This is a genomic window from Acidovorax sp. GW823-FHT05D11, from assembly GCF_058795695.1.
This window is the reverse complement of sequence record NZ_CM179502.1, coordinates 3,591,893-3,648,375: the sequence shown is the minus strand read 5'-3', so window position 1 is coordinate 3,648,375 and position 56,483 is coordinate 3,591,893. Positions and strand designations below refer to the sequence as shown.

The 56,483-nt window shown below is 67.1% G+C and carries 49 protein-coding genes, 2 rRNA genes and 1 riboswitch (2 of these 52 running past the window's edge); of the genes, 35 read left to right on the top strand and 16 right to left on the bottom strand.

What is annotated here, in order from left to right; genetic code table 11:
* The 13 genes from AC3RCE_RS16900 to AC3RCE_RS16840 all read left to right on the top strand — a co-directional run.
* Positions 1-571 (top strand): 23S ribosomal RNA (locus AC3RCE_RS16900) (it extends 2,308 nt beyond the left edge of the window).
* Between the two features lie 143 nt (positions 572-714).
* Positions 715-827: ribosomal RNA gene (rrf, locus tag AC3RCE_RS16895) — 5S ribosomal RNA — on the top strand.
* A gap of 105 nt (positions 828-932) precedes the next feature.
* Entirely contained in the window at positions 933-1,685 is a 753-nt protein-coding gene (locus tag AC3RCE_RS16890; protein ID WP_492253523.1) for a 16S rRNA pseudouridine(516) synthase, read from the top strand.
* A gap of 267 nt (positions 1,686-1,952) precedes the next feature.
* Positions 1,953-2,936, top strand: coding sequence for a YncE family protein (locus AC3RCE_RS16885; RefSeq protein ID WP_218341545.1), 984 nt, complete (start codon positions 1,953-1,955; stop codon positions 2,934-2,936).
* A gap of 161 nt (positions 2,937-3,097) precedes the next feature.
* On the top strand, positions 3,098-3,772 hold the full coding sequence (locus AC3RCE_RS16880; RefSeq protein ID WP_492253522.1) for a polysaccharide deacetylase family protein: 675 nt from the start codon (positions 3,098-3,100) through the stop codon (positions 3,770-3,772).
* A gap of 86 nt (positions 3,773-3,858) precedes the next feature.
* Entirely contained in the window at positions 3,859-4,872 is a 1,014-nt protein-coding gene (locus tag AC3RCE_RS16875; protein WP_369642846.1) for a sterol desaturase family protein, read from the top strand.
* A 38-nt stretch (positions 4,873-4,910) separates the two neighbouring features.
* Positions 4,911-5,867, top strand: a complete 957-nt coding sequence (locus tag AC3RCE_RS16870; RefSeq protein WP_492253521.1) for an EI24 domain-containing protein — start codon at positions 4,911-4,913, stop codon at positions 5,865-5,867.
* Positions 5,864-6,685, top strand: a complete 822-nt coding sequence (locus AC3RCE_RS16865; protein ID WP_492253520.1) for a competence/damage-inducible protein A — start codon at positions 5,864-5,866, stop codon at positions 6,683-6,685. Before AC3RCE_RS16870 ends, AC3RCE_RS16865 begins: the two co-directional genes overlap by 4 nt.
* A 173-nt stretch (positions 6,686-6,858) precedes the next feature.
* Positions 6,859-8,274, top strand: coding sequence for a type I glutamate--ammonia ligase (glnA, locus tag AC3RCE_RS16860; RefSeq protein ID WP_218297751.1), 1,416 nt, complete (start codon positions 6,859-6,861; stop codon positions 8,272-8,274).
* Positions 8,275-8,476: 202 nt separating this feature from the next.
* Positions 8,477-8,983 (top strand): hypothetical protein, encoded by a 507-nt coding sequence (locus tag AC3RCE_RS16855; RefSeq protein WP_218297750.1) that lies wholly within the window; start codon positions 8,477-8,479, stop codon positions 8,981-8,983.
* Positions 8,984-9,080: 97 nt separating this feature from the next.
* Positions 9,081-10,103 (top strand): nitrogen regulation protein NR(II), encoded by a 1,023-nt coding sequence (gene glnL / locus AC3RCE_RS16850; RefSeq protein ID WP_218297761.1) that lies wholly within the window; start codon positions 9,081-9,083, stop codon positions 10,101-10,103.
* A 51-nt stretch (positions 10,104-10,154) separates the two neighbouring features.
* Positions 10,155-11,804: a nitrogen regulation protein NR(I) gene (ntrC, locus tag AC3RCE_RS16845; RefSeq protein ID WP_492253519.1), complete on the top strand. Its 1,650-nt coding sequence runs from the start codon at positions 10,155-10,157 to the stop codon at positions 11,802-11,804.
* 230 nt (positions 11,805-12,034) lie between these two features.
* Positions 12,035-12,973: a ferritin-like domain-containing protein gene (locus tag AC3RCE_RS16840; protein WP_492253518.1), complete on the top strand. Its 939-nt coding sequence runs from the start codon at positions 12,035-12,037 to the stop codon at positions 12,971-12,973.
* 217 nt (positions 12,974-13,190) lie between these two features.
* Here the strand turns inward: AC3RCE_RS16840 and AC3RCE_RS16835 are convergent, their stop codons facing one another.
* The 4 genes from AC3RCE_RS16835 to AC3RCE_RS16820 all read right to left on the bottom strand — a co-directional run bounded on the left by AC3RCE_RS16835 (position 13,191) and on the right by AC3RCE_RS16820 (position 16,626).
* On the bottom strand, positions 13,191-13,967 hold the full coding sequence (locus AC3RCE_RS16835) for an exodeoxyribonuclease III (protein WP_218341552.1): 777 nt from the start codon (positions 13,965-13,967) through the stop codon (positions 13,191-13,193).
* A 590-nt stretch (positions 13,968-14,557) separates the two neighbouring features.
* Positions 14,558-15,049: a dihydrofolate reductase gene (locus tag AC3RCE_RS16830; protein ID WP_218297746.1), complete on the bottom strand. Its 492-nt coding sequence runs from the start codon at positions 15,047-15,049 to the stop codon at positions 14,558-14,560.
* A gap of 19 nt (positions 15,050-15,068) precedes the next feature.
* Entirely contained in the window at positions 15,069-15,680 is a 612-nt protein-coding gene (locus tag AC3RCE_RS16825; protein WP_218297745.1) for a DUF4337 domain-containing protein, read from the bottom strand.
* A 106-nt stretch (positions 15,681-15,786) separates the two neighbouring features.
* Complete coding sequence (locus AC3RCE_RS16820) at positions 15,787-16,626, bottom strand: thymidylate synthase (RefSeq protein ID WP_218297744.1); 840 nt, start codon at positions 16,624-16,626, stop codon at positions 15,787-15,789.
* 110 nt (positions 16,627-16,736) lie between these two features.
* On the opposite strand from AC3RCE_RS16820, the gene AC3RCE_RS16815 reads away from it, so the two are divergent.
* From AC3RCE_RS16815 to AC3RCE_RS16750, 14 genes are all read left to right on the top strand, one after another.
* Positions 16,737-17,258 carry an Ivy family c-type lysozyme inhibitor gene (locus AC3RCE_RS16815; protein WP_492253517.1) on the top strand — a complete coding sequence of 174 codons (522 nt, stop codon included), beginning with the start codon at positions 16,737-16,739 and terminating at the stop codon, positions 17,256-17,258.
* Between the two features lie 95 nt (positions 17,259-17,353).
* Complete coding sequence (locus tag AC3RCE_RS16810) at positions 17,354-17,866, top strand: sigma-70 family RNA polymerase sigma factor (protein WP_492253516.1); 513 nt, start codon at positions 17,354-17,356, stop codon at positions 17,864-17,866.
* The gene (locus AC3RCE_RS16805) at positions 17,863-18,933 is read left to right on the top strand and encodes a FecR domain-containing protein (RefSeq protein WP_492253515.1); all 1,071 of its coding nucleotides are present in this window, start codon (positions 17,863-17,865) and stop codon (positions 18,931-18,933) included. The genes AC3RCE_RS16810 and AC3RCE_RS16805 overlap by 4 nt, the downstream gene beginning before the upstream one ends.
* 262 nt (positions 18,934-19,195) lie before the next feature.
* A complete protein-coding gene (locus AC3RCE_RS16800; RefSeq protein ID WP_492253514.1) occupies positions 19,196-21,643 on the top strand; it encodes a TonB-dependent siderophore receptor in 2,448 nt (815 codons plus the stop codon).
* 253 nt (positions 21,644-21,896) lie between these two features.
* Positions 21,897-23,231 carry an ABC transporter substrate-binding protein gene (locus tag AC3RCE_RS16795; RefSeq protein ID WP_056413437.1) on the top strand — a complete coding sequence of 445 codons (1,335 nt, stop codon included), beginning with the start codon at positions 21,897-21,899 and terminating at the stop codon, positions 23,229-23,231.
* A 114-nt stretch (positions 23,232-23,345) separates the two neighbouring features.
* Entirely contained in the window at positions 23,346-24,209 is an 864-nt protein-coding gene (locus AC3RCE_RS16790) for a carbohydrate ABC transporter permease (RefSeq protein WP_369642826.1), read from the top strand.
* Between the two features lie 13 nt (positions 24,210-24,222).
* Entirely contained in the window at positions 24,223-25,062 is an 840-nt protein-coding gene (locus tag AC3RCE_RS16785) for a carbohydrate ABC transporter permease (RefSeq protein WP_218341559.1), read from the top strand.
* A 52-nt stretch (positions 25,063-25,114) separates the two neighbouring features.
* The gene (locus tag AC3RCE_RS16780; protein WP_369642825.1) at positions 25,115-26,158 is read left to right on the top strand and encodes an ABC transporter ATP-binding protein; all 1,044 of its coding nucleotides are present in this window, start codon (positions 25,115-25,117) and stop codon (positions 26,156-26,158) included.
* Positions 26,159-26,163: 5 nt separating this feature from the next.
* Entirely contained in the window at positions 26,164-26,898 is a 735-nt protein-coding gene (locus AC3RCE_RS16775) for an SDR family oxidoreductase (protein ID WP_218341561.1), read from the top strand.
* A 19-nt stretch (positions 26,899-26,917) separates the two neighbouring features.
* On the top strand, positions 26,918-28,321 hold the full coding sequence (gene dalD / locus AC3RCE_RS16770) for a D-arabinitol 4-dehydrogenase (RefSeq protein ID WP_492253513.1): 1,404 nt from the start codon (positions 26,918-26,920) through the stop codon (positions 28,319-28,321).
* 30 nt (positions 28,322-28,351) lie between these two features.
* Positions 28,352-29,290 carry an AraC family transcriptional regulator gene (locus tag AC3RCE_RS16765; RefSeq protein WP_218297734.1) on the top strand — a complete coding sequence of 313 codons (939 nt, stop codon included), beginning with the start codon at positions 28,352-28,354 and terminating at the stop codon, positions 29,288-29,290.
* Positions 29,291-29,411: 121 nt separating this feature from the next.
* Positions 29,412-30,905: a xylulokinase gene (gene xylB, locus AC3RCE_RS16760; RefSeq protein ID WP_492245415.1), complete on the top strand. Its 1,494-nt coding sequence runs from the start codon at positions 29,412-29,414 to the stop codon at positions 30,903-30,905.
* A 51-nt stretch (positions 30,906-30,956) separates the two neighbouring features.
* Positions 30,957-31,985, top strand: a complete 1,029-nt coding sequence (locus AC3RCE_RS16755; protein WP_492253512.1) for a PfkB family carbohydrate kinase — start codon at positions 30,957-30,959, stop codon at positions 31,983-31,985.
* Positions 31,986-32,088: 103 nt separating this feature from the next.
* The gene (locus AC3RCE_RS16750; RefSeq protein WP_492245417.1) at positions 32,089-32,559 is read left to right on the top strand and encodes a GNAT family N-acetyltransferase; all 471 of its coding nucleotides are present in this window, start codon (positions 32,089-32,091) and stop codon (positions 32,557-32,559) included.
* Between the two features lie 197 nt (positions 32,560-32,756).
* Here the strand turns inward: AC3RCE_RS16750 and AC3RCE_RS16745 are convergent, their stop codons facing one another.
* Genes AC3RCE_RS16745 through AC3RCE_RS16735 form a run of 3 tightly spaced genes read right to left on the bottom strand, consistent with a single transcriptional unit; the run spans position 32,757 to position 35,140 of the window.
* Positions 32,757-33,224, bottom strand: a complete 468-nt coding sequence (locus AC3RCE_RS16745; RefSeq protein ID WP_492253511.1) for a GNAT family N-acetyltransferase — start codon at positions 33,222-33,224, stop codon at positions 32,757-32,759.
* Positions 33,225-33,242: 18 nt separating this feature from the next.
* Positions 33,243-34,658 carry an FAD-binding oxidoreductase gene (locus tag AC3RCE_RS16740; protein WP_218341566.1) on the bottom strand — a complete coding sequence of 472 codons (1,416 nt, stop codon included), beginning with the start codon at positions 34,656-34,658 and terminating at the stop codon, positions 33,243-33,245.
* A 53-nt stretch (positions 34,659-34,711) separates the two neighbouring features.
* Positions 34,712-35,140 carry a DUF2069 domain-containing protein gene (locus AC3RCE_RS16735; RefSeq protein ID WP_218297728.1) on the bottom strand — a complete coding sequence of 143 codons (429 nt, stop codon included), beginning with the start codon at positions 35,138-35,140 and terminating at the stop codon, positions 34,712-34,714.
* A gap of 21 nt (positions 35,141-35,161) precedes the next feature.
* On the opposite strand from AC3RCE_RS16735, the gene AC3RCE_RS16730 reads away from it, so the two are divergent.
* Positions 35,162-36,412 carry a YihY family inner membrane protein gene (locus AC3RCE_RS16730; RefSeq protein WP_492253510.1) on the top strand — a complete coding sequence of 417 codons (1,251 nt, stop codon included), beginning with the start codon at positions 35,162-35,164 and terminating at the stop codon, positions 36,410-36,412.
* Positions 36,413-36,510: 98 nt separating this feature from the next.
* Here the strand turns inward: AC3RCE_RS16730 and AC3RCE_RS16725 are convergent, their stop codons facing one another.
* Positions 36,511-36,843, bottom strand: a complete 333-nt coding sequence (locus tag AC3RCE_RS16725; RefSeq protein WP_218297726.1) for an Mpo1-like protein — start codon at positions 36,841-36,843, stop codon at positions 36,511-36,513.
* Between the two features lie 135 nt (positions 36,844-36,978).
* Here AC3RCE_RS16725 and AC3RCE_RS16720 point away from each other — a divergent pair, with 135 nt between their 5' ends.
* Both AC3RCE_RS16720 and AC3RCE_RS16715 read left to right on the top strand, forming a co-directional pair.
* Entirely contained in the window at positions 36,979-37,578 is a 600-nt protein-coding gene (locus AC3RCE_RS16720) for a TetR/AcrR family transcriptional regulator (protein WP_492253509.1), read from the top strand.
* 20 nt (positions 37,579-37,598) lie between these two features.
* The gene (locus AC3RCE_RS16715; protein WP_492253508.1) at positions 37,599-38,846 is read left to right on the top strand and encodes a DUF418 domain-containing protein; all 1,248 of its coding nucleotides are present in this window, start codon (positions 37,599-37,601) and stop codon (positions 38,844-38,846) included.
* Positions 38,847-38,906: 60 nt separating this feature from the next.
* On the opposite strand, the gene AC3RCE_RS16710 is transcribed toward AC3RCE_RS16715, so the two are convergent.
* The 3 genes from AC3RCE_RS16710 to AC3RCE_RS16700 all read right to left on the bottom strand — a co-directional run bounded on the left by AC3RCE_RS16710 (position 38,907) and on the right by AC3RCE_RS16700 (position 42,639).
* A complete protein-coding gene (locus tag AC3RCE_RS16710; protein ID WP_492253507.1) occupies positions 38,907-39,725 on the bottom strand; it encodes an alpha/beta fold hydrolase in 819 nt (272 codons plus the stop codon).
* A gap of 66 nt (positions 39,726-39,791) precedes the next feature.
* A complete protein-coding gene (locus tag AC3RCE_RS16705; RefSeq protein WP_492253506.1) occupies positions 39,792-41,300 on the bottom strand; it encodes a HEAT repeat domain-containing protein in 1,509 nt (502 codons plus the stop codon).
* Positions 41,301-41,331: 31 nt separating this feature from the next.
* The gene (locus tag AC3RCE_RS16700; RefSeq protein ID WP_369643763.1) at positions 41,332-42,639 is read right to left on the bottom strand and encodes an O-acetylhomoserine aminocarboxypropyltransferase; all 1,308 of its coding nucleotides are present in this window, start codon (positions 42,637-42,639) and stop codon (positions 41,332-41,334) included.
* Between the two features lie 111 nt (positions 42,640-42,750).
* Between AC3RCE_RS16700 and AC3RCE_RS16695 the strand changes: the two genes are divergently transcribed.
* On the top strand, positions 42,751-43,203 hold the full coding sequence (locus AC3RCE_RS16695) for a CBS domain-containing protein (protein WP_218297720.1): 453 nt from the start codon (positions 42,751-42,753) through the stop codon (positions 43,201-43,203).
* Between the two features lie 23 nt (positions 43,204-43,226).
* Here the strand turns inward: AC3RCE_RS16695 and AC3RCE_RS16690 are convergent, their stop codons facing one another.
* Entirely contained in the window at positions 43,227-45,419 is a 2,193-nt protein-coding gene (locus AC3RCE_RS16690; RefSeq protein ID WP_492253505.1) for a sensor domain-containing protein, read from the bottom strand.
* 222 nt (positions 45,420-45,641) lie between these two features.
* Here AC3RCE_RS16690 and aroC point away from each other — a divergent pair, with 222 nt between their 5' ends.
* The gene (gene aroC, locus AC3RCE_RS16685) at positions 45,642-46,739 is read left to right on the top strand and encodes a chorismate synthase (protein ID WP_218297718.1); all 1,098 of its coding nucleotides are present in this window, start codon (positions 45,642-45,644) and stop codon (positions 46,737-46,739) included.
* Between the two features lie 110 nt (positions 46,740-46,849).
* Positions 46,850-48,676, top strand: coding sequence for a bifunctional metallophosphatase/5'-nucleotidase (locus AC3RCE_RS16680; protein ID WP_492253504.1), 1,827 nt, complete (start codon positions 46,850-46,852; stop codon positions 48,674-48,676).
* Between the two features lie 10 nt (positions 48,677-48,686).
* Here the strand turns inward: AC3RCE_RS16680 and AC3RCE_RS16675 are convergent, their stop codons facing one another.
* From AC3RCE_RS16675 to AC3RCE_RS16660, 4 genes are all read right to left on the bottom strand, one after another.
* Positions 48,687-49,589 carry a DMT family transporter gene (locus AC3RCE_RS16675; protein ID WP_369642802.1) on the bottom strand — a complete coding sequence of 301 codons (903 nt, stop codon included), beginning with the start codon at positions 49,587-49,589 and terminating at the stop codon, positions 48,687-48,689.
* A gap of 193 nt (positions 49,590-49,782) precedes the next feature.
* A complete protein-coding gene (nrdR, locus tag AC3RCE_RS16670; RefSeq protein WP_218297715.1) occupies positions 49,783-50,232 on the bottom strand; it encodes a transcriptional regulator NrdR in 450 nt (149 codons plus the stop codon).
* A gap of 21 nt (positions 50,233-50,253) precedes the next feature.
* Positions 50,254-51,498, bottom strand: a complete 1,245-nt coding sequence (gene glyA, locus AC3RCE_RS16665) for a serine hydroxymethyltransferase (protein ID WP_218297714.1) — start codon at positions 51,496-51,498, stop codon at positions 50,254-50,256.
* A 35-nt stretch (positions 51,499-51,533) separates the two neighbouring features.
* Positions 51,534-51,689, bottom strand: a riboswitch (ZMP/ZTP riboswitch).
* Positions 51,690-51,785: 96 nt separating this feature from the next.
* Complete coding sequence (locus AC3RCE_RS16660; protein WP_218297713.1) at positions 51,786-52,628, bottom strand: lytic transglycosylase domain-containing protein; 843 nt, start codon at positions 52,626-52,628, stop codon at positions 51,786-51,788.
* A 945-nt stretch (positions 52,629-53,573) separates the two neighbouring features.
* Between AC3RCE_RS16660 and AC3RCE_RS16655 the strand changes: the two genes are divergently transcribed.
* Together AC3RCE_RS16655 and AC3RCE_RS16650 are read left to right on the top strand one after the other, a co-directional pair.
* A complete protein-coding gene (locus AC3RCE_RS16655) occupies positions 53,574-56,291 on the top strand; it encodes a DUF349 domain-containing protein (RefSeq protein WP_492253503.1) in 2,718 nt (905 codons plus the stop codon).
* A gap of 34 nt (positions 56,292-56,325) precedes the next feature.
* Positions 56,326-56,483: the start of a GNAT family acetyltransferase gene (locus AC3RCE_RS16650; RefSeq protein WP_369643762.1), read on the top strand. Its footprint extends 280 nt past the window's final position; 158 of the gene's 438 nt are visible here — the first part of the coding sequence; the start codon lies at positions 56,326-56,328; the stop codon falls past the right edge of the window.

The window sequence follows — 56,483 nt, the reverse complement described above, 5'->3', positions numbered from 1 at the left end:
ATAAGCGTGCTTAACTGCGAGACTGACAAGTCGAGCAGATGCGAAAGCAGGACATAGTGATCCGGTGGTTCTGTATGGAAGGGCCATCGCTCAACGGATAAAAGGTACTCTGGGGATAACAGGCTGATACCGCCCAAGAGTTCATATCGACGGCGGTGTTTGGCACCTCGATGTCGGCTCATCTCATCCTGGGGCTGTAGCCGGTCCCAAGGGTATGGCTGTTCGCCATTTAAAGAGGTACGTGAGCTGGGTTTAAAACGTCGTGAGACAGTTTGGTCCCTATCTTCCGTGGGCGCTGCAGATTTGAGGAAGCCTGCTCCTAGTACGAGAGGACCGGAGTGGACACACCTCTGGTGTATCGGTTGTCACGCCAGTGGCATTGCCGAGTAGCTAAGTGTGGAAGAGATAACCGCTGAAAGCATCTAAGCGGGAAACTCGTTTCAAGATGAGATCTGCCGGGGCCTTGAGCCCCCTAAAGAGTCGTTCAAGACCAGGACGTTGATAGGTCAGGTGTGGAAGCGCAGTAATGCGTTAAGCTAACTGATACTAATTGCTCGTGCGGCTTGACCCTATAACTTTGATAGCCAACACACGCAAGTGTGCAAAGCTCAAAGATTGTTATGCCAAGTTGACGCAGTCAAAAGACACAAAATCTGATTCCATACTCTATGAATTCGCCAGGCTGTTCCACGAACAGCCCAGCACCAAGTTATGCCTGATGACCATAGCAAGTTGGTACCACTCCTTCCCATCCCGAACAGGACAGTGAAACGACTTTGCGCCGATGATAGTGCGGGTTCCCGTGTGAAAGTAGGTCATCGTCAGGCTCTTACAGCCCAAACCGCCCTTCTGCTCTGCTGAGTAGAAGGGCGTTTTGCTTTGGGCCGCACGCAAGCACGTTTACATTCAACTAGCTTCTATTTCTCCGCGTTATGCAGCTGCAAGATATTCTGTATTCCCAAGGCTTTGGCACCCGCCGTGTCTGCGCGGGGTTGGTACAGCAGGGCTGGGTATCGGTGCGCGAATCGTCGTCCGACACCCAGGGTTACGAGCCGTGCACCGACGCGGCAGCCGAGCTGGAGCCGGAAGGGTTGATACTGCGCGTTCAGGGCGTCGATTGGCCCTATCACGCTAAAGCGTATGTGTTGCTGCACAAGCCCGCAGGCACCGAATGCTCTCAAAAGCCTTCGACTTACCCGAGCATCTATACCTTGCTGCCGCCCCCTTTGCGCCAGCGGCCTACGAAAAGTGCGGTTCAAGGGGTGCAGGCTGTGGGCCGGCTGGACCAGGACACCACAGGATTGCTGTTGCTGAGCGATGATGGACAGTTCATTCACCGGATGAGTTCGCCCAAGAAACATGTGGCCAAGGTGTACCAAGTCACCACGAAGCACCCCGTGGATGGCGGACAGATCGCAAAGCTGCTTGCAGGCGTGGTGCTCGACGACGATCCAAAACCGGTGAGGGCAGCGGCCTGCGAGCAAGTGGAGAGCCATCGGCTGGCCCTCACGCTGACGGAAGGAAAATACCACCAGGTCAAGCGCATGCTCGCTGCTGTTGGCAATCGCGTGGAGGGGCTGCATCGGTCGCGCATCGGTGCGATGGAGTTGCCATCTGATCTGGCCCCCGGTGCGTGGAAATGGCTCAACCACGACGAACTGGGTTTGCTTGCTCAATCCAATTGAGATGTAAGAGGAGGGGAGCGCACAGCAGCACTCTCGCGTGTATTCAGTGCTTGGCTGCTTGGAGAACATTCCAATGTGGGTGCTACTGATTGAGGGGGCTTGTAGCTGGAAGCACCTGAATCCGTGCCCTCTCGATGCCGAGCTTCTGGCCTTTCGAAGCCTGGTTTCTTGATCCAAGGCCGTTCTACATCAAGGATCTTACGTGTTCCTGTTCGGGGTATCCGCATGGGCGGCGCTACACTCGAATGCTGTGTTGAAAGTGGTTGTGTGAAGATTTTTTCGATTGCACGCGCATACCTTGCGCTGGGTGGGCTCTGGATGTCGATGGGGGGCGTGCTGGCTGGAGCGCCTCCTTTGTTCGTGCTCAATTCCCTGGAAGCCAATGTCAGCGTCATTGACCCTGCGACCTGGACCGAGACCGTCCGCATTCCCACGGGCAAGGAGCCTCACCATCTCTATCTCACCCCCGATGAGAAGTCGATCATCGTGGCCAATGCGCTGGGTGATACGCTGACGTTCCTGGATCCGCGCACGGCACAGGTCCAGCGCACCGTCCGCGGCATCGTGGACCCTTACCACTTGCGCTTTACACCGGACATGAAGTGGTTCATCACGGCGGCCAACCGGCTCAACCACGTGGACTTCTATCGCTGGGATGGCAAGGAACTGACTCTCGTCCAGCGCGTGGCCACATCCCGCACCCCAAGCCATTTGTGGATCGACAGCCGAAGTACCACGGTGTACTCCACGATGCAGGACAGCGACGAACTGGTGGCCATCGACATCGCGACGCAGACGATCAAGTGGCGCATTAAAACAGGAGCCATGCCTGCGGATGTCTACGGCAGCGCAGACGACAAGCGCGTGTTCGTGGGCCTGACTGGCAGTGACAGCGTGGAGGTGTTCGACGTTTCCGGTCGCGAACCCGTGAGCATCAAGAAAATCAAGACGGGCAATGGGGCGCACGCTTTCCGCGCGGCGGGTGACGGACGGCATCTGTATGTCAGCAACCGCGTGGCCAACTCCATCAGCAAGATCGACATGACGACCCAGCAGGTGGTCGAGTCCTACCCTGTTCCCGGGGGGCCCGACTGCATGGAGGTGTCCGCCGATGGCCGTTTCATCTATGTCAGTTCCCGCTGGGCGCGCAAGCTGTCCGTGGTGGATACTGAAACGAAGAAGGTCGTGCGGCAGGTCACGGTGGGCAAGTCTCCCCACGGCGTATGGACGCTGCAGCACGCGCCGCGCTGAACGGCGGGGCTGGCCGTAGCCGGCTTTCCCGGGGTTGGGGGCAGCTTGCCCGCGGGATCAGGGGTGCTATATTTTTTATAGCACTTGGCGCATGCATATCGGGCGCCAATGCCCAAAACGACTGTAAAACTCCTGTTTACCTCACCTTTGACACGGGCCACATGGCCGTGGCGCCCCTGGTCGCGGATGTTCTCGCGCGCCAGCAGGTGCGCGTGACGTTCTTTGCCGCCAATGAGCGGACCCAGAAAGGCGATGGCAGCCTGGGCGCCCACTGGGCTTCGTGGTGGCGCGCACGCGCGGCAGAAGGGCATGAGTTTGCCTCGCACACCTGGGACCACACGTACTGGCGCGCCGACCTTGGCACGGTAGAAAACCCTTCGTTCCGCGTGCGTCCCTCGGCAGGGCCTCGAGAGGGGCAGGATTTCGTGCTGACGGCCGCCGGGTATTGCGAAGAGATCGCCCGGGCCGCGGACCGGTTGCAGGTGCTGACGGGCAAGACTCCCCTGCCTCTGTTTCGCGCGCCGGGGGGCAAGACATCGCCACGGCTGCTCGCCAGTGCGCGCGCATGCGGCTTCACGCATGTGGGGTGGTCCCCGGCGGGGTTCCTGGGAGACGAATTGCCCAGTGAGAAGGCCAGCAACGCCGCGCTCTTGCACAAGGCCTTGCGAGAGGTGCGCAGTGGCAACATCCTGCTGGCCCACCTGGGCATCTGGTCGCGCAAGGACCCGTGGGCGCCGGCGGTGCTGGAGCCGCTGATCGTGGGCCTCAAGGAGCGGGGGTTTTGCTTTCGCACATTGCGCGAGCATCCTGACTATGCGCCTGTGAAGGGGCGCTGAGATCATGGCGGCGGGGATTGTTTGGGTTGTGCACGGCCGCCGCCTGAGCGCAGGCGGGGCCGGCGGTACGGAGGGAGCGTGACGCGATGGGGTGGCTAGGCAACGGATTTGATGCGGTTCAGCAATGGCTTTTTGAAAGCCTGTTGCAGCCAGCGATGTTCGCCATGGGACTGGGGAACCAGCTTGAAAGCGGCTACGAGGCCGCGGGCTGGATACTGGTGGGTCTTTTGCAGCTCGTGGTGATCGCCGCGGTGATTGGCCCGCTGCAGCGCTGGCGGCCTGTGGAGGCCGTGACCGACCGGGCGACGATCCGCACCGACATTCTCTACACGCTGATTCACCGGCTGGGCCTGTTCCGGCTGGGCCTGTTCCTGGCGGTGGACCCGCTGGCGGATTCGTTCTTCGGCGCCTTGCGGGTGGCGGGCATCAGCACATTCCAGCTCGATGGCCTCTGGCCCGGTATCACCGATGTACCCTGGGTCAGCCTGTTGCTGTATCTGGTGGTGTTCGATTTCGTGGACTACTGGATTCACCGGGGGCAGCACCATTTTGAATGGTGGTGGCGCCTTCATTCCCTGCACCATGCGCAGCGCCAGATGACCATGTGGAGCGACAACCGCAACCACCTGCTCGATGACCTGCTGCGCGACACGATTCTCGTGGTGGTGGCGCAACTCATCGGGGTCGCGCCGGGGCAGTTCATCGCCATCGTCGCCATCACGCAGCTCAGCGAGAGCTTTCAGCATGCCAACGTGCGTCTGTGGTTTGGCCGCTGGGGTGAGCGGCTGTGGGTGAGCCCGCGCTTTCACCGCCTGCACCACAGCATTGGGATCGGCCACGAAACCATCAAGCCGCTGCCGGGTGAGGGGGCGAGCGCGGGGCGCGCAAGGTATCGCACCGTCCTGGGCGGCCACAACTTCGGAGTGCTGCTGCCCTGGTGGGACATTCTGATGCGCACCGCCAATTTCGAGCTGCGCTTCGATCCGACGGGCGTGCGCGACCAGGTGGAAGCGGGGCCGACCGGGCAGGTACGGGACTACGGCAAGGGTTTCTGGTCGCAGCAATGGCGTGGCTTGCTGCGGCTGCTCGGCAAGGCTTGAAAGCCCCTGCGGACGGCCAAGACGGTATGCTTGCCGGCATGGGACTTCTGTTTGATTCTTTCTGGCGCGCCGCTGCCTACTGCCTGCGCCCGCGTGTGATGGCCCTGTCCGTGCTGCCGCTCGTGCTGATGGTGGCGCTGGCGCTGGGCTTGGGGTACTTCTACTGGGATGGCGCCGTGCGGGGAATGCGCGCACTGCTGGACGCCTCCGCCCTCCTGGCCAGCTTCTGGAGCTGGCTACAGGGCTGGGGGTTGGGAGATGTCACTTCGGTGGTGGCGCCACTGATGGTGATCCTGGCGGTGGCACCCGCGCTGGTGGTGGTTTCCCTGCTGGTGGTGGCGGTGCTCATGACGCCTGCACTGGTGGCGCTGGTGGCCGACCGGCGCTTTCCGGCCCTGGAGCGCAAGAAGGGCGGCTCCTTCATCGCCAGCGTGGTGTGGTCGGTCAGTTCCACGTTGCTGGCATTGATCGCCCTGGTGGTGTCTGTGCCCCTGTGGCTGGTGCCGCCGCTGGTGCTCATCCTGCCGCCCTTGATCTGGGGGTGGCTTACTTACCGGGTGATGGCTTTCGATGCCTTGGCCGACCATGCCAGCAAGGAGGAGCGGCAGGCTATTTTTCGCCGCCACCGCAGCAGCCTGCTGGGCATTGGCATCCTGACGGGCTACCTCGGCGCTGCGCCGAGCATCGTATGGGCCTCGGGGGTGGTGTTTGCAGCGGCCTTTTTCATCCTGGTGCCGTTGGCGATCTGGATCTACACCCTCGTTTTCGCATTTTCATCGCTGTGGTTCGCGCACTACTGCCTGGCCGCGTTGGCACGCCTGCGGCAAGAGGCTGCGGGGCCGGTGGCCGCTGAGGCGCCCCCGATCCTTGCGCCGGCGAAGGAGCTGGTGCGCGGACCGGACGCCAGTGCCGAGCCGCCTCCTGCTGCTGCAGCCCCGGCGGCACTCGCAGCGCCTCCGACGCCATCTCCCACCCACGGAACCCCTTCCCCATGACTCCCTCTTTCGGCCTGATCATCGTGGGCGATGAAATCCTGTCGGGCAAGCGCGCGGACAAGCACATGCCCAAAGTCATCGAACTGCTCTCGGCTCGCGGCCTGTCGCTGTCGTATGCGGACTACGTCGGGGACAGCCCGGACCGCATCACCGCGACACTGCGGCGGGCCTTTGCCTCGGGCGATGTGGTCTTCTCCTGCGGAGGCATCGGTGCGACGCCCGATGACCACACCCGCCAATGCGCGGCAAGCGCCCTGGGCCGTGAGCTGGCTCTGCATGCCGAGGCCGAGGCGTTGATCCGCGAACGCATGCAGGACGTTGCGCGGGAGCAAGGTGTGCCATACGAAGCCGAGCGGCCGGACAATGTGCACCGGCTCAACATGGGCGTCTTTCCCGCAGGCGCCCGCATCATCCCCAATCCCTACAACAAGATTCCCGGCTTCAGCTGCGAGGGCGTTGGCGGCGGTGCCGTCCATTTCGTGCCCGGATTCCCGGTCATGGCCTGGCCCATGATCGAATGGGTGCTCGACCACCACTATGCAGACCTGTTCAACCGTGCTCCCCAGGTCGAGCAGTCGGTGGTGGTCTATGGCGCCATGGAGGCAGCATTGACACCTCTCATGGAGCGCATAGAAAAATCGCACCCCGAGGTTCGGGTGTTCAGCTTACCCAGCGTGGATCATCCACAATACGGGCGGCACATCGAACTGGGCGTCAAAGGTCCTGCTCCCTTGGTCCCGGCCGCCTGGCAGGATCTCAAAACGGGATTGCACAGTTTTGGTGCGGATTGTGGCCCTGAATTGGTGCGCAATTTGTGATGCTTGGTGTTGATCGTTGTTGCGCACCTTGTTGGTGCAATCTCGCAAATGTCCTATCGGCCTGCAGTCCGTAGTGCTCCTTCATAGTGCGGCGGCTGCACCCAGCTGGCACGCAAACTGCTTTTATTTCCACAAATTCTTTTTTCAACAAGCGCTTTACCCAGGAGAACCTGATGGCCAAGACCGTTGCAGACGTGATGAAGATGGTGAAGGAGAACGAAGTCAAGTTCGTTGACTTCCGTTTTACCGATACCCGGGGCAAGGAACAGCACGTGACCGTGCCGGTGTCCCACTTCGATGAAGACAAGTTCACGTCCGGCCACGCATTCGACGGTTCGTCCGTGGCTGGCTGGAAGGGCATTGAAGCCTCGGACATGCAGCTCATGCCCGACCCCAGCACCGCCAACATCGACCCCTTCTTCGAAGAAACCACGCTGTTCCTGCAGTGCGACGTGATCGAACCCGGTGACGGCAAGGCCTACGACCGCGACCCACGCTCCATCGCCAAGCGCGCTGAAGCCTACCTGAAGGCCTCCGGCCTGGGCGACACGGCCTTCTTCGGCCCCGAGCCAGAATTCTTCATCTTCGACGGTGTGCGCTGGTCCAACGAACCCGGCAAGGTCATGTTCGAGATCGAAGAGTACGAAGCCCCCTGGAACTCGGGCGCCAAGCTCGAAGGCGGCAACCGCGGCCACCGTCCCACCGTCAAGGGCGGCTACTTCCCCGTGCCTCCTGTCGACAGCACGCAGGACATGCGCGCCGAAATGTCCTTGATCCTCGAATCCCTGGGCATCCCGGTCGAAGTGTTCCACCACGAAGTGGCGGGCGCTGGCCAGAACGAAATTGGCACGCGCTTCAGCACGCTGGTCGAGCGCGCTGACTGGACCCAGGTCCTGAAGTACGTGGTCTGGAACGTGGCCAACGCCTACGGCAAGACCGCCACCTTCATGCCCAAGCCCTACGCTGGCGACAACGGCTCCGGCATGCATGTGCACCAGTCCATCTGGAAGGACGGCAAAAACCTGTTCGCAGGCGACGGCTACGCCGGCCTGTCAGACTTCGCGCTGTACTACATCGGCGGCATCATCAAGCACGCCCGTGCCCTGAACGCCATCACCAACCCCGGCACCAACTCGTACAAGCGCCTGGTGCCTGGCTTCGAAGCCCCCGTGAAGCTGGCCTACTCGGCCCGCAACCGTTCGGCCTCGATCCGCATTCCTTACGTCGCCAACCCCAAGGGCCGCCGCATCGAAGCGCGCTTCCCCGATCCATCGGCCAACCCTTACCTGGCCTTCTCGGCCCTGATGATGGCCGGCCTGGACGGCGTGGAAAACAAGATCCATCCGGGCGAAGCCGCCACGAAGGACCTGTACCATCTGCCACCTGAAGAAGACAAGCTGGTGCCCACCGTCTGCCACAGCCTGGACCAGGCCCTGGAGTATCTCGACAAGGACCGTGGTTTCCTTACCAAGGGCGGCGTCTTTACCGACTCCATGCTCGACGCGTACATCGAGCTCAAGATGGGCGAAGTCACGCGTTTCCGCATGGCGCCTCACCCTGTCGAGTACGACATGTACTACTCGCTGTAATCGCCTCCCTGCAGGCTGTTGCTCACCAAAAAGGCGGCCTTGGCCGCCTTTTTTCATGGGGCCGGAGAGGCTGGTGAAACCAATCCCGGGGCCGTTGCATCCATGTACAAAGCCCTGCGAGGGCCTGCTGGTGTTGGATTGGCGATGCATGGTGATTGGTGGATACTCCCCTGACCCCTGCATGGCAGTGCGAGGAAACCGAATGAAGAAAACGCTCATCACCCTGTTACTCATCGCCGCGACGGCACCGGCCGCGTGGGCGCAAGACCGCATCTACCGCTGTGGCAACGAATACACCAACAACGCCGCCCAGGCCAAGGAGCGGGGATGCAAGCTGGTGGAAGGCGGCAATGTCACCGTCGTGCAGGGCACCCGGCCGGCGTCGGCGGCCCCGGCGCCCTCGGGCGGCGGCACGCCTGCGGCAACGGCGGCACCTTCGAATGCACCCCGGGCCAACAGCAACGACCAGAAAGCGCGCGATGCCGATGCGCGGGCCATTCTCGAATCCGAACTGCGCAAGGCCGAGGCCCGCCATGCCGAGCTGGTGAAGGAATACAACGGCGGCGCGCCAGAGCGCAATGCCCTCGATCTGCGCAACCCCCAGCGCTACATGGAACGCACGGCGGAGCTCAAGGCCAACGTGGCCCGCAGCGAAAGCGACATTGCCGGCATCAAGCGCGAGATCGCACGCCTGCCGCCCGCCAACTAAGTCACCTTCCTTTTTCTTGCATGGCACGCGTGTGAGCTCTTCGCCCTTTCCCGACACCCCAGCCACCGACACAGGGCGATTCCATTCGCTGGATCTGATGTCGACCCTGGTGGCCGTGCTGCGCGCCGATGGCGCCGTGCAATTTGCCAATGCGGCACTGGAAAACACGCTCGGCCTCTCGCGCCGCACCCTGGAAGGCGTGGACTTCTCCACCTTTTTCACCGATCCCGCGTTGCTGCAGACCGCGCTGGCAGGTGCCCGGGGCAAGGACTTTGCCGCCTTGCGGTATGAGGCGAGCCTCAAGCGCCTGCACCAGGACCCGGTGCCCGTGCATGTGAACGTTGCCGACGCCGAGCAGGTGGGCGAGATCCTCGTCGAGCTGTGGCCGCTGGAGCAGCAGGCGCGGCAGGACCGCGAGGAGCGCCTGCTCGACCAGGCCCAGGCCAACAAGGAGCTCATCCGCAACCTGGCCCACGAGATCAAGAACCCCCTGGGCGGCATCCGTGGTGCCGCCCAGCTGCTGGAGATGGAGCTCGAGAGCCGCGAGCTCACCGAGTACACCCAGGTCATCATCCACGAGGCCGACCGTCTGCAAAGCCTGGTGGACCGGCTGCTTGCGCCACACCGCCACCCGCACCTGGTGGGCGACGTGAACATCCACGAAGTGTGCGAGCGCGTGCGCTCGCTGGTGCTGGTGGAGTACCCGCAGGGGTTGCGCGTGCAGCGCGACTACGACACCTCGATCCCAGAATTCCGCGGCGACCGCGCCCAGCTCATCCAGGCGCTGTTGAACATTGTGCAGAACGCGGCCCAGGCGCTGACCGATCGCATCGCGGCCGGCGACGCGGTCATCACCCTGCGCACCCGTGTGGCCCGACAAGTAACGTTTGGTCGCCAGCGCTACCGGCTGGCACTGGAATTGCATGTCATCGACAACGGACCGGGCGTGCCCGACACGATCAAGGAGCGTATTTTTTACCCTCTGGTGTCGGGTCGGGATGGCGGGTCAGGGCTGGGGCTCACGTTGGCGCAAACCTTCGTGCAGCGCCATCATGGGTTGATCGAATGCGACAGCGTGCCGGGTCGCACCGACTTCCGCATCCTGATTCCCTTGCCTTGAAAGCGCACGATGGTCCCTGACACGCAACCACAGGGAAGGTAAGAAAAACATATGAAGCCGATCTGGATAGTAGATGACGACCCCTCGATCCGCTTCGTCCTGGAAAAGGCGCTGGCGCGCGAAAACCTGCCCACGCGCAGCTTCACGCACCCGCGCGAGGTGCTCGATGCGCTGGCCGACATCACCGCTGGCGACCCCGCGCGCCAAGGGCCCCAGGTCCTGGTGAGCGACATCCGCATGCCCGGCGGCTCGGGCCTGCAGTTGCTGGAAAAGGTGCGCGAACTGCAGCCTGGGCTGCCCGTCATCATCATGACGGCGTACTCCGACCTGGACAGTGCCGTATCCGCCTTCCAGCGCGGCGCCTTCGAGTACCTGCCCAAGCCTTTCGACCTGCCCAAGGCGGTGGAGCTGATCCGCCGGGCGGTGGAGGAAAGCCAGCGCGAAGAGGTGACGGAAGAGCGCCAGGCCGAGACGCCCGAGATGCTCGGGCAGGCGCCCGCGATGCAGGACGTGTTCCGCGCCATCGGCCGCCTCTCCCAGAGCCAGGTCACCGTGCTCATCACGGGCGAATCGGGTTCGGGCAAGGAGCTGGTGGCGCGCGCGCTGCACAAGCATTCGCCGGTCGCCGACGGGCCCTTCGTGGCCATCAATACCGCCGCCATCCCCAAGGATCTGCTCGAGTCCGAGCTCTTCGGCCACGAGCGCGGCGCCTTCACGGGCGCGCAGACGCAGCGGCGCGGCCGCTTCGAGCAGGCCGAGGGCGGCACCCTGTTCCTCGATGAAATCGGCGACATGCCCTTCGACCTGCAGACGCGCCTGTTGCGCGTGCTGTCGGACGGCCAGTTCTACCGCGTCGGTGGCCATGCGGCCGTGAAGGCCCACGTGCGCGTGATTGCCGCGACCCACCAGGACCTGGAAAAGCGCGTGAAGGAAGGAGGCTTCCGCGAGGACCTTTTCCACCGCCTCAACGTCATCCGCCTTCGCCTTCCTGCGCTGCGCGAGCGGCATGAGGATGTGCCCGTGCTCACGCGCCACTTCCTGCAGCAAAGCGCGCGGCAACTGGGGGTGGAGCCCAAGCGCATTGCAGATTCGGCCCTCGCGCGGCTCGAGCAGTTTGCCTTTCCGGGCAATGTGCGGCAGTTGGAGAACATCTGCCACTGGCTCACTGTGATGGCACCTGCCCAGGTCATTTCCCTGCAGGACCTGCCGCCCGAAGTGCTGGAAGCCCCCGTCCATCAACCCGTGCCGCGTGCAGGCGCCACCACCGAGCCTGCCGCGCAGCAGCTGCAGCCTTCCGCCGGTGTGCCTCCTCTCCCGCATGCGGGCCCCGTGGCCGCTGTGCCGGCTGAGCGCGTTGGTGGACTGCACCCGCCCGTGGCCCCGGCCATTGCGCCAGTCAGCGTGGCCCCCGGGGCGGCCGCCTGGCCGGTGGTTCCGGAGGTGTCCGCGGCGCCGGTTGCGGCCCCTGTCGGCCACGGCTGGGAACAGGCGCTGGAGACCGAAGCGCAGAAACTGCTCGCGGGTGGCCAGCCCGAGGTGTGGGATGCCCTGACGCGGCGATTCGAGTCACGGCTCATCCGCACCGCGCTCACCGCCACGCATGGCCGCCGCATGGAGGCCGCCCAGCGCCTGGGCATTGGCCGCAACACCATCACGCGCAAGATCCAGGAGCTGGGCCTGGATGCGCCAGATGAAGGGTGAAATTGGCCTGCAGCGCTTTATTTTTAAGCGCTGTATGCTATTAAAAATATAGCGTATTGGTGTGGCTGCGCCTCTTGCAGAAAGGCGCCGGACGGTTCGCATCGCCCCAGCCTGTGGCGAGGGCGCGGCGTGCTGGTCGGTGTCCTACACGCAAGCACTCCATGGACCGACCCGGGGCGGCGGGGGTGAATCCAACAATGAACTCACTGTTAACCAACCGGAGAGCTTCTATGTCGGATTTCAACGATGCCAACCGTGACCCCTTGACCAACGAGCCGGGCGCCCATCCCGTCGGCACCGGCGTGGGGGCCGCGATGGGTGGGGCGGCCGCTGGGGCGGCTGCGGGTGCCTTTGGCGGCCCCGTGGGGGCAGCCATTGGCGGTGTGGCGGGCGCCGTGGCCGGCGGCCTGGCTGGCAAGGCTGCCGCCGAGGCGGTCAACCCCACGGATGAAGACGCCTACTGGCGCGAACGCTACCACCGCGAGCCCTACTACGTGGGTGGCCGCACGTACGACCAATACCGCCCTGCCTACGAACTGGGCTGGTCTTCCGTAGACCGCTACGAAGGCGACTTTGAGGCCGTCGAACCCCGCCTGGCGGACGACTGGCGTGCCCGCCATTCGGACGGCCTGGCCTGGACGGATGCCCGTCCTGCCGCCCGCGCCGCGTGGGACCGCGTATCCAGCGCCCGCGTCAACAACGAGCTTCCGCTGGACGTGGCGGACAACGAAGACACGGTGGACGTTCTCAACGATCTGCTGGAATCGGCGCGCGACGGGGAGTATGGTTTCACCGCCTGTGCCGAGCGCGCCAATTCGGCGCAACTCAAGGGGGTGTTCCAGCGCCATGCGCGGGAATGCGCCGCCGCCGCCACCGAGCTGGAAAGCGAAGTCCGCCGCCTGGGTGGCGAGCCGGCCTCGGGCGGTACCGTGGCCGGGGCTTTGCACCGGGGCTGGGTGTCGGTCAAGTCGGCGCTGTCCATCAACGATGACAAGGCGGTGCTGCAAGAGTGCGAGCGCGGCGAGGACGCTGCCGTGGCGCGCTACCGCAAGGCCTTGAAGTCGGCACTGCCCGCCGATGTACGGGCCCTGGTGGAACGCCAGTCCCAGGGGGCGCAGCGCAACCATGATGAAGTGCGTGGCCTGCGCGATTCGTACTCGAACACCTGATCGGATCTGATCGGACCGCCTGCACCCCCGGGCTCCGGCCCGTGGCGCATGCAAGGGCCGCCGGCGGGGCCCATGGCGCGTCTTTTGCCCGTGCATGAACCAGCAAAGGCTGCAAGGAGAAATCCTTGCAGCCTTGTTGTGGCCTGCCCGGCGTGCGCCCTGGCCGGTGGACGTGCTGCGGGCGCGCCGGCAGCAGGGCAGCCGCCTTGCCAACACGTCACGCCATCGTGAGCACCACCGGTGCATGGTCGCTGGGCTGGGGGTTCTTGCGCGGAGCGCGGTCCACCACGCACGCCGTCACCGTCGGGCGCAGGGCCTCGCTCACCAGGATGTGGTCGATGCGCAGGCCCCGGTTCTTCTGGAAGCCGAGCATGCGGTAGTCCCACCACGAATAGGTTTTTTCAGGTTGCTCGAACATGCGGAAGGTATCGGTCAGGCCGAGCGCAACCAAATCCTGGAAGTGCTGGCGCTCTTCCACCGTGTGGTGGATCGTGTCCTTCAGGCCCACCGGGTCGAATGAGTCGCGGTCTTCCGGCGCGACGTTGAAGTCGCCCAGCAGCGCCAGCCGCGGGTGGGCCCGCAACTCCTCGCGCAGCCAACGGTGCAGCGCCGTAAGCCACAGCATCTTGTACGCAAACTTTTCCGTGCCAGGGGCCTGTCCATTGACGAAATAACAGTTGACCAGCCGCAATGCGCCGGAGGGGGTGTCCACCGTGGCGGCGATGACGCGGGCCTGTTCGTCCGTGTGGCCCGGGATGTTGCGCACCACGTCCCGCAGGGGATGCCGGCTCAGGATGGCCACGCCGTTGTAGGTCTTCTGGCCGAAGGTCACCGCTTCGTAACCGGCCTCCTTCAGCGCGTCGTGCGGGAATTTGTCGTCGGTCAGCTTGAGTTCCTGCAGGCACAGGGCATCCACCGGATTGGCCTCCAGCCAGGCCAGCACCTGGGGCAGGCGCACCGACAGGGAATTCACGTTCCAGGTGGCTATTTGCATTTTTTGAACAGTAATAGTGAATAAAAACAAGGGCTCCGCACTGACTGCCAGCAGCTGCAGCTGCAGCGGTGGCGGCCGTGGGCGAAGGCCCGCAGCGCGCATCGTACCCATCATTGCTTTCTTGTGGCATCAGCCTGTGCATTGCGTGCCCGACATGGCACCGCGGCACGAAGCGCCCCATCCCCCGGGACCACGGGTATTTGTCCGACGCTTCGCGGCCGCCGTTCCGCAGACACTGGAAATCTGTTCCCGATGGAGAACTCCATGCCGTCCATTCACCAGCAAGCGCTGGCTTGCGTTCTGGCCATGGGGGCCGCGGCTGCAGGTGCCCAGGGGGTGAACACTCCTGCTGTGGTGCCTGGCTTGCAGCCTGCGTTGACCCCTGCCTCCACGCCGGTGCAGACGCCGGCCCAGACGCCAGCTCCCCCGCCCGCGCAGACGCCGGCGGAAACACCGGCACCCGCTCCGGCCCTCACGCCCGCACAGACGCCCGATCCGTCGCGCGACCAGACGCCTGCAAAAACCCCGTCAGCCACCCCATAGCTGGGTGCAAGGGGAAAGGGAAGGGCACGTGCCCGCCGAAGAGGGACTCAATCCGCCGCGCGCACGTAGCTCACAAAACTGAAGGGCAGGCCGTTGGTGCTCACATGGTCGCTGCGGGCGGCCTCGGTCCAGGCTTTGCCTAGCACCGGCGCGTGGGCGTCGCCCTCGAAGTCCCGGGCGATCTCGGTCACCTCCAGCCGGTCTGCCGTCGGCAGGGCCTCGGCGTAAATCTGCGCGCCGCCGATCACCCACACCGTCTGGCGGGGATCGCACTGCGCCAGCGCAGCGTCCAGGCTCTCGGCGCGCCGGGCGCCTTCGGCCTGCCAGTCGTGCTGGCGCGTCACCACGATGTTGGTACGGCCCGGAAGGGGGCGAAAACGCGCCGGAAGCGAATCCCAGGTCTTGCGGCCCATCACCACGGGGCAGCCCTGCGTCAGCTGCTTGAAGTGCGCCATGTCCTCCGGCAGGTGCCAGGGCAGGGCGTTGTCCTTGCCGATCACACCGTTGGCGGCGCGGGCGTAGATGAGGTGCACTGGCATGGCGGGACGTCCTTGTTTTTCAGATGTGCAAGGCGGCGAGGGCACCCACGCCCAGGCCCACGGCGGCCACGCCGTACATGCCGTATTCCAGCCATTTTTTCTTGGTGAGCAGCGCAATGGCGGCCAGCGCGATGGCCACCTGCAGCGCCGTGGTGGCCTGGGCCCAGCGGTGGTGCTGGTGCATCTGGGCTTCGCTCTTGCGGTCGAATTCGTGGGCATCGGCCTCGAGCTTCTCGGCGGCCACCTTGATCTCGTTCTTCTCGGTTTCGTAGCGCTCCACCTTGGTCTGGTAGCCGGCCTTGCGGTCGTCGGGCGCCAGGTCGCGGGCCAGTTCGGCCAGGGATTGCTTGGTGCTCTTGGACTGGAAGTAGTTCCACTGGTTGGAGGCCTCGGTCTTCTTGATGGCCGCGTCGTTCTTGAGCAGCCCGGCGTTGGCCTGCGTGGCGCCGCCCATGTACGAGAAGATCGCGCCCACCGTGGCCACGATGGCGGTGAACATCGCGATCTTGTTCATGGACGAGCCATTGCCGTCGTTGCCGTGGCTGGCCGTGGCGTCGTCATGGTGGCCGTGGGTGGCATGCTCCACCGCGTGGTCGTGGGGGCCGTGTACGTGAAATCCGCCGGAAGACATGGATGAAAGCTCGTGGTGGTGGTTGTGGGTGGATGCGGGCTGGGCGCTGCTGCACCTGGCCCTGGGGCTCAGGAGGTGTGGGGTCTCAAGGAGGGCTGGTGCGTGATCACACGGCCACGGGGGCCTTGATCGCCGGGTGGCACTGGTAGTCCACCACTTCGAAGTCCTCGTACTGGTAGTCGAAGATGCTGCCGGGGCGGCGCTTGATGTTCAGCACCGGGTAGGGATAGGGTGTGCGCGCCAGCTGCGTTTGCACTTGCTCGTGGTGGTTGCTGTAGATGTGGCAGTCGCCGCCCGTCCAGATGAAATCACCCACATCCAGGTCGCACTGCTGCGCCACCATGTGGGTGAGCAGGGCATAGCTCGCGATGTTGAACGGCACGCCCAGGAAGATGTCCGCACTGCGCTGGTACAGCTGGCAGGAGAGCGTGCCGCGTCCGCCGGGCTCCTGTGCTGGCGCCACGTAGAACTGGAAGAAAGCGTGGCAGGGCATGAGCGCCATCTTGCCGAGCTCGGCCACGTTCCAGGCGCTCACGATGATGCGCCGCGAATCGGGGTTGGTCTTGAGCGTCCTGACCACATCGCTGATCTGGTCGATGTGCCCGCCGTCCGGCGTGGGCCAACTGCGCCACTGCACGCCGTACACCGGCCCCAGGTCGCCGTCCTCGCGCGCCCATTCGTCCCAGATGGTGACGCCGCGCTCCTTGAGCCAGTTGTTGTTGCTCGACCCCGTGAGGAACCACAGCAGCTCCTGGATGATGGACCGCAGGTGCACCTTCTTGGTGGTGACGAGCGGAAAGCCTTCCTTCAGGTCGAAACGCATCTGGTGGCCGAAAACGCTGCGGGTGCCGGTGCCCGTGCGGTCGGATTTTTCCACGCCGTGGGTGAACACGTGGCGCATGAAGTCTTCGTATTGCGAGCGGACGGGGCGGGCGTGTTCGGTCATGGCGGTTGGAAGGCGAAAGACGCGATTTTAGGGGGCGGCTGCCGGCAGGAACCGGCTAAGCTCGCAGACCTTTTCGCCCAGCTGCCCTTTTTAGAAAGAAGCCCCCGATCATGCGCCCTATCTCTCCAGCCCCTTTGTCAAGCGCCGTGCTGGCCGCTCTTGCGTTGGCTGTGCTGCTGCCGGGTTGCGTGGGCACGGTACCCACGGCGCCCACGGCGCCGCGCAAGGTCGCGCGTCCTGTGCCCAACGAGGTACCTGCCGCGCCCGCCAATCCCTGGGCGAACCTGCAAACCCAGGTAGGCAACTATCCGGTCGGGGGCTCAGACTTCCTGCGTGCCGGCCCGCTGGCCGAGCGGCTGCGTGGGCTGCTCGGTCTCGCCAACTACAACGTGCTGCTGTACAACCTGCAGGTGAGTGGGCCGCTGCGGCAAGACGGCTCCATGCTCTACATCACCGGTAACCGGCCGGACGCAGGCGACACGGAGGCTGCCGCCATCGTGGTCCACGCCGCCACCGACTCGGTACGCGTATGGCTGCTGACCGGCGGGGAGGAATGGGACGTGCAGGACCTGGGGACCCCGAAGACCCTGCCGGCCCACGTTGCCACGATGATGGAAAACGCGCGGCGCTGAGCGCGCAGCCGGTCTGCCGGATGGCGGCGTGCCCAGGGGCTGGGCGGGAATGTGTTTCTATAATCAAGAATCATTCTCAAAAAGGCCGTCACGCCATGTCTGCCGCTCACCCCCTGCACGCGCTGTACAGCCACCACCACGGGTGGCTGCAGTCCTGGCTGCGCCGGCGGCTCGGTTGTGCCGACGATGCGGCCGATCTGGCGCAGGACACCTTCGTGCGCCTGCTCGCCCGCCCGGCCGCCATCGCCCCCGACGCGATGCGCGAGCCGCGCGCCTACCTGACCACGGTGGCACGCGGGCTGCTGGTGGACTTCTGGCGCCGGGGCGAACTGGAGCGCGCCTACCTGGCAGACCTGGCCCTGCAGCCCCAGGTGCTGCAGCCATCCCCCGAAGAGCGCCTGGCCGCCGTGCAGATGCTTCACGCGGTCGATACACTGCTGCAGGGCCTGACGCCCAAGACGCGCGCAGCGTGGCTCATGAACCGGCTCGACGGTCTCACGCACGCAGAGATCGCCGAGCAGCTGCAGGTGTCGGTGCCCCGCGTGCGCCAGTACCTGGCCAACGCCATGCGCCACGCCTACCACCTGCGTTTTGGCGGCGCGGCGTGAGCAGCGCGGGCTGGACAACGGGCGGCTTGCCTGGCGGCGCAGGCGACGACCACCCCGTGCCGCCTGCCGTGCTGGAGGCCGCCATCGGCTGGCAACTGCGCCAGGGCGAGGGCGCCACGTCGCCGGCGGACGCCCAAGCCCTGAACGACTGGCTGGCGGCACACCCCGACCATGCCCGCGCCTGGCGCCAGCTGGGCGACATCGACCAGCACCTGGCCCGTGCCGCCGCAGGGCCTGGAGCCCGCGCGGCCTTGCTGCTGCCACCGCGCCGGCGCCGTCCTGCCCGTGTGGTGGGCGCCGTGCTGGGCCTGGCGTTGGCGGTGGCCTGCGGCGTGCTGGTGCTGGACCGCCACCAGCCCGTGGGCCAACTGCTGGCCGACCACCGCACCGCCACCGGCGAGCGCCGCACCATCGTGCTGCCCGACCAGACCGTGCTGCACCTGAACACCCGCAGCGCCGTGGATGTCGCATTCAGCAAGGACCAGCGCACGATCCGCCTGCGCGCGGGCGAGGTCGCTGTGGAAACCAGCCATGCCGATCCGGCCGAGCAGCGCCCGTTCGTCGTGCTGACCGAGGACGGCAGCCTGCGCGCCCTGGGCACCCGTTTCACCGTGCGCCGCTGGTCGCAAGCGGGTGGCGAGCCCTCCGCCGTTCCGGGGGGCACCGAGGTCGCCGTCACCCAGTCGGCCGTTGCGGCCCGCCCGGCAAACTGTGCCGTGGCCGCGTCCGAGCCGTGCGCCGCCGAGCGCATCGTCCCGGCCGGCCAGGGCGCGCGCCTGGCGAATGGGCGGGTGGACCGCTGGGCGGCCCCGCCCGATGCCGACGCCTGGAAGGACGGCATGCTGGTGGTGGACAACCAGCCTCTCCACGAGGTGGTGGCCACGCTCGCGCGCTACCGCGTCGGCCGCCTGGGGGTGGACCCCCGTGTGGCCGGGCTGCGAGTGACGGGCACGCTGCCCCTGGCAGACACCGACCAGGCCCTGCTGGCGCTGACCGCTGCCGTGCCGGTGGAGGTGGCCTGGACCACGCGCTGGTGGGTCACGCTGGAGCCTCGCTCCGCTCCATGACGCAAAAATCATGAGGAAAAAAGGCGCTGAGGCAGGATGGGAAAGCGCCAGTTGCTATGAAAAGATGAGTGATGCGCAGTGAGGCTGCGCAGGCACCTGGCGGTTCGTTTCCAGCCAACTTCCACCGCCCGGCGTCGTCCCTCGCCATCTTTTTTGCAGGCACCCCCTCTCACTTTTCGGCGCTCGTTCGGCAACCAGACAGAGACCGTGCCATTGGCACGGTGTCCTCACTTTCTGATGTGACCGTTACGGAGCCTGATCCATGCCTTCTGCTGTTCTCCCTTTCCGCCTGAACCCCTGCGCTGCGGCCCTGCTGCTGGTGCTTGCGGCGTCTGCCGCGACCATCTCGCCCGCCATGGCGCAGGCCGCCAATGCCGCCGCAGCCAGTGCGGTGCGCGACTACGACCTGCCCGCCGGCCCGCTGGCGGGCACCCTGAACCGCATCGCGCGCGAGGCAGGCCTGGCGCTCACCACCGACGCCCAACTGGTGGAAGGCCGCAGCGCGGCGCCCGTGCGCGGCCGCTTCGATGCACCCGAGGCCCTGCGCCGCGCGCTGGCGGGCTCGGGGCTGGAGCTGCTGCGCACAGACGCAGGCGGCTACACCCTGCGGCCGGGCGCGCCGGTATCCGCCGCACCTTTGGCAGCAGGGCCCGCGCGTGTGGCCGCGCTGCCCGAGGTGCGCGTGGCTGCCGAGGCCGAGACCGAAGTCGCCACCGGCCCTGTGGACGGCTACGTGGCCAGGCGCAGCGCCACCGGCACCAAGACCGACACGCCGCTCATCGAGACACCGCAGTCCATCACCGTGGTGACGGCAGGCCAGGTCGAGTCGCAAAAGGCGCAGAGCATCGTGGACGTGCTCGCCTACACGGCGGGCGTCGGTTTTCGTGAATCGAGCCGGGCCACCGAGGCCTTTGTGCTGCGGGGCTTCCAGGCCGACGGCAATTCGGGCAGCCTGTACCGGGACGGCACCAAGTATTCGAGCGGGCTCTACCAGGGCCAGCAAGAGCCCTACGGCCTGGAGCGCATCGAACTGCTGCGCGGCGCGTCGTCGGTGCTGTACGGCAGCGCGGCGCCCGGCGGCGTCATCAACCTGGTCAGCAAGCGTCCCACGCTGGAGCCGTTGCGCGAGTTCAATGTCGAGCTGGGCAGCTTTCACCGCAGGCAGGTTTCAGGCGACTTCGGCGGCAAGCTGTCTGACGGTGGCGAATGGTCGTACCGGCTGACCGGGCTCCTGCGCCAGAGCGACACCTTCATTGACCAGGTGAACGACGACCGCGTGTTCATCGCGCCCGCCTTCACGTGGCGCCCGTCGGCCGCCACCTCGGTCACCCTGCTGGGCCAGTACCAGAAGTCCGACAGCCGCTATGTGGCTGCGATGAGTCCGTTTGGCACCGTCAAGCCCAACCCCAACGGTCGCATCGCGCGCAACCGCTTCATCGGCGAGCCAGGGGCAGACCAGGACCGGTTCGAGGACCGCTCTGCGCAGCTGGGCTATCTGCTCGACCATGCGTTCTCCGACACGGTCAAGCTGCGCCAGAATGTGCGCTGGAGCACGCAGGACGTGCGCTACGGCTACACCGCAGACTGGGGATTCGCCGACGACCGGCAGCGTGTGATCAACCGCGGCGGCAGCCATACCGATGGGCGCAATCGCGCGTTCACCGCGGACACCAGCGTGCAGGTCCTGTGGGGCAGCGAGGGCTCGCGCCACACCACGCTGGCAGGCATCGACTACGCCACCTTGCGCGAAGACGTCGCACGCTACGACTGGGACGTGGCCCCGCTGGACCTGTTTGCCCCCGCCTACGGCAGCCCCTGGACCCATCCCACCAAGAACACCTACGCCGACAACCGCCGCCTGGAGCGTACGGGCGTCTATGTGCAGGACCAGTGGAAGCTCCGCGACCAGTGGGTGCTGCTGGCGGGTGGGCGCTACGACTGGACGGAAAACGGCGTCTCGCCTTTCGTCGGCGACGGCCACTGGTCGTACGAAAAGAACAATGCCTTCACCGGCCGCATCGGGGCTGTGTACCTGGCGGACAACGGCCTGGCGCCCTTTGCAAGCTTCAGCCAGTCGTTTGAGCCCGCCGCCGGACGCGGCCGCCTGGGCGAGCGTTTCAAGCCCACCAAAGGCAACCAGTACGAAGTGGGTGTGCGCTATCAGCCCGAGGGTTCGCGGACGATGCTCACCGCCTCGGTGTACCAGCTCACGCAGCAGAACCGGCTGACGCTCGACCCGCTGGACATGGGCTACCAGGTGCAGACCGGCGAGGTGCGCTCGCGCGGTATGGAGCTGGAGGCCAAGACCCGCGTGGGCAAGCATCTCACGCTGCTGGCAGGGTACGCGTACACCGATGCACGCACCACCCGCAGCAATACGGCTTCGGAGGTGGGGGCGCGCAACCCGTTCACGCCGCGCCACCAGGCCACGGCCTGGGCCGACTACGACATGGCCGGTGCCGGCTTGCCGGGCCTGCAACTGGGCGGCGGCGTGCGCTATACGGGCAGTTCCACGGGCTTTGCATTCCTCAACACCCGTGTGCCGAGCTACGCCGTACTCGACCTCGTGGCCAGCTACACCACGGGTCCCTGGCGCGTGGCGCTCAATGTGCGCAACCTAGCCGACAAGACCTATGTGTCCAACTGCACCTACGGCTGCTTCTATGGCGAAGCGCGGCAGGTGATTGCGACGGCCACCTATCGGTGGTGAGCCGGCCGCCCGGCAGCGCGTTCCTGGCGCTGGCGGGCCCGGTGATGCCCGTGCATTGGGGGTGGTATAGATACCCTGTTGATCAATCTAGGTATAAATCCTGATTATCTGGTGCAAATTAGTATTTGCAGAGGCATCTGGAGTACCAATCGAGCATCGCAGCATCGGTATCGTTCAGTCCGTCAATGCCTGCATGCCTTGCGCCGGTGTTGAAAGGCAGATTCCCATACCAACGACCGAGGAGACTTTTCCGATGCCACATTCCACCCCTGTCACCATGCCCCAGCGCCTGGCCGTCGCCGTTGCGCTGGCTTTGACGTCGCTGTGCGGCGCCGCCAGCGCGCAGACCGAGCTGGTGATCGCCACCGTGAACAACGGCCACATGATCGAGATGCAGAAGCTCAGCAAGAACTTCGAGCAGGCGAACCCCGACATCAAGCTCAAGTGGGTCACGCTCGAAGAAGGCGTGCTGCGCCAGCGCGTCACCACCGACATCGCCACCAAGGGCGGCCAGTTCGACGTGATGACCATCGGCATGTACGAAGCCCCCATCTGGGGCAAGAAGGGCTGGCTGCAGGAGCTCAAAACCGACGCCGCCTACGACGTGGACGACCTGCTGCCCGCCGTGCGGGGCGGCCTGTCCATCGACGGCAAGCTGTTCGCCGCGCCGTTCTACGGCGAAAGCTCGATGCTCATGTACCGCAAGGACCTGGCCGACAAGGCGGGCGTGCAGGTGCCCGAGCGTCCCACCTGGCCGCAGATCAAGGACCTGGCCGCCAAGATGCACGACCCCAAGAACGGCGTGTACGGCATCTGCCTGCGCGGCAAGCCGGGCTGGGGCGACAACATGGCGTTCCTGACCACACTGGTCAACACCTTCGGCGGCCAGTGGTTCGACATGCAGTGGAAGCCGCAGCTCGAATCCAAGCCCTGGAAGGACGCGATCACCTTCTACGTGGACCTGCTCAAGAACTACGGCCCGCCCGGCTCGTCGGCCAACAGCTTCAACGAGATCCTGGCACTGACCAACTCCGGCAAGTGTGGCATGTGGGTGGACGCGACCATCGCGGCATCGTTCGTGAGCGACCCCAAGCAGTCCAAGGTGGCCGACCAGATGGCGTTTGCCCAGGCCCCCACCATGAACACGCCCAAGGGTGCCAACTGGCTGTGGTCGTGGAACCTGGCCATTCCGGCCGGTTCGAAAAAGGTCGACGCAGCGCAGAAGTTCATCACCTGGTCCACCAGCAAGGACTACATCCAGCTGGTCGCCAAGACCAACGGCTGGGCCAACGTGCCCACCGGCACGCGCAAGAGCACCTACGCATCGCCTGAATTCCAGAAGGCCGCCCGCTTTGCCGCCGCCGAGAAGGTCGCGATCGACTCGGCCAACCCGACCGATTCGACCCTGCCCAAAAGCCCGTACGTGGGTGTGCAGTTCGCGGCGATTCCGGAGTTCCAGGCCATCGGCATCGCGGTGGGCCAGCAGATGAGCGCGGCGCTGGCCGGCAAGACCACGGTGGATGCGGCCCTCAAGGCCAGCCAGGTGTCTGCGGACCGGGAAATGAAGAAGGCTGGTTACTACAAGTAAAGGCTGGCGGGGCCACCGAGGCTCCGCCGCCCACTGCCCATCCGTGGATTGACCAGTGCTGATCCTGGGGCTCGCCATTCACCATGGCGGCCCCGTCGCCCTTTCGGAAACACCATGAACCGCCGCCTGCTCCCCCGCCTGCTGCTCACGCCAGCCATGGCCACGCTCTTCCTGTGGATGATCGTGCCGCTGGTGATGACGATCTACTTCTCGCTCATCCGCTACAACCTGATGCAGCCGGATCAGACCGGCTTTGCCGGGCTGGAGAATTTCGAGTACTTCGTCACCGACCCCTCGTTCGGCACGGCGGTGGTCAACACGCTGCTGCTGCTCGGCAGCGTGATCCTCATCACGGTGGTGTTCGGCATCGCCATCGCGCTGCTCATCAACGAGCCGTTCGCGGGCCGGGGCATCGTGCGGGTGCTGCTGATCTCGCCGTTCTTCGTCATGCCCACGGTGAACGCGCTGATGTGGAAGAACATGATGATGAACCCCATCTACGGCGTGCTCGCCCAGGTGTGGATGTTCTTCGGCGCGCAGCCGGTGGACTGGCTCACCGACCACCCGCTGTTCTCGGTGATCGTCATGGTCTCCTGGCAGTGGCTGCCCTTTGCCACGCTGATCTTCATGACCGCGCTGCAAAGCATGAACCATGAGCAGCTCGAGGCCTCGCGCATGGACGGCGCCAACTACCTGCAGCAGCTGCGCTACCTGTACGTGCCGCACCTGGCGCGCTCTGTGGCGGTGGTGGTGATGATCGAACTCATCTTCCTGCTCAGCATCTTTGCCGAGATCTACACCACCACGGGCGGCGGCCCGGGCGATGCGAGCACCAACGTCACCTTCCTGATCTTCAAGCAGGCGCTGCTCAACTTCGATGCGGGCGTGGCCTCGGCCGGCGCGCTGTTCGCGGTGGTGCTGGCCAACATCGCGGCGGTGTTCCTGATCCGCATGGTCGGCAAGAACCTCGACAAATAACCGAAGCACCACCATGACTGCTCGACGCCGTTCCAACTATCCGCTGGGCCTGCTGGCCCTGCGCACCGTGGCTGCCTGGGGCGTGGCCCTGCTGCTGTTCTTCCCGCTGGCCTGGCTGCTGCTGACCGCGTTCAAGACCGAGCTACAGGCCATCGCCGTGCCGCCGCAGCTGTTCTTCATCCCCACGCTCGAGAATTTTCACGAGGTGCAGGAGCGCAGCGACTACCTGCTGTACGCCAGGAACTCGGTCATCACCAGCGTGCTGTCCACCCTGGTGGGGCTGATGCTGGCAGCGCCCGCGGCGTATGCCATGGCCTTCTTCAAGGGCAAGTACACCAAGGACATCCTGATGTGGATGCTCTCCACCAAGATGATGCCCGCCGTGGGCGCGCTGGTGCCCATCTACGTGCTGGCGCAAAAGAGCCACCTGCTCGACACGCAGCTCGCGCTCATCATCGTGTTCGCGCTGTCCAACCTGCCCATCATGGTGTGGATGCTGTACTCGCACTTCAAGGACATCCCGCGCGAGATCCTGGAGGCCGCTCGCATGGACGGCGCCACCCTGTGGCAGGAAGTGCGCCTGGTGCTGCTGCCGCTGGGCATGGGTGGCCTGGCATCCACCGGCCTGTTGTGCCTGGTGCTGTCGTGGAACGAAGCCTTCTGGAGCCTGAACCTCAGCGCCGCCAAGGCCGGCACGCTGGCCACGCTGATCGCGTCCTACTCCAGCCCCGAAGGCTTGTTCTGGGCCAAGCTGTCCGCCGCGTCGCTGATGGCCATTGCGCCCATCGTGGTGTTCGGCTGGTTCAGCCAGAAGCAGTTGGTGCAGGGTCTCACGTTCGGCGCGGTGAAGTAAATCCGCAGCCTGTCTTCCCCACAGTTTTTCAAGTTTTCAGGAACCCGATTCCATGGCTTACCTTCAACTGCGCGGCATCGAGAAATTCTTCGGTGAGCACCGCGCCATCAAGGGCATCGACCTCACCATCCAGCAAGGCGAGTTCATCGTCTTCGTCGGCCCCTCGGGCTGTGGCAAGTCCACGCTGCTGCGGCTGATCGCGGGGCTCGAAGCCATCGACGGCGGCTCGCTGATGCTCGACGGCCGCGACATCACCGACCAGCCTTCGAGCAAGCGCGACCTGGCCATGGTGTTCCAGAGCTATGCGCTGTACCCGCACATGAGCGTGTACGAGAACATGAGCTTCGCGCTCAAGCTGGCCAAGGTCGATCCGGCCATCGTGCGCGAGAAGGTCGAGCGCGCCGCTGCCATCCTGAACCTCACCACCTACCTGGAGCGCACGCCCAAGGAACTCTCCGGCGGCCAGCGCCAGCGCGTGGCCATCGGCCGCGCCATCGTGCGCGCGCCCAAGGTGTTTCTGTTCGACGAGCCGCTGTCCAACCTCGACGCGGCCCTGCGCGGCCAGACCCGCGTGGAGATCGCCAAGCTGCACCGCGACCTGGGCGCCACCACCATCTACGTGACGCACGACCAGGTGGAGGCCATGACCCTGGCCGACCGCGTGGTGGTGCTGCGCGACGGCGTCATCGAGCAGGTGGGCACGCCGCTCGAGCTGTACGACCAACCCGCCAACCAGTTCGTGGCCCAGTTCATCGGCACGCCGCAGATGAACGTGGTGCCCCTGCCGCAGCTGCCGCCACCGGTGCAGCAGCAGGCACCTGCGGGCGCCGAGGGCGGTGCCATCGGCCTGCGCCCCGAGAACATCACCGTGCGCAACACCGGCGTGACGCCGGTGGGCGGCCAGGTAGACCTGGTCGAAGCGCTGGGTGCCGAGACGCTGATCTATGTGAGCACACCAGGGGGCGCACAGTTCGTGGCCCGCCAGAACGACCGCACCAGCCTGCGCGCCGGTGATGCGGTCAGCCTGGACATCGACGCATCGCAAGCCCATTGGTTCGACCCCGCAGGCCGCGTGGTGGTCCGCCAGACCGCATGACCACCATGACCCTCGGACAAGAACTGCAAGGCAAGGTGGCGGCCATCACCGGCGCTGCATCGGGCATTGGCTTCGCCAGTGCCCAAGCCATGGCCGACGCGGGCGCGCGCGTGGTGCTGATCGACCGCGACGAAGCCGCGCTGGCCAAGGCCTGCGCTGCGATCGGTGCCAGCGCATTGCCGTTGGTACTGGACTTGCTGGACGCCAAGCAGTGCGCCAGCCTGCTGGCGCGCACGCTGGCCCTCGCCGGCCAGCTCGACATCTTCCACGCCAATGCCGGGCTTTACGTCGGCGGCGATCTGGTGGACGCCGACCCCGACGCCATCGACCGCATGCTGAACCTCAACGTCAACGTGGTGATGAAGAACGTGCACAACGTGCTGCCCCACATGATCGAACGCGGCACGGGCGACATCATCGTCACCAGCTCGCTGGCAGCGCATTTCCCCACGCCGTGGGAGCCCGTCTACGCATCGTCCAAGTGGGCCGTGAACTGCTTCGTGCAGACCGTGCGCCGCCAGGTGTTCAAGCACGGCATCCGCGTGGGCTCCATCTCGCCCGGGCCGGTCATCACCTCGCTGCTCGCCGACTGGCCGGCCGAGAAACTGGAAGAGGCCAAGGCCAGCGGCAGTCTCATCGAAGCGGCCGAAGTGGCCAGCGTGGTGCTGTTCATGCTCACGCGCCCCCGTGGCATGACCATCCGCGACGTGGTGATGATGCCCACGAACTTCGATCTTTAAACACCTGCATTCACGCACCATGAATTTCATCCTGCACCTGGGCCTGGGTTCGTTCCACCGCGCCCACCAGGCCGTTTACGTCCACGCATTGCGCCAGCAGGGAGACACCGGCTGGGCCATTGTGGGCGGCAACCTGCGCGCCGACATGGCCGACACCATCGCCGCGCTGCAGGCCCAGGGCGGCCGCTACACGCTGGAAACCGTCACGCCCCAGGGCGAGCGCAGCTACACCGTCATTGAAGCGATCCAGCGCGTGATCCCCTACCGGGACGACCTGGCCCCGCTGATCGCCGCAGGTGCCGACCCCGCCACGCGCATCATCTCGTTCACGGTGACCGAGGCGGGCTACTACCTCGATGCGCAAGACCAGCTCGACTGGCCCAGCTTTGCCGACCTGCGCGCCGACCTCGCCGCCGTCAAGGCGGGCCAGGCGGGCCACACCCTCTATGGCGGCCTGGTGAGCATCCTGCGCGCGCGCAGGGCCGCCGGTGCCGGCCCCGTGACACTGATGAACTGCGACAACCTGCGCCACAACGGCGACCGCTCACGCGGGGGCCTGCTGCAGTTCATCGACGCGCTGGGCGATGCCGCGCTCAAGACCTGGGTGCAGGAGCACACGAGCAGCCCCAACGCCATGGTCGACCGCATCACGCCACGCCCCACGCCGGACGTGGCCGAGCGCGTGAAGGCCGCCACCGGCTGGGACGACCAGGCCGCGTTGATGGGCGAAAGCTTCATCCAGTGGGTGATCGAAGACGACTTCATCGCAGGCCGCCCCGCGTGGGAAAGGGTCGGAGTCGAGATGGTCGAGTCGGTGCAGGCGTACGAAGAGGCCAAGATCCGCCTGCTCAACGCCACCCACAGCTGCATTGCCTGGGCGGGCACGCTGGCGGGCTACCAGTACATCCACGAAGGCACGCACGATGCCGCCATCCGTCAGATGGCCTACGACTACGTGACCGACGACGCGATCCCGGTGCTGCTGCCGTGCCCCATCGACCTGGAGGCCTACCGCGACGTGGTGCTGGACCGGTTTGGCAACCCTGCGATTGCGGACACCAACCAGCGCGTGGCCATGGATGCGTTCTCCAAGATCCCCGGCATGATCGCGCCCACCATCCGGGACCAGCTGGCCCGCGATGGCTCGTTTGACAGCGTGGCCGTGCTGCCCGCGCTGTTCCTGGCCTACCTGCAGCGCTGGCATGCCGGGCAGATCCCCTACACCTACCAGGACCAGGCCATGGACCCGGCCGTGGCGCATGCGATCTGCGATGCGCCGGACCTGGTCGCCGCCTATGCCGCGGATACCACCCTGTGGGGCGAAATGGCCTCAAACCCGCGGCTGGTTGCCACGCTGCGCAACGCTTTTGCCCGCGTGCAGGCCTTCGTGGCCGGGCGTGCGGAACGCCAGGGGTTGGTGTAAGTTGAGCGGCCCGACCACAGGAATGACGCCATGACCGTGAAGACGACGCCTGTCTCTCCGCGCCAGACCAAGCCCGAGCTGGAGCACGACTACGTGCGCTTTCCCGAGCTCGGGTACGAGTCGCCCGAGGCCGCAGGTTTCATCCGGTGCCTGTCGCATGGGTTTCCCACGCCGCTGGCGCGCTGGCACTACCACGATGAGTACGAGCTGCACCTCATCACCGCCACCTCGGGCAAGGTGTTCGTGGGCGACTGGATCGGGCAGTTCCAGCCCGGCCATCTGGTGTTGACCGGGCCGCGCCTGCCGCACAACTGGATCAGCATGGACCTGCCCGAAGGCGGCGTGCCGCTGCGCGACCTGGTGATCCAGTTCTCGCACGCGCCGCTGGTCGCCAGCAGCGAGAGCATCCCCGAGCTGCGCGAGGTGTTGCCCCTGCTGGAGCGCGCACGCCATGGCATCGAGTTCTTTGGCATGGAGGCCCAGGCGCAGGAACACTGGCACCGCATCAAGGCGCGCCAGGGCCTGGCCCGGTTTGGCGCGTTCTGTGAATTCCTGAGCGACCTGGCCCGCTGCACCGACTTTCGACTGCTGTCGAGCACCCAGCTGCAAAGCGAGGACAACGACACCCAGCTCGACCAGATCAACGCCATCGTGAGTCGCATCACCGACCACCTGGCCGACCCGTTGTCGGCTGCCGACCTGGCACAGGAGCTGGGCATGACGGAAAGCCGCTTCTCCCGCTTCTTTCGCCGTGCCACGGGCAACACCTTCACCGACTTCGTGAACCTGGTGCGCGTGAACCGCGCGTGCCAGCTGCTGATGGAGACCGAGCGCTACATCACCCACATCGCCTACGACGTGGGCTTCAACAACATGGCCAACTTCAACCGCCGCTTTCTGGACATCAAGGGCATGACGCCCAGCGAATACCGCAAGCAGGGAGCCGGAAGATTCGGAAAGGCCCCTTGAAGTGGCGGGGCGCCTTCGCTGCGGGGCGGCCCTTGCCGGGCATCTGTGGCCTGGGTCGCGCCGGTTGCGTGCGGCGGGGGCCTGGCTTCCACTTTGAACCACTGAAATCTGCCAACCACCCATGTACCTCGGAATTGATTTGGGCACCTCGGGTGTCAAGCTCCTGCTGCTCGACGAAACGCAGGCCGTGATCGCCACGGCCGACGCCGCCGTGCCCCAGCACCGCCCGCGGCCCACCTGGAGCGAGCAGCACCCGGCCGACTGGCTGGCCGCCGTGGAAGCCGCCGTGCCGCAGCTGCGCGCCCAAGCTCCCGCAGCATGGGCGCGGGTGCGCGGCATCGGGCTGTCTGGCCACATGCATGGCGCCGTGGTGCTGGGCGCGCAGGGCCAGGTGCTGCGCCCCGCCATTCTCTGGAACGATGGCCGCGCGAGCGCCGAATGCGCCGCGCTCGAGCAGGCCGTGCCCGCCGCGCGCCAGGTCACCGGCAACCTCGCCATGCCCGGCTTCACCGCACCCAAGCTGTTGTGGCTGCGCACGCACGAGCCGGCCGTGTTCGGCCAGATCCGCACGGTGCTGCTGCCCAAGGACTGGCTGCGCCTGCAGCTCACGGGCGATGCGGTGAGCGACATGTCCGACGCATCGGGCACGCTGTGGCTCGATGTGCAGGCCCGCGCCTGGAGCCCCGCGATGCTGCGGGCCTGCGGGCTCGATGCCTCGCACATGCCCGCGCTGGCCGAGGGCAGTGCACCCACGGGCACGCTGCGCAGCGATGTGGCCCGCCGCTGGGGCCTGAGCGGGGGCGTGGTGGTGGCCGCAGGCGCGGGCGACAACGCCGCCAGCGCCGTGGGCGTGGGCGCCCGCACCGCCGGGCAGGGCTTTGTGTCATTGGGCACGTCGGGCGTGGTCTTCCGGGTGACGGACGCCTTTGCGCCCGCCACCGAACGCGCCGTGCACGCCTTTGCCCATGCGCTGCCGCAGCGCTGGCACCACATGTCGGTCATGCTCAGTGCGGCAAGTGCGTTTGGCTGGGCCGCGCGGCTCACGGGGCAGGGCGATGAAGCCCGGCTGTCTGATGCCGTGGGTGCCCTCAGCCCCCACCGCCAGGCCCAGGCGCCGCTGTTCCTGCCCTACCTGAGTGGCGAGCGCACGCCGCACAACAACGCGGCTGCGACCGGCGTCTTCATGGGCTTGCGCGCCGAGCACGAAGCGGCGGACCTGGCCCATGCGGTGATGGAAGGCGTGGGCTTTGGCCTGCTCGACGGGCTCAACGCCATGCGGGCGGTCGGGGCAGGGCAGGGCCGTGCGCTCGGGGCGATCGGTGAGGGTGAGGATGCCCTGGCACTGGTCGGTGGCGGCGCCCGCAGCAACCCCTGGGCGCAATTGCTGGCCAGCGCGCTGGGCACGCCGCTGCAGCGTCCGCAGGGTGCACATGCTGCTGCCGCCCTGGGCGCGGCGCGGCTGGCGGCCATGGCCTGCGGTGGCGACGAGGCCCACTGGTGCCAGCCCTTGCCCGCCGACGCCACTTTCGACCCCCAGCCCGCGCAACAAGCCCTGCTGGCCGAGCGCTACGCCCGCTTTGTCGCGCTATACCCGGCGCTGCAGTCGCAGTTCTGACGCTGCAGTCGCAGTTCTGACGCTGCTGTCCGCACCCTCTTCACATCCACCATGACTTCGGTACACCACACTTCCCAGGCCACGGCCCCCGTCCAGGCCGCCATCGCGGGCGAGGCCCTTATCGACCTCATCCGCCGCCCCGATGGCAGCTACCTGCCGTGCCTGGGTGGCGCGCTGTACAACCTGTGCCGCGCGCTGGCCCGGCAGGGCGTGGGCACGCAGTACCTCAACCCCTTGTCGCGCGACCGCTTTGGCCGCGAGCTGGCCGCGCAGCTGGTCGCCGACGGCGTGCTGCTGGCCCAGCCCGGGCCGGTGCAGCAAGTCACATCATTGGCCGTGGTCAATCTCAATGAACACGGCCACCCCGACTACGCCTTCTACCGCGAGGGCGTGGCCGACCGCGCCGTGTCGGCGCACGGCCTCAGCGAGGCCTGCGCCGTCTTGCCCGCGTTGCAGCTGGTCTGCACCGGCGCCCTCGCGCTCGATGCCCGCGACACCGCGATCTACCAGCCCTGGCTCGCTGCCCAGCGCGCCGAAGGCCGCTGCGTGGTGGTCGATGCCAACCTGCGCCCCTCGGTCATGCCCGACCTGGACGCCTACCGCACTACGGTGCACGCGGCGTTGGCACGCGCCCACATCATCAAGGCCAGCGACGAAGACCTGGACCACCTGGCCGTGCCCGGCACCGGTGCCCTGGCCCGCGCCCGCCACCTCCTGGCCGCCAACCCCCAGGCCCATCTGCTGGCGCTGACGCTGGGCGCAGAGGGGGCCTGGCTGCTGCACCAGAGCGGCATGCAGTGTTTTGCCAAAGAAGCGCAGCCCCTGCGGGTCATCGACACCGTGGGCGCGGGCGACAGCTTCCTGGCGGGGCTGCTCGCGCACCTGCTGCGGCAGGCGCCGGCAGCGGGCGCTGCCAGCTTCGTGCAGTTCGTTGAAGCGCTGTCCGCCGAGGCCGGCCAGCAGGCTCTTCGCCATGCACTGGCCAGTGCGAGCCTGTGCGTGATGGAGCAGGGGTGTGTGCCGCCCGGGTGGGAGGCCGCGAGCGGGTGGGCGCGGGCGCACCCTTGCGTCGCCGGGTAGCGGCCTGCGCGCAGGCGGGCTGGCGGTACGATGGCACCGGCCTGTCCGGGCAGGACAGCCTATCGCAACCTCCATCTTTGCCCGCGCAGACCTTGAATCCACCATGAAGCCCGTCCCTGCCGCTGTTCCCGTCACGGCCCATGCAGCGGCCGACGCCTGCAACGTGGTCCGCCAGTCCATCACCCACTGCTGCGCCCTCGACCACCACCACGATGCCGCCATCCTCGGCACATGGCTGGCCAACAAGACGCCCGAGAACCTGGCCGCCTGGATGGCGGCACCGGGCGCGATGGCGTGGGGTGTGTATCGGGGGGACACGATGGTGGGGTTTGCGCTGTGGGCACGCTCCACGCTGGCGCTTTGTTATGTGGTGCCAGAAGCATTGCACCAAGGTGTGGGCCGTGCCCTGCTGCTCGGCGCGGAGGCCCATGCGCGGCAGTTGGGCCTGGCGGCTGTGGGGCTTGAGAGCACGCGCACGGCGGAAGATTTTTACCGCCGCCACGGGTATGAACCATCGGGCGCGCTGCAGGTGTGGGCGGGGCTGCAGGCGCAACCCATGCGCAAGGTGCTGTGAGGCGGTTTTTTGCGCGGCGCGGTTGACGGTTGTGGCCCTGGTGGTGGCTGCGGTTTTTAGCGAAAAATCGGGCGCTGGCGCCCGAGGTATCTGTGCTGAAAGCTATTGTTTTTATAGCAAATTGGCTGCGCCGTACCTCCGTACGCGCCACCCGTGGCCGGGATGCCCGGGAGGGGGCTTCGGGGCGTGGGCCCTGTTCAGAGTTCCTGGGCGTAGACGATGAAGCCGTGGTGCTTGGCCATCTTGTCGTACAGCTGGCGCCCGGCCGCATTGGTTTCGTGGGTCTGCCAATACACCCGCGACGACTTCGCGGCACGCGCCGCGCCATACACGGCGTCGATGAGCGCGCGCCCCACGCCCCGGCCGCGCGCGGCTTCGCGGGTGAACAGGTCGCTGAGGTAGCACACGGGCTCGATGCGCGTCATGCTGCGGTGAAAGAGGTAGTGCGTCAGCCCCAGCATCTCGCCGCTGGCCGCATCGTGCGCCACCAGGCAGAAGACGGGTTCCGCCGGGTCGTGAAAACGCTGCCAGGTGGCCTGGGTGATGTGCTCGGGCAGCGCGGTGGCCCCAAAGCGGCCATAGAACGCGTTGTAGCCATCCCAGAGCGGGCACCAGGCGGCGTAGTCTTCGGGATCAACGGGGCGCACGGTAACGGCGGTGGTCATGGGCCGGCTTCCTGGGATTTACTGGAGCACCCGCCCCGGGTTCATGATGCCCTGCGGGTCGAGCGCCTGCTTGATGGCGCGCATCATCGACAACGCCACGGGCGACTGGTACTTCTCCAGCTTGTCGGCCTTGAGCTCCCCAATGCCATGCTCGGCCGAGAACGAGCCGCCGAACTCGGCCACGGCTTCGTACACCAGGTGGTGCACATGCTGCTCGTGCTCGCGCAGGAAGGCCTTGGCATCGCCCTCGGCCGGTGCCTGCACGTTGTAGTGCAGGTTGCCGTCGCCCAGGTGTCCGAAGTTGACCAGGCGCACGCCGGGGATCTCGCGCTGCAGCACCGCGTCGGTGTGCGCGACGAAGGCGGGGATGCGCGAAATCTGGATGGAGATGTCGTGCTTGATGTTCAGGCCCTCCTCGGCCTGCGCGAGCGGAATGTTCTCGCGGATGTGCCAGAGCTGGCTGGCCTGGGTGAGGTTCTCGGCCACGACGGCATCAGTCACGCAGCCCATCTCGAACGCGGTCTCCAGCAGCGCTTCAAACCGCGCGCGGGCATGTTCTTCGGATTCGCTGTCGGAGTTTTCGAGCAGCACGCACCAGGGAGCGTTTTCGTCGCCGAGGAAGGGCACGCGCAGCTGCGGCATGTGTTTGCCCACCAGGCTCAGCGCGAACTGGCCCATCACTTCAAAGCCCGTGAGGCCAGCGCCCAGCTGCTTGTGCGCCAGGCCCAGCAGGGCCACGGCGTGTTCCATCGACGGCACGGCGGCCCAGGCCGTGAGGCGGGCGGCGGGCTCGGGGTAGAGCTTGAGCGTGGCGGCGGTGATGATGCCCAGCGTGCCTTCGCTGCCGATGAACAGGTCGCGCAGGTCGTAGCCCGTGTTGTCCTTGCGCAGGCCCTTGAGGCCGTCCCACACCTCGCCCTGAGCGGTGACCACCTCGAGGCCCAGGCACAGGTCGCGCGCATTGCCGTAGCGCACCACCTGCGTTCCGCCCGCATTGGTGCCCAGGTTGCCGCCGATGGTGCAGCTGCCCTCGGCCGCCAGCGAGAGGGGGAACAGCACACCCGCATTGCGCGCCACGTCCTGCAGGTTCTGCAGGATGCAGCCGGCCTCCACCGTCATGGTGAGGTTGTCGGTGTCGATGCTGCGCACCGCGTTCATGCGCGTGAGGCTCAGCACGATCTGCGTGCCGGAATCATCGGGTGTCGAGCCCACGGCCAGGCCGGTGTTGCCGCCCTGCGGCACGATGGTGGTTCCCGCCGCCGCGCAGGCCGCGACCACGGTGGCCACCTCCTGCGTGGTGGCGGGGCGCACCACGGCCAGGGCCTTGCCGCGCACGCGGCGGCGCCAGTCCTGTTCCCAGGCGGTGAGGTCGCCCTCGGTGATCACGTGGGCAGGGCCGACGAGGGTGCGCAAGGTGTCGAGCAAGGTGGTCATGGACAAGCGTCTTCTTCAGTTCGAGGGAGGGGGATGGCGCGCGGCGGCTGGCATCAAGAGGCCGGCGTGGCCGCGGCGGCTGCCGCCGCCTTCGCGTTGCGCTGGCGCAGCCGCACGTGCAGTGTGCAGGCCACGAACAGGGCCAGGCACAGCGCGACCTCGGCCCAGGCCAGCCATTGCGACGGCGGCCTGTCGCTCCAGCCGCGCACCACGCCTTCGGTGAAGTACAGCCAGATCACCAGGCTGACCCAGCGGTAGGTGTACATGCGGTTCTTGAGGATGCCCGCCAGCGGGATGCACAACGGCAGCGCCTTGAGCGCGAGCCAGGTCCCGCCGGGCCGCAGGGGCGCCAGCACCAGTTCCCAGGCCAGGCACAGGACGATGAGCGCCAGCAGGCTGCCGGTGGCCAGCCAGCGTGTGGCACGGACGCCGCTGTCGGCGGGGCTGGAAGGGAGGGCGGGGGCTCTGGGGGATGCGGTCATTGGGGTGGCATCATATCGGCCATGCCTTTTTCCTTACAGACAGTAGCGTCGCGCTTCGAGGCGCTGATCACGGAACTGTCGCACTTTCCCTGGAAAACCACCGCGCTGACCCTGCGTGAACGCTTTCGCGAGGACCATCTGGGACTCACCGCCAGCAGCCTGACCTTCACCACCATCCTCGCGCTGGTGCCGTTCTTTGCCGTCGCCCTGGCCGTGTTCACGGCATTCCCCATCTTTGGAAAGCTGCAGGACGTGTTGCAGCGCTGGCTGGTAGACAGCCTGGTACCCGACAGCATCTCCCGCCAGGTGCTGGGCTACCTCACCCAGTTCGCGGCCAAGGCCAGCGGCCTGGGCGTGGCGGGTTTCAGCATCCTGCTGGCCACGGCGCTGGCGCTGATCCTCACGATCGACCGCACGCTCAACGACATCTGGCGCGTGCAGCGCCTGCGGCCGCTGGGGCAGCGGGTGCTGATCTACTGGGCGGCCATCACGCTGGGCCCGCTGCTCATGGGGGCGAGCCTGGCGCTCACCTCGTATGTGATGTCGGCGTCCGGCGGGCTGGTCAAGCGCCTGCCCGACGGCGTGCAGCTGCTGTTCGATTCGATCCAGTTCCTCGTGCTGGCGGCGGGCATGGCGTCGCTGTACCACTATGTGCCCAACACCCCGGTGAAGTGGCGCCACGCGTGGACCGGCGGGCTCTTCGTGGCCGTGTGCATGGAGCTGGCCAAGAAGGTGCTGGCGCTGTACCTGGGCAACGTGCCCACCTATTCGGTGGTGTACGGCGCGTTCGCCACGCTGCCCATCCTGCTCATCTGGATCTACGTGGCCTGGGTCATCGTGCTGCTGGGGGCGGTGGTCACGGCCTACCTGCCCAGCCTTCTCGCGGGGGTGGCGCGGCGTGGAACCGTGGCGGGCTGGACGTTCCAGCTGGCCGTGGAGGTGCTGCAGGAGCTGCACCGGGCCCGCTCCCACGCCATGAAGGGGCTGCGGCCGAGCCAGCTGGCGCAGCGGCTGCGCGTGGACATGCTGCAGCTGGAGCCGGTGCTGGAGGCGCTGACGGCCCTGGACTGGGTGGGGCAGGTGAGCGATGCGGCGATGAGCGTGTCGGACGTGCCCGAGTCCCGGTACGTGCTGCTGATCGACCCGCAGAACACGCCGCTGGAGCCCCTGGTGCACAAGCTCCTGCTGGAACGCTCCACGAGCCTGGAGCCCCTGTGGGCGCGCGCGGGGCTGGGCGGCCTGCATGTGCGCGACGTGCTGCAGGCAGAGTAGGCCGTGGCTGGCCAGGCGGTCCGCTCCATTGGTTTGCTATTATTTTTATAGCTATCCGCGCATTGCAGTGAAGCGCCGTGGCCTGTTGGAGCCAGAAATCAAAGGGATACCTTCCCCGTCCAGATGTCCTTGTACATCACCCAGTCGCCCATGAAGCTGTACAGGGGCCGCTTGAAGCTGGCCGGCTTGTTCTTCTCGAAGCCGAAGTGCCCCACCCACGCGAAACCGTAGCCGCAGAGCAGGCCGTACAGCAGGTACTGCGGCTTGCCCGTGGCGATGAGCATCGCCAGGCACACCAGCGTCAATGTCGAGCCGGCGAAGTGCAGTCTGCGGCAGGTGCGGTTGCTGTGCTCGCTCAGGTAGAAGGGGTAAAACTCCGCGAAGCTCTTGAAGGCGCGCGGATCGGTCGTGGGGGCGGCGCTGAGGTCCATCGTTGTCTCCTGGTTGTTTTCAAGCGCTTTATACGCCCAAGCCCGTCCCCATGGCGTGCCGGGTTTGACAGGCGCCGCCGCGTGGTATTTAATTAATCGACTAATCGATCTATTAATAACCGTGCGAGGTGTGTGATGCGGACCGTGAACCCCGAGCGCCACCAGGCGCGGCGGCAGCAGATCCTGGAGGCCGCGGTGGCCTGCTTCATGCGCAAGGGGTTCCATGCCACGCGCACGGCGGAGATCTGCGCCGAGGCGGGCATGAGCCCCGGCAACCTGTTCCATTACTTCCCGACCAAGGAGGCCATCGTTGCCGCCATCGTCGAGGAAGATCAGCGCGAGACCGCCGGGCGCTATGCCGCGGCGGCCCGCGCCCGGAACCTCTACCAGGCGCTCCAGGACATCGTGGAGGAGAGCATCGCCCAGCTGGCCGACCCCGTGTACCTGCGCATCGGCGTGGAGGTGCTGGCCGAAGCGGTGCGCAACCCGCTGGTGTTTGCGAGCGTGGCCGGCAGCGAGGCGGGCCGCAAGGCGGCCCTGGTGCATCTGCTCGGCGCGGCCGTGGAGCGCGGGCAGGCCCGCCTCGCCCTGCCGCCGGCGCAGGCGGCGGACTGGATCCTGCTGCTGCTGGACGGCGCCTTTGGCCGGGCCATGGTGGAAGAGCGCTTCGACGCCGTTGCCTGCCGCACGCTGGTGCTGGGCGCGCTCGCGGCGGTGGTGGTGCCGGCCGCATGACGCGCGTGGCTTGCCCCGCCATGGACACCAACCGCTCGCCCCCGGACGGCAACCCGGCCCAGCCCGCCGGGGCGGCGGACCGCGAACATGCCATCGACGCGCTGCGGGGATTTGCCCTGCTGGGCATCGCCATGGTCAACGCGGGCAGCTTTGCGTCCACCTACTTCGGGGTGGGCGTGTCCGACCCGGCCTTCTCCCGGCCCGTGGACCATGCCGTGCGCTGGTTCGTGGCGCTGGTCTTCGAGACCAAGTTCTATCTGCTTTTCTCGCTGCTGTTCGGCTACAGCTTTGCGCTGCAGATGGACTCGGCCCAGCGCTCGGGCGGCGCGTTCGTGCCGCGTTTCCTGCGGCGCCTTCTGGGGCTGGGGCTGCTGGGGCTGGCACATGCCTGGCTGCTGTTCGCGGGGGACATCCTGGTGACCTATGCGCTCCTGGGCCTCGTGCTGCTGGCGCTGGGCCGGCTGCGCCCCGTGGCCGCCGTGGCGCTGGCCCTGGGGTTGCTGGGCATCACGGCCTGGGGCTGGGGGGCGATCGCCTGGCTGGTGGCGCTGGCCCCGCCGCTGGACCTGCCCGTGGCCGAACTGCACGCCAAGGCGCAGCAGGCCGCGCAGGCCTACCGCGCCAGCGTGCAAGAGGCGATCGCGCAGCGGGGCCGCGACATGGCCGATGGCGTGTGGTTCGTGCTGGTGTTCGTGCAGGGGCCCTGCGCGCTGGCCATGTTTTTGCTGGGGCTGGCGGCTCGGCGCTCGGGCTACCTGGCCAGGGTGGCGCGGCAGCCGGCCCGGCTGCGCCGATGGATGGCGTGCTGCCTGCCCGTGGGCGCGGCGGGGGCCTGGTTCTACGCGTCCGTGCAGCCCGGGGCCAGCAGCGTCACCCACCCCGAGCACCTGGGGCTGGCCGCGTTGGCGGTCGATCTGGCCACGGCGCCATTCCTTACCTTCGGGTACGTCGCGGCGCTGCTCTGGCTGCTGCAAAGCGGCCCCGCCGGCCGTCGGCTGGGCGCGGTGCTGGAACCGGCGGGGCGCATGGCGCTGTCGAACTACCTGCTGCAGTCGCTGGTGGGGGCGCTGGTGTTCACGGCCTACGGCTGGGCGCTGGTGGGCCAGGTGGCGCCGCTTCTGGTGGGGCTGGGCGTGCTCGTACTGTACGGTGCCCAGCTGGCGCTGAGCCGGCACTGGATGGCCGCCCACGCCTATGGCCCGGTGGAGTGGCTGCTGCGCGCCGTCACGCTCTGGCAGCGGCCGGCATGGCGCCGCCGCGCGCGCTGACGGCGAGAGCGCGCACGGTGGACGCGGGGACGCGGGCCGGCCGCGCCCTGCCGTGCTGGTTCAGCGAGTCAGGAAGTCCCGCAGCGCGAACAGCGTTTCTTCCGGCGCTTCGGTCATCTGGTTGTGGCCCACCGGCAGGGGCGCGACCTGCACTGTCCTGCCCGCCGTGCGCGCGGCGTTGACCAGGCCCTGTGCGGCTTTGGGCGCGGTCATCTGGTCCTGCGTGCCCAGTGCAAACAGCACGGGGCAGGTCAGCTGGGCCATGGCCGCTTCGCCGCCGCCATAGCTGTCGCAGGCGACGAAACCCCGGTGAAACACGTTGACGGCGGGGTTGCTGCGCAGCACCTTGCGCCCGAGCGCCATGCCGGCGCCAAACACCCAGGTGCCGGGGCCCAGGGCGGAAGGGGGCGCCGCCAGCGTGCTGCGAGAAAACACGTTGACCATGCGCATGGCCTTCTCGGGATCGCTTTGCGAGGCCTCGATGAGCGCGGGCGACACCTTCATGGGAAACGCCGTACCCACCAGCACCAGATGGCTGATGCGGTCCTTGAGCCGCGCGGCCGCCTCCATGGCGATGAGCGAACCCCAGCTGTGCCCCACCAGCGCCGCCCTCTGCACGCCGGCCGCGTCCAGCAGCGCGCCAATGAAGTCGGCGCCCTGCTCCACCGAGGCGGGCGCGTCGCCGCCGCTTCTGCAGTGGCCGGGCAGGTCGATGGCCAGCACGTTCCAGCCGTGGTTGGCCATGTAGCGGCTTTGCAGGGCCCAGACACTGTGGTCGTTCAGCACGCCATGGATGAAGACCACGGTGGGCTTGGATGCATCGAAGGCCTTGCCCCCGGTGTAGCAGTAGATGGGGCTCTCGTTGACTTGAAGTTGCATGGCGTGTTCCTGTGTTCGCTCTCTTGTGTGGATTGTCTCGGTGGAAAAGGGGCATGGGGCTGGCGCCTACCCAGGTGCCTGTCCGGTTGGGGCCATCGCGCGGTGCGTGTCCAGCGCCTCCAGCCAGCGCCGCGCGGCATCGCGAACGCGGTCGCTCGGGTCGTGCGCCGCCGTGGCTTGCGCCAGGGAGCGCAGGTGGGCCGCATCCTGCTTCCAGTAGCCCAGGCCCAGCACGGCCAGGAAGCGCACGGTTTCCTCGGCATCGCCCGTGGCGGCGCGCGCCAGCGCGGGCACGATGCGCGGAGCCCTTTCGCTGCCCAGGGCGCGGTCTCCCAGTGCCATGGCAGCGTGCTGGCGCACGAGCGGCGTGGGCGAGCCCAGGCCGCGCAGGGCTTCGTCCACGTCCGCCGGGCCCAGCGTGCAGGTGCCGCGCCCCGGAGCCAGCTTGCCCTGCAGGGCAAGCCGGAGGGCAGGGTGCTGCAGGCCGGCGTGTTCCAGGGGGGCATAGTCCAGCGGGTGGGGCTGAAGGCACCGGTCCCGAAAGGGCCCCAGCGGCGCGGCCAAGCCGCTGGCGACCAGGTCGTCCGCCAGCGTGCCCACCTGCGACAGCAGCCACCGCCCATCCCCCAGCTGCCCCAGCGCGCAGGCGCACCCGAGCCGGCCCGCGCGGCCAAGGTGGGCCCGGCTGCCGCGTGGGACCGACCGCAGCAGGTGGTGGCGCAGGGCGTCCAGCACCTCGGGGCTGGCGGATCCGATGTCGCCCAGGAGCCTGGCCGCGATGGACTGCGTGTCCGCGCGCTCCAGCAGCGCCAGCAAGGCGGGCACCGCGACGGGGCCGAGCCGCCGCAGCGCGTGTTCGGTGTCCTGCGTGGCATGGTCCACGGCTTGTTGGCGGCCCAGGCCCAGCTCGGGCGCGGCTTCATTGCGCAGGCATGCCAGGTGATAGCGCAGTTGCTGGTCCGGGGGCAGCGCTTCCACGCGCAGCGCCTCCGCGATGGCGGCCGCATGGCCGGGAAGCAGGGCGGCGAAGGCATCGTCTCCCAGGCAGCGCCGGGCCCACTGCACGCCCTCGTCGCTGTCTTCATGCAGCAGCACGGCGAAGTCCGGCGTGAGCCGGTCCGACCAGGGCGAGGCCCGCAGCGCGGTGCGCAGGCGCCGGCATGCGCGCACCAGGGCCTCCAGGCATTGCTGCTCGGAGCGCCGCCAGTGCGCCACGTCGCCGCGGCAGGCATGTGCCTGCAGCTCCTGCTGCATCCGGGCCAGGGCTGGGGTGTCGGCCGGCAGGTCAGGCCAGCCCCAGTCCGCCGGATTCCAGCGCAGGCTGTACAGCGTGCCGCCCCCGCCGTCATCGCCGCCGCCCTTGGCCTGGGCGTAGGCCTGTTCGCTGTTCAGCGCGATCGCGGGCAGGAAGAGGGGGCCATCAAGCTCGCGGCCCATGCCGGCCAGGGCGACCGCATAGAAGCGGTGCTCCGGGTGCCGGGCAAGGACGGCGCTGGCCACCGGGAGCGCGGCGTCAAGGAAGGCCTGCTCGAAGGCGTCCCAGGAAAACACGGGCTGTGGGGCTGCGGCTTGCATCGGCGTGGCTGGCGTGGTCGGGCCCAGGCCTTCAGGCGGCCTTCTCTGCGGCCTTGAGGGCGCGCTTCAAATCGTCGATCAGGTCGTCGGCATCCTCCAGCCCGATGGACAGGCGGATCGTGCCCTGCGTGATGCCGGCACCCGCCAGGGCCTCGTCGCTCATCCGGAAATGCGTGGTGCTGGCCGGGTGGATCACCAGGCTGCGGCAGTCGCCCACGTTGGCCAGGTGGCTGAAGACCTTGAGGGTTTCGATGAACTTCTTGCCCTGTTCGCGGTTGCCCTTGAGGTCGAAGCTGAACACCGAGCCCGCGCCGCGCGGCAGCAGCTTTTGCGCCAGCGCGTGGCTGGGGTGAGATGCGAGCATGGGGTGGCCCACGCGCGACACGAAGGGCTGAGCGGCCAGAAATTCGACCACCTTTTCGGTGTTGCGCATGTGCTGCTGCATGCGCAGCGGCAGGGTCTCGATGCCCTGCAGGATGAGCCAGGCCGTGTGCGGGCTCATGCAGGCGCCGAAGTCGCGCAGGCCCTCGCGGCGCGCGCGCAGCAGGAAGGCGCCCACGGTGCTCTCTTCGGCGAACACCATGTTGTGAAAGCCGTCGTAGGGCTGGGTCAGCTCGGCGAACTTGCCGGCGGATCTGGGGCCGTCCCAGTCGAAGCTGCCGCCATCGACCACGACGCCACCCACCACGGTGCCGTGGCCCGAGAGGAACTTGGTGGCCGAGTGGTAGACCAGATCGGCGCCATGCTCGAACGGCCTGATGAGCCAGGGCGAGGTCAGGGTGGAGTCCACCAGCAGAGGCACACCGGCCTCGTGCGCAATCGCGCTCACGGTGGGGATGTCCAGCACGTCCAGGCCCGGGTTGCCCACCGTCTCGCCAAAGAACAGCTTGGTGTTGGGCCGCACGGCGGCGCGCCAGGCGTCGATGTCGCCGGGCTTGACGAAGGTGGTCTCGATGCCGAAGCGCGAGAGCGTGTAGTGCAGCAGGTTCTGCGAGCCGCCATACAGCGCGGTGCTGGCCACGATGTGGCTGCCGGCACCCATCAGCGTGGCCACGGCCAGGTGCAGCGCGGCCTGGCCGCTGGCGGTGGCAATGGCGCCGACGCCGCCTTCCAGCGCCGCCACGCGCTGCTCCAGCACGGCGTTGGTGGGGTTGCTGATGCGGCTGTACACGTGGCCGCCACGCTCCAGGTTGAACAGCGACGCGGCATGGTCGCTCGACTCGAAGACGAAAGAGGTGGTCAGGTGGATGGGCACCGCGCGCGCGCCAGTGGCGGGGTCGGGGCTTGCACCCGCGTGCAGGGCCAGCGTGTCAAAGCCGGGGTCGGAGTAGCCGGGCATCTGTGTGTCTCCCATGTTGTCAATTCAGCCGGGCATTGTGGGCTATATTTGGTGCAAGACAGCCTCTAGCGCCTGCCGCGCTCTTCCCGCCCTCTTGGAGACCCAGAAACCATGAAAGTCAGCGACATCCTCCGCGTCAAAGGGAACACCCTCTACACCGTCACGCCGGACGAGCCGCTGGCGGGCGCCGTGGATGTGATGGCCGACAGGGACATCGGCTCGCTGGTGGTGATGGAGCTGGGCGATCTGGTGGGCATGCTCACGTTTCGCGAAGTGATCCAGGCCGTGGTGAGGAATGGCGGCAGCGTGGGCACCCTGCAGGTTCGTTCGGCCATGGACGATGCACCCCTGACCTGCACGCTCGAAACCGACATGGACGAGGTGCGCCGCATGATGCTGGACCGCCATGCGCGCTACATGCCGGTGATGGACCGCAAGATGCTCATGGGCGTGATCAGCTTCTACGACGTGGCCAAGGCCGTGGTGGACAGCCAGAACTTCGAGAACAAGATGCTCAAGGCCTACATCCGCGACTGGCCGGAAGACGACGCCCGCGGCGGCTGACCACGGCCGCGCCCTGGCGGCGCTCAGCGCGGGCGCGCTGCCTGCGCGCAGAGCCAGGCCTCCAGTTCGTCCGGTGGCAGCGGCTTGCCAAACAGATAGCCCTGCATGACGGGACACCCATGCGCCTGCAGCCACTGCTGCTGGCCCGTGGTTTCCACCCCTTCGGCCACCACCACCATGCCCAGGCTGTGGGCGATGCTGAGCACCGACACCGTGAGGGCCCGCGCGGTGGGGCTGGTGGTGAGGTCCTGCACGAAGGCCATGTCGAGCTTGAGCTCCGAAATGGGAAGGCGGTGCAGGTAGCTCAGGCTGGAATAGCCGGTGCCGAAATCGTCCAGCGACAGCCGGAATCCCTTGCCGTGCAGCGCCTCGATGTTGGCCAGCGTGACGGGCCGCGCGTCCATCATGACGCTCTCGGTGATTTCCAGAAGCACGTCGTCCGCGCGCAGCCCGTGGCGCCGCAGCGCATCGCACACCTGCTGCGCAAGGTCTGCCTGGTGGAAGCTGCGCCCTGACAGGTTGACCGCCACGCAGGGCACGTGGTGGCCCGCCGCGCGCCATGCCGACAGCTGCGCACAGGCCTCGTCCAGCAGCCACAGGGTCAGCTCGTGAATCAGGCCGGACTCTTCGGCCACGGGGATGAACCGGCTGGGCGGCACCATGCCCCATTCGGGGTGCTGCCACCGCGCGAGGGCTTCCACGCCGTGCAGGGTGCCGGGCGCTTCGCCGAGCACCTGGGGCTGGTAGTGCAGCGTCAGGCGGCGTTCGGCCAGGGCCTGGCGCAATGCGCGCTCCAGCGCTGCACGTTCCTGCGCGCGCCGGTTCATCTCCGCGCTGAACAATTGCAGACTGTGCCGGTGATCGCTCTTGGCCTGTGCCATCGCCTGGTCGGCATGGCGCAGCAGCGTCTCGATGGCGTCGCCGTCGTCGGGAAACATCGCGATGCCGATGCTGGCGTGGCAGACATGGGCCTGTCCATGGATGTCCATGGGCCGGGACATTTCCTCCAGCATGCGGTGCGCCGCCTGCACCGCTTCCTCGGTGGCGCACTCGGACAGCAGCAGCACGAATTCGTCGCCCGCCAGCCGGCCGATCAGGTCCCGCGCTCGCAGGCACTGCGTCAGCCGCCTGGCCACTTCGCACAACAGCGCGTCGCCCGCGGCATGCCCCTGCGTGTCATTCACCTGCTTGAAGCGGTCCAGATCGATGAACAGCAGCGCGCCGGGGCGGCCGTCCTGCCGCAGGCCGGCCAGCGTGCGCCCGGCGCTGCTGAGGAACATCGCGCGGTTAGGCAGGCCCGTGAGCCCGTCAAAAAAGGCGAGGCGGTGAATGCGCTGCTGCGTGGCATTGCGCTCGATGGCCAGCGCGCACAGGTGCAGGCATACACCCACCAGCCGGTAGTGCAGCGCATCCGGGCCGCGCGGCTCGCGAAAGTAGAAGGCAAAGGTGCCCACCACCGTGCCCGTGTGGTCGCAGATCGGGCTGGACCAGCAGGCGCGCACGCCGCTGGGTGCGAACAGCGCGCGGTAGTCGTCCCACAAGGGGTCGGTGGCGATGTCGTTGACCGCCACGGGGATGCCCCTGAAGGCCGCGGTGCCGCACGACCCCGCACGGGGGCCGATGGGCAGGCCGTCGAGCGCCTGGCAGATGGCGGGAGGAAGCCCCGGTGCCGCCAGGGGGCGCAGCAGGCCTTGTTCATCCACGGCCAGGATGGAGGCGGTGACTTCGGGGGCGATGCGCTCCACTTCGTGGCAGACGAGGGCCATCAGATCGGCCAGGGGCAGTTCATTGACCATGCCCTCGAGCACCCGCTTTTGCAGCACCTCGTGCATCTTGGTGAGCGTGATGTCCGTCAGCACGGTGATGCTGCCGCCCGGCCCGCCCGAGGCCTCGTCCGATGCATTGATCATCATCGACACCCAGCGCGGCGCGCCGGCCCGGCTGTACAACAGGGTCTCGGTGTGGAAACTGCCCTCGGTGTGCATGCCGCTGCGGATGTCGGCGAGCAGCCCCGGGTCGGAGTGCGGGCCCAGCAGCACTTCGCTCAGGTGCCGCCCGAGCACCTCCTGGGGCCTGAACCCGAACAGGCGGGTGAAGCCCTCGTTGATGTACACGACGAGCCTGGCGCTGTTGCTCATCACGATGGCGTTGTCGCTCGCATCCAGGGCCCTGCGCAGCGGGGCGTCTGTCAGGAGGCCTGCCGGTGGGCGGTCCAAAGGGGAGGGGGAGCCTGGAAGGTGCGGAGCTGAAACGGGCATGGTTGTCCCAAAGATCGACCACCCATGCTAGCAAGCGCGTCCCGCGATGCCAAGCAGGTTGGTGGCGCGTGGTATCCGCACCGCACGGAGGGCCCGCCTTCGGGCTCCTGGCGCACGGCACGGGCCATCACTCCGGGGGCAAGGCGCGGCCGTGCGGCCGCTCTGGGATAATCCCGCGCCATGAGCGGCAATACTTTCGGATCCCTATTCGCAGTCACCAACTTTGGTGAATCCCACGGCCCGGCCATTGGCTGCGTGATCGACGGCTGTCCGCCCGGCATGGCGCTCGCCGAGGCCGACATCCAGGCCGACCTGGACCGGCGCCGCCCCGGCACCAGCCGCCACGTCACCCAGCGCAACGAGCCCGATGCGGTGGAGATCCTGTCGGGCGTGTACGAGGGCAAGACCACCGGCACGCCGATCGCGCTGCTGATCCGCAACACCGACCAGCGCAGCAAGGACTACAGCAACATCGCCGAGAGCTTTCGCCCCGGCCATGCCGACTACACCTACTGGCACAAGTACGGCATCCGCGACCCGCGCGGCGGAGGCCGGTCTTCCGCCCGCCTGACGGCGCCCACGGTGGCCGCTGGCGCCGTGGCCAAGAAGTGGCTTGCGCAGCGGTACGGCGTGCAGTTCCGCGCCTGCATGACACAGCTGGGCGACCTGTCCATCCCGTTCGAGAGCTGGGACCACGTGCGCAGCAATCCCTTCTTCGCCCCCGTGGCCGACGTGCAGCAGTACGAGGACTACATGGACGCCCTGCGCAAGGCCGGTGATTCCTGCGGTGCCCGCATCCGCGTGCAGGCCACCGGCGTGCCCGTGGGGCTGGGCGAGCCGCTGTACGACAAGCTCGATGCCGACATCGCCCACGCCATGATGGGCCTGAACGCGGTGAAGGGCGTGGAGATCGGCGCGGGCTTTGCCAGCGTGGCCCACCGGGGCACGATGCATGGCGATTCGATGACGCCCCAGGGCTTTCGCACGAACAACGCGGGCGGCGTGCTGGGCGGCATCAGCACCGGGCAGGACCTGGAGGTGAGCATCGCGATCAAGCCCACCAGCTCCATCATCAGCCCGCGCGAATCGATCGATGTGCACGGCAAGAGCACCGAGGTCGTCACCAAGGGCCGCCACGACCCCTGCGTGGGCATCCGCGCTGCGCCCATCGCCGAGGCGCTGCTGGCGCTGGTCGTCATGGACCATGCCCTGCGCCACCGCGCGCAGTGTGGCGATGTGGTGCCGCCGGTGCCGCCCATCCAGGCATCGTTTCTGTAGGAATCGGCATGGCAGAGCGCACCGGGCCCGGCCCGGGCGCTTCGCCGCCGTGGTTTGCGGGGCGTGCAGGGATGCGCGCCCTTTTTACTGGACTGGACAAGGCACTCTCCATGCGCAGGTTGTTGGCACAGGCATTCCGTGGTTCAGGATGGGCGCGCGGCGGCGCGGTGCTCGCGGCGGCGGGCGTCCTCGGGGGCCTCCTGGCGGGCTGCGGCACGGCCACGCGATGGGCCGGCGATCCGGCACCCGCGCACATCGACATCACGCTCATCGGCTTCAACGACCTGCATGGCAACATGGAGCCGCCCCGCATGGCGCATGCCGTCCTAAGCCCCACGGGACCGGTGGCGGTGCCCGCGGGCGGGATGGCGTACTTCGCGAGCGCCATCGCAGCCCTCAAGGCGCGGGGGCCGCACCACGCGGTCGTGTCCGCCGGCGACATGGTCGGTGCGTCGCCGCTGGTGTCCTCGCTATTCCTGGACGAGCCCACCATCGAGGCCGTCAACGAGATGCAGATCGACTTCAACGCGGTGGGCAACCATGAGTTCGACCGCGGCTGGCGCGAGCTGCTGCGCCTGCAGCAGGGAGGTTGCGAGAAGTTCACGGCGCGCCAGCCCTGCCAGATCAGCCAGCCATTCAAGGGCGCCCGCTTTGGCTTCCTGGCCGCGAATACGGTGCGCGTCGAGGACGGGCGGACACTGCTGCCCGCGACGGGGCTCAAGCGCTTCACGCAGGGTGGCACCACGGTGACGCTGGGCGTCATCGGGCTCACGCTCCAGGCCACGCCCACCATGGTGAGCCCCTCGGGCGTGGCCGGGCTGCGCTTCGAGGATGAGGCGGCCACGGCCAATGCCCTGATTCCCCAGCTCAAGGCGCAGGGCGCCGACGTGATCGCGGTCGTCATCCATGAAGGCGGCAGCACCACGGCCGGGGTGCAGGAGACCAGCTGCGCGGGCCTCTCCGGCGACATCGTCCCCATCCTGGAGCGCCTGGACCCCGCGGTGGACGTGGTGGTCTCCGGCCACACGCACCAGGCCTACGTGTGCGACTACGCCCGTGTGAATCCCGCCAGGCCCTTCCTCCTGACCAGTGCAGGCCAGTATGGGACGCTGCTCACCGACATCCAGCTGCGTGTGGACACCCGCACGCGCCGCGTGGTGCGCAAGACGGCGCGCAACGTCATCGTGCAGGGAGAGGCCTTCACCGGCAGCCAGGGACACGTGCCCATGACCTTGGCCGTGCCTTCCTTCCCGGCCGATCCGGCGGTGCAAAAGATCGTCGACACCTACCGCGCGGCGGCCATACCGCTGGCGCAGCGCCCGGTGGGGCAGGCCGTGTCGGCCCTGCGCCGCGTGCTGACGCCCTCGCTGGAGAGCGCCCTGGGCAACCTGGTCGCCGATGCGCAGCTCCACGCCACGCGCGCGCCGGAGCAGGGCGGGGCGCAGCTGTCCTTCATGAACCCGGGGGGGCTGCGTGCCGACCTGGTGCCGGATGCGCAGGGCCTGGTGCGCTACGGGCAGCTGTTTGCCGTGCAGCCCTTTGGCAACCAGCTGGTCGTGAAGACCTTCACGGGCGCGGAGATCAGGGCGGTGCTGGAGCAGCAGTTCGCCAGCGGCAGCAACACCGTGCAGCGGCCCCGCGTGCTGTCGGTCTCATCGGGCTTTGCCTACCAGTTCGACCTGTCCCGGCCGGCGGGCGAGCGCGTCAGCCAGATGGTGCTGCAGGGTGCTGCGCTGCGTGACGACATGCCGGTGCGCGTGGTGATGAGCAGCTACCTCGACAGCGGCGGAGACAACTTCACCGTGCTGACCGAAGGGCGCGACCGCCTGGTGGGCGGGCTGGACCTGGACGCGCTGGAGGCCTACTTCCGCACGCAGAGTCCGGTGGCCGTGCCTGCTACCAACCGCATCACGTCCGTCGCGCGCGCCGTGCGTTGAGCGGCGGCGGCTATTCCTTGCCCGGGCGCAGTGCCGCCAGCCAGCGCAGCGGGTTGAAGCCCGTGACCAGGCCGGTGGCCACCAGCACGAGCGCTCCGCCCCAGAGCATGCCGGGGCCCAGGGCCTCGCCCAGGAACACATGCCCCCAGGCCACCCCGAACAGCGGGATCATGAACGCGGAACTCATCGCCGCCACCGGGGATACCTGGGCGAGCACGCGCAGGTTGAGCCAGTAGGCCAGGCCCGAGGTGGCGATGCCCATGACCGCCACCGCCGCCACGGCCCCGGCGGTGAAGCGGGCTTCGGGCAGGCTCCATGCGGCGCCCGGCAGCAGCAGCACCAGCGCGGCGGCGTGGATGCCTGCGGCGATCGACAGGGGCGACATGCGCGTGGTGGCTCGCTTCATCCAGGTGGTGGAGACCCCGTAGCAGGCCGACGCGATGATGCAGGCCAGTGCCGCGACCAGCAGGGACGGCGTGGGCTCCACCGGGCCGAGCTGCACGATCAGGGCCACGCCCGCGAAGCCGCACAGGCAGCCCAGCCACTTGCGCTGGCTCAGCGTGTCTTCCTTCATCCACGCAGCCGCGAGCACGCTGAAGGGAACGGCCATCGTGTTGAGCAATGAGCTGTAGCCCGCCGGCAGGTGCAAGGCTGCCCAGGCATACAGCAGGAACGGCACCGCCACGGTGAGCGTGCCCAGCCCGAACAGCTCGCGCCAGTGGCGCCACGGCCAGGGCTCGCCGGCCGCCCGCATGATGGCGACCAGGGTCAGCGTGCCCAGCCCGATGCGCAGGGCGGCCATCACGTTGGGCCCCAGCAGCGGGCTTGCGATGCGGATGAAGAGAAACGAAGCGCCCCAGAGGGCCGACAGCAGCACCAGCTGCAGGAAGTGGCGGGTTTTCACCGCAGGCATTGTCGGGCAGCCGCGGTGTTTCTGTGCACCAGGGGGGTGTTTTGCCCATGAAAATAGCCTCTGGCGCTTTTACTTCAAGCGCCGAAAGCTATATTTTTGATAGCGTATCGCCAAGGTGGCCGCTGGGCCTGGCTGGAGGCGGGTGCGTGGGCAGCCCAGCCCGGCAACAAACGGGCCGTGGGCGCCGCGGCGGTTATTTGCGCACTTCGTCCACCATCGCGCGGAAGTCGTCGATGTCCTCGAAACTGCGGTACACGCTGGCAAAGCGGATGTAGGCCACCTTGTCGAGCTTCTTGAGCTCGCGCATGACCAGCTCGCCGATGCGGCTGGAGATCACTTCGCGCTGGCCGAGGTTGAGCAGCTTTTCCTCGATGCGCTCGATGGCGCTGTCGATCTGGTCCGTGCTGACCGGGCGCTTGCGCAGCGCCAGATTGAAGGAAGCGAGCAGCTTGGCGCGTTCGTACTCGATGCGCCGGCCATCCTTCTTCACGATGGCCGGGAAGCTCACTTCCGGCCGTTCGTAGGTGGTGAAGCGCTTGTCGCACGCGCCGCACTGGCGGCGGCGGCGGATGAACACCCCATCTTCAGACACCCGCGTTTCGACGACTTGCGTTTCCAGGTTGCTGCAGAAGGGGCACTTCATGGCGGCTGCTGACCGGTGAAGTTAACGGTAGACCGGGAAGCGGGCCGTCAGCGCATTGACCTTGGCGCGCACGGCGGCGATGTTGGCCTCGTCGCGCGGGTTGTCCAGCACATCGGCGATCAGGTTGGCGGTGATGCGCGCTTCTTCTTCCTTGAAGCCGCGCGTGGTCATGGCGGGGGTGCCAATGCGCACGCCGCTGGTCACCATCGGCTTTTCAGGGTCGTTGGGGATCGCGTTCTTGTTGATGGTCATGTGGGCGGCGCCCAGCACGGCCTCGGCTTCCTTGCCCGTGATGCCCTTGGCACGCAGGTCCACCAGCATCACGTGGCTTTGCGTGCCGCCGGAGACGATGCGCAGGCCGCGCGCGGTCAGCGTCTCGGCCACCACCTTGGCGTTCTTGGCCACCTGCTCCTGGTAGGCCTTGAACTCGGGCTGCAGCGCTTCCTTGAAGGCCACGGCCTTGGCAGCGATCACGTGCATCAGCGGGCCGCCTTGCAGGCCGGGGAAGATGGCGCTGTTGATGGCCTTCTCGTGCTCGGCCTTCATCAGGATGATGCCGCCACGGGGGCCGCGCAGGCTCTTGTGCGTGGTGCTGGTGACCACGTCGGCATGCGGCACCGGGTTGGGGTACACACCCGCGGCGATCAGGCCGGCGTAGTGGGCCATGTCCACCATGAAGATCGCGCCCACGTCCTTGGCCACCTTGGCAAAGCGTGCGAAGTCGATGTGCAGGCTGTAGGCCGAGGCACCGGCGATGATGAGCTTGGGGCGGGTTTCGTGCGCCTTCTTCTCCATGGCGTCGTAGTCCAGAGCTTCGTTGGCATCGAGGCCGTAGGAGACCACGTTGAACCACTTGCCCGACATGTTGAGCGGCATGCCGTGCGTGAGGTGGCCGCCTTCGGCCAGGCTCATGCCCATGATGGTGTCGCCGGGCTTGAGGAACGCGAGGAACACGGCCTCGTTGGCGGATGCGCCGCAGTGGGGCTGCACGTTGGCGGCCTCGGCACCGAAGATCTGCTTGACGCGGTCGATGGCCAGCTGCTCGGCCACGTCCACATGCTCGCAGCCACCGTAGTAGCGCTTGCCAGGGTAGCCTTCGGCGTACTTGTTGGTCAGCTGCGTGCCCTGCGCCCACATCACCGCGGGGGATGCGTAGTTCTCGCTGGCGATCAGCTCGATGTGGTGCTCTTGCCGGGCGTTTTCAGCCTGGATGGCGGCAAAGAGCTCGGGGTCGGTTTGTTCGACAAGAATATTGCGGTCGTACATGATTGGCAGTCCTATGAACTTGTGTCCCTTGAAACAAGGGCTGCCCAGGCGAACGGCGGAACGCAGAAGGATGAACCCCGTGCGGCACGCTTCCCAGTGGTTCACAAGGGGCAAGCCCTTGCTGGTTTCCACGTCAGCGGCAGCACCCTGTGTGCGGGATGCCGCGCCTATCGCCAGTCGCGTACCCCGCTAGTGTAGCTGACGTGGCATGCGCAACCTGTGTCGCATCGCGCGAAGTGCCGTGCGCCCCGGGGTCATGGCGCCCCGGCCGGCGGCACAGGATCGGCTCAGAGCCCCGTCAGCAGGGCTACCTTGTCGGCCGCCACCGCCGCTGGCGTCGCGGGCGGCGCAGACACCGGGATGATCTGGGCGGGTGCCTGGGTGGACAGCGTGGGCGGCGGCGCGGTGGGCATGGAGCGGCCGCCGGCCACCTGGCGCAGGCGGAAATGCTCGGCCATCACCTTGGCGGCATAGCCGCCGTCGTCGGCCAGGTTGCCGGCGCCCACGTAAAAGCGCAGCCCGCCCTCCACGGAACCCGCGCGCGAAATGCATTCCTGCAGGACCTTCACGCCCACGCGCAGGTTGCTCACGGGATCGAAGGCCGCAAAGTGCCCCCCGAAGTTCTGGTACTTGTCGGTATGCACGTTGGTCATCACCTGCATCAACCCCTGGGCGCCCACCGCGCTTTGCGCAAACGGGTTGAAGCTCGACTCGATGGCCATGATGGCCAGGATCAGCGTGGGATCGATCTTGGACTTCGCGCCAATTTCATAGGCCTCTGCCACCAGCACGCTCAGCGGCTCGGGGGCAACGCGGTACTTCTTGCTGAGCCAGAACGCGACGGCGGCCTGCTCCTTGGGCAGGTCCTTGGGATTGCCCGCCGTGGCGCGCTCGCTGGCCTCCGGCTCGATGGGCATGCCAAGCACTTCCACCTGGCGGGCCTGCAGCCAGTTCATCAATTGCGCTTCGCCTGCCTGGCGCAGGTCCGGGCGGGCCGTGAGGGTGATCACGACAAAGGCCACAGCCAGGCCGATGAGGGCGAAGCTGTTGTGGGTGATTTCAAGAAAACCTTCGGTCACGTCGGCCACGAAGGTCCGCACGCCGGAGACTATTTTTCCTGACGCTGTCATAGCTCTTCCTTTCTGAAGCGCCGCACTGAGCCTGGGCAGTCATCGGTGACTGTCCCGTCTCAGCGGGTCGCCTGGATTGGTACGCCATCAAGTGGGCCGCACATCTCTGGGGTGCTTTGGGCCTGGTTTGACTTAGCCGGGTTCGGCAGCGGGTTGGGGTTTTTACTAGCCTGTTTTTGGGGCTGGCGGATTCTAGGAGGTCACTAAATGCTTAGTCAATACTAATAAATTGAATCATAAGACTAATAAGTTATAAAAAATATGTAGAAAATCACAGTTTTTGGGGTGCTGGCGGACGTTTGGGGCCTGTGGCCTCAGGCGGGTTGTTACAAGCTCATGTCAAATTCAATCGGTGGACTTTTCGCCATTGAGAATCCAGTTTGAACTGCGGCAACTACTTTGGTAAGGTTCAGTTGCCTGTTGATTTCAGGCATCGCCAGACGAAACCAAGTCTCCCTCCAAAGGCATTCAGTGTCCTGGTGCAGCAGATGAGGATTCCAAGGCACCCCCTGGAGGCAATACCTTGCCTCCTCGCAGTGTGGACCTTCATCTCCGCATTTGCGACCGATGGCAAAGACCGTTGTGTCAGCCGTCAAGCCCGGCAGGCAGGCCTTGAGGCACTGTCCGCCGGGCTTTCTTGTTTGTGCTGGCGGGCTGTCTGGGCTAGCGGCGCTTATATATAGATAATGGGGGCTGTTCCCTAGAGCGGCGACAGTTCGCCCGGAGTCGCGGGCGATGCCCCTTGCGGGGGTCGCAGCATGTCAGCCCGTCTGGCAAAGCCTTGTGCCAGATCACCCTCGGGGTTTGGCGCAGCGCCATGCTGCGGTCTGTTGGCCGAACCCGGTGAAAATAGTCTCCTTGTTGCCTTGGCGCGCGTGCAGTGCGGTTGCCAGGGCGGGCCTCCAGGCAATGCGCCTGGGGGAGCCTTTGTTATCCATTGGATCCATGTTTCCATTTTTTTCCCGCAGCAAAATGTCCGACGCACCTGAAGTGAATCCGGCCCCGGCCAGAACCCATGAGCCGCATCCGCTTGATGCGTTGACCGGCGGCGCCTTTTCTGCCGCCACCTCTGGTGAGCGCGCCTCCCGCATCCGCGACTGGCTGGCCACGCAGCCTGCCCCGGAGCAGTTGCAGGAGGTCTTCAAGGAGTTGAGCGGCCGTGACAAGGGCGCAGCCCGCGCGGTGCGCGAGCGCCTTGACGAAATCCGCCGCGCCAAGGGGCAGGAGGCCATCGCCGCCGAGTGGGCGGAAAAGGCACAGGCCCTTCTTGCGGCCCCCAAGCTCAATATCGCCGATGCCATGGCCTGGCAGCGCGATGCGGCCAAGGCCGGTGCGCCGCTGTCGCGCGAGCCGTTGTCGCTGCTCAAGGTGCAGGTCGCGGACCGTGTGAAAGTGATCGAAGACCTGCAGCATCGCGTGCAGGTGCAGCGGGAGGCCGCCGTGCTGCTGGCCCAGCGCATTGAAGTGCTTTCCACCAAGCCCTGGCGCGATGCGCAGGCGGCGCTTGAACTCCTGCGTGCCGATGTGGCCCGCTGGCAGGAGCAGGCACAGGAACTCACCAGCGATGCCAGCTGGGCGAGCGTGGAAGCGCGCTTTCCTGCGTTGCTCGATGCGTCGCGCACCCAGTTGCTGGTGGTGTGGGAGGCTTTCCAGCCCGCCGTGGCCCAGGCCGTGGCGGCCGCGGCCGATGCCAGCGCTGCACTGCCGCCCGTGCCCGTATGGGCCGACGAGCTGCGCGCCGCGCGCGGCCTGCCCACGGAGGCCGCTGCTGCGGCGGCCGCGGCCAAGCCCGCGCGTGCGGCCAAGCCCAAGGCGGCTCCTGAAGTGATCGAGAAGGCCGCGCAAAGCGTGCGCGAAGCCCTGGCCGTCCTCGAAAAGGAAACCGCCGAAGGCCATGGCAAGGCCAGCGCGGGTGCTGCAGCCGCGCTGCGCGCCGTGCTCAAGGTGCATGGAAAGCACATCGACAATGCCCTGGAGCAGCAGGTGCACGCGGCCCTGGTGGCGGCTGGCGAGCTGGAGGGCTGGCAGCGCTGGAGTGCCGACCAGGTGCGCGAGGACCTGGTGGCCAAGGCCGAGGCCTTGCTCAACCGTCCTGAAGGCCAGGCCCTGGGTGGCCGCAAGATGCAGGAAATCCTGCGCAACCTGCGCGACCAATGGAAGCAGGCGGACCAGGGGGGCGCACCCAACCATGCGCTGTGGAAAAAATTCGATGAAGCCTGCAACGCGGCCCACAAGGTGGTCGAGGCCTGGCTGGACAAGATCCGCACGGAGGCTGCCGAGCACAAGGCGCAGCGCCTGGCACTGATCGAGGAGCTCAAGGCATGGTCGCAAGCGCACGCGGCGTCGGGTGACTGGAAGGCCATCAACCGCGCGCTCCACCAGTTTGGCGACCGCTGGCGCGAAGGTGGTCATGTGGGCGAGAAGATCTTTGCCGAGCTGCAGCCCTTGTGGAAGCAGGCCATCGCCTCGGCGGCGGCCCCGCTGGAAGCAGCCCAGAAGGAGAGCCTGGCGCGTCGCCACGCCATGATCGACGAAGCCACCGCATTGGGGGCTGCGCCCGCGCTGCGCATCGATGCGGTCAAGGCGCTCCAGCAGCGCTGGCAGGCCGAGGCGCAGACGGTGCCGCTGGACCGCAAGCACGAGCAAAAGCTGTGGGATGCGTTCCGCAAGCCCATCGACGAGGCTTTCAACCGCAAGTCCGCAGACCGTGAGCGCGCAGTCACCGAATTGAGCGCCCGCGACCGCGTGGTGCTGGAGGCCTCCAAGTCCCTGGAAGCCGCCAATGCGACGGGGGATGCGCAGCAGATCCGCTCTGCCATGCAGGCGCTGGAGGCCGCGCTGCGCGGTCAGGCGCAGGCCGCGCAGGCCGTGGCCTCGGCGCAGAAGGACGAGCAGAGCCAGTCCGCCATGGCGGCTGAATCCGCTTCGGAAGCTCCGGCGGATCCGGTGGCTTGCGCACCGGCGCCCGTGGCACCCAAGCCCGTGGCGCGGCCCGTGGTGGCCGTGCGCGGTGACGACCGGCCGGGCATGAAGAAGGATGCGCCTGCTGCGCCGGGCCGTGGTGCGCGCCCCGGCGACCGCCGGGATGGCCGCCCTGGCGACCGTGATGCCGGCCGTGGCGGCCCGCGTCCAGACGGCCGTTTTGGCGACCGCAATGACCGGGGTGGCCGTTTCGGCGACCGTCCTGCGCAGGAAGACCGGGGCCCGCGCCTGGGAGACACCGCTTTCCGCGCGCAGCGCGAAGCCATGGAGCATGCCCAGCTGGCCCTGAAAAAACTGGCGGCGCAAGCCCACGGCGAGGCACTGACGCAATTGCTGACCGCGTGGGAAAAGCGCGACGCGGGCCTGGTGCCCAGCACGCAGGATCTCGGAGCGGGTGTGACGGCATCGGTGCGCAACGCCTGGGCGCAGGCCCTGTCGGCGGCGCCGAAGGGCGATGCCTCGGAAGCGCTGCTGCGCCTGGAGATGGCCGCAGAGGCGCCCACGCCCGCGGAGCACATCGCCGCCCGGCGCATGCTGCAGCTGCAACTGCTCACGCGCCGCAACGATCCCGCGCCAGCGCAGACCTGGGGGCAGGACGCGGCCCGCGTGCTGGCCAGCGCCAGCGACGCGGCCAATGCGCGCCGCCTTCAGAACGCGCTCAAGGCACTGCTGCGCAAGTAAGAGGGCCAAAGAAGCGATGGCTGGCGGGTTGCCGGTGCACATCCGGCCTTTCGGGGCGGCCGATGAGGCTGCCGCGGTGGCGCTGTGGCACGACTGCGGGCTCGTCCGCCCCTGGAACGATCCTCACAAGGACATCGCCCGCAAGCTTCTGGTGCAGCCAGAACTTTTTCTGGTGGCGGTGGTGCCGGCGCG

Bases quoted from the DNA above. Each gene is read 5' to 3' on its own strand.
- glnL (WP_218297761.1), top strand. From the start codon at position 9,081: ATGTCGACCCTGGTGGCCGTGCTGCGCGCCGATGGCGCCGTGCAATTT.
- nrdR (WP_218297715.1), bottom strand. From the start codon at position 50,232: ATGAAGTGCCCCTTCTGCAGCAACCTGGAAACGCAAGTCGTCGAAACG.
- AC3RCE_RS16870 (WP_492253521.1), top strand. From the start codon at position 4,911: ATGGGACTTCTGTTTGATTCTTTCTGGCGCGCCGCTGCCTACTGCCTG.
- AC3RCE_RS16755 (WP_492253512.1), top strand. From the start codon at position 30,957: ATGACTTCGGTACACCACACTTCCCAGGCCACGGCCCCCGTCCAGGCC.
- AC3RCE_RS16700 (WP_369643763.1), bottom strand. From the start codon at position 42,639: ATGCCCGGCTACTCCGACCCCGGCTTTGACACGCTGGCCCTGCACGCG.
- AC3RCE_RS16780 (WP_369642825.1), top strand. From the start codon at position 25,115: ATGGCTTACCTTCAACTGCGCGGCATCGAGAAATTCTTCGGTGAGCAC.
- AC3RCE_RS16825 (WP_218297745.1), bottom strand. From the start codon at position 15,680: ATGTCTTCCGGCGGATTTCACGTACACGGCCCCCACGACCACGCGGTG.
- AC3RCE_RS16855 (WP_218297750.1), top strand. From the start codon at position 8,477: ATGAAGAAAACGCTCATCACCCTGTTACTCATCGCCGCGACGGCACCG.
- AC3RCE_RS16710 (WP_492253507.1), bottom strand. From the start codon at position 39,725: ATGCAACTTCAAGTCAACGAGAGCCCCATCTACTGCTACACCGGGGGC.
- AC3RCE_RS16875 (WP_369642846.1), top strand. From the start codon at position 3,859: ATGGGGTGGCTAGGCAACGGATTTGATGCGGTTCAGCAATGGCTTTTT.
- AC3RCE_RS16785 (WP_218341559.1), top strand. From the start codon at position 24,223: ATGACTGCTCGACGCCGTTCCAACTATCCGCTGGGCCTGCTGGCCCTG.
- AC3RCE_RS16750 (WP_492245417.1), top strand. From the start codon at position 32,089: ATGAAGCCCGTCCCTGCCGCTGTTCCCGTCACGGCCCATGCAGCGGCC.
- AC3RCE_RS16835 (WP_218341552.1), bottom strand. From the start codon at position 13,967: ATGCAAATAGCCACCTGGAACGTGAATTCCCTGTCGGTGCGCCTGCCC.
- AC3RCE_RS16775 (WP_218341561.1), top strand. From the start codon at position 26,164: ATGACCCTCGGACAAGAACTGCAAGGCAAGGTGGCGGCCATCACCGGC.
- AC3RCE_RS16830 (WP_218297746.1), bottom strand. From the start codon at position 15,049: ATGCCAGTGCACCTCATCTACGCCCGCGCCGCCAACGGTGTGATCGGC.
- AC3RCE_RS16800 (WP_492253514.1), top strand. From the start codon at position 19,196: ATGCCTTCTGCTGTTCTCCCTTTCCGCCTGAACCCCTGCGCTGCGGCC.
- xylB (WP_492245415.1), top strand. From the start codon at position 29,412: ATGTACCTCGGAATTGATTTGGGCACCTCGGGTGTCAAGCTCCTGCTG.
- AC3RCE_RS16865 (WP_492253520.1), top strand. From the start codon at position 5,864: ATGACTCCCTCTTTCGGCCTGATCATCGTGGGCGATGAAATCCTGTCG.
- AC3RCE_RS16675 (WP_369642802.1), bottom strand. From the start codon at position 49,589: ATGCCTGCGGTGAAAACCCGCCACTTCCTGCAGCTGGTGCTGCTGTCG.
- AC3RCE_RS16730 (WP_492253510.1), top strand. From the start codon at position 35,162: ATGCCTTTTTCCTTACAGACAGTAGCGTCGCGCTTCGAGGCGCTGATC.
- AC3RCE_RS16695 (WP_218297720.1), top strand. From the start codon at position 42,751: ATGAAAGTCAGCGACATCCTCCGCGTCAAAGGGAACACCCTCTACACC.
- glyA (WP_218297714.1), bottom strand. From the start codon at position 51,498: ATGTACGACCGCAATATTCTTGTCGAACAAACCGACCCCGAGCTCTTT.
- AC3RCE_RS16765 (WP_218297734.1), top strand. From the start codon at position 28,352: ATGACCGTGAAGACGACGCCTGTCTCTCCGCGCCAGACCAAGCCCGAG.
- AC3RCE_RS16725 (WP_218297726.1), bottom strand. From the start codon at position 36,843: ATGGACCTCAGCGCCGCCCCCACGACCGATCCGCGCGCCTTCAAGAGC.
- AC3RCE_RS16735 (WP_218297728.1), bottom strand. From the start codon at position 35,140: ATGACCGCATCCCCCAGAGCCCCCGCCCTCCCTTCCAGCCCCGCCGAC.
- ntrC (WP_492253519.1), top strand. From the start codon at position 10,155: ATGAAGCCGATCTGGATAGTAGATGACGACCCCTCGATCCGCTTCGTC.
- AC3RCE_RS16740 (WP_218341566.1), bottom strand. From the start codon at position 34,658: ATGACCACCTTGCTCGACACCTTGCGCACCCTCGTCGGCCCTGCCCAC.
- glnA (WP_218297751.1), top strand. From the start codon at position 6,859: ATGGCCAAGACCGTTGCAGACGTGATGAAGATGGTGAAGGAGAACGAA.
- AC3RCE_RS16810 (WP_492253516.1), top strand. From the start codon at position 17,354: ATGTCTGCCGCTCACCCCCTGCACGCGCTGTACAGCCACCACCACGGG.
- AC3RCE_RS16820 (WP_218297744.1), bottom strand. From the start codon at position 16,626: ATGACCGAACACGCCCGCCCCGTCCGCTCGCAATACGAAGACTTCATG.
- AC3RCE_RS16880 (WP_492253522.1), top strand. From the start codon at position 3,098: ATGGCCGTGGCGCCCCTGGTCGCGGATGTTCTCGCGCGCCAGCAGGTG.
- dalD (WP_492253513.1), top strand. From the start codon at position 26,918: ATGAATTTCATCCTGCACCTGGGCCTGGGTTCGTTCCACCGCGCCCAC.
- AC3RCE_RS16655 (WP_492253503.1), top strand. From the start codon at position 53,574: ATGTTTCCATTTTTTTCCCGCAGCAAAATGTCCGACGCACCTGAAGTG.
- AC3RCE_RS16795 (WP_056413437.1), top strand. From the start codon at position 21,897: ATGCCACATTCCACCCCTGTCACCATGCCCCAGCGCCTGGCCGTCGCC.
- AC3RCE_RS16815 (WP_492253517.1), top strand. From the start codon at position 16,737: ATGCGCCCTATCTCTCCAGCCCCTTTGTCAAGCGCCGTGCTGGCCGCT.
- AC3RCE_RS16715 (WP_492253508.1), top strand. From the start codon at position 37,599: ATGGACACCAACCGCTCGCCCCCGGACGGCAACCCGGCCCAGCCCGCC.
- AC3RCE_RS16680 (WP_492253504.1), top strand. From the start codon at position 46,850: ATGCGCAGGTTGTTGGCACAGGCATTCCGTGGTTCAGGATGGGCGCGC.
- AC3RCE_RS16720 (WP_492253509.1), top strand. From the start codon at position 36,979: ATGCGGACCGTGAACCCCGAGCGCCACCAGGCGCGGCGGCAGCAGATC.
- AC3RCE_RS16745 (WP_492253511.1), bottom strand. From the start codon at position 33,224: ATGACCACCGCCGTTACCGTGCGCCCCGTTGATCCCGAAGACTACGCC.
- AC3RCE_RS16705 (WP_492253506.1), bottom strand. From the start codon at position 41,300: ATGCAAGCCGCAGCCCCACAGCCCGTGTTTTCCTGGGACGCCTTCGAG.
- AC3RCE_RS16840 (WP_492253518.1), top strand. From the start codon at position 12,035: ATGTCGGATTTCAACGATGCCAACCGTGACCCCTTGACCAACGAGCCG.
- AC3RCE_RS16890 (WP_492253523.1), top strand. From the start codon at position 933: ATGCAGCTGCAAGATATTCTGTATTCCCAAGGCTTTGGCACCCGCCGT.
- aroC (WP_218297718.1), top strand. From the start codon at position 45,642: ATGAGCGGCAATACTTTCGGATCCCTATTCGCAGTCACCAACTTTGGT.
- AC3RCE_RS16660 (WP_218297713.1), bottom strand. From the start codon at position 52,628: ATGACAGCGTCAGGAAAAATAGTCTCCGGCGTGCGGACCTTCGTGGCC.
- AC3RCE_RS16790 (WP_369642826.1), top strand. From the start codon at position 23,346: ATGAACCGCCGCCTGCTCCCCCGCCTGCTGCTCACGCCAGCCATGGCC.